The sequence below is a fragment of the Brevibacterium sp. BRM-1 genome (assembly GCF_026802075.1).
GTDB lineage: Bacteria > Actinomycetota > Actinomycetes > Actinomycetales > Brevibacteriaceae > Brevibacterium > Brevibacterium rongguiense.
This window is the reverse complement of record NZ_CP113788.1, coordinates 2,002,178-2,058,834: the sequence shown is the minus strand read 5'-3', so window position 1 is coordinate 2,058,834 and position 56,657 is coordinate 2,002,178. Positions and strand designations below refer to the sequence as shown.

Here is a 56,657-nt window from a genome sequence, read left to right as displayed (position 1 = left end):
TCGAGTTCCCCGGCTTCGTGCCCGCCTACATCCGGCCCCTGTTCTGCGACGGCATGGGCCCGTTCCGCTGGGTGGCGCTGTCCGGCGACCCGGAGGACATCCGCGTGACCGACGAGGCGCTCAAGGAGCTCTTCCCGGACAACGAGAAGCTCCACACGTGGCTCGACGCGGCCGCCGAGTACGTCGAGTTCGAGGGCCTGCCCGCGCGCATCTGCTGGCTGGGCTACCGCGAGCGCGCCAAGGCCGGCGTGCTGTTCAACCGGCTCGTCGCCGAGGGCAGGGTCTCCGCGCCCATCGTCATCGGCCGCGACCACCTGGACTCGGGCTCCGTGGCGAGCCCGTACCGCGAGACCGAGGCGATGGCCGACGGCTCCGACGCCGTGGCCGACTGGCCGCTGCTCAACGCGCTCGTCAACACGTCGTCGGGCGCCACGTGGGTCTCCATCCACCACGGCGGCGGCGTGGGCATGGGCCGCTCCATCCACGCTGGCCAGGTGTCCGTGGCCGATGGCAGCGAGCTGGCCGAGCGCAAGCTCGAGCGCCTGCTGACCAACGATCCCGGCATGGGCGTCATCCGCCACGTCGACGCCGGCTACGACCGCGCGGTCGAGGTCGCCCGCGAGCGCGGCATGCGCGTGCCGATGATCGCAGAGCTCGACGTCCGCGCGCAGGAGGACTGAGCGCTCCATGGCATCGCCCCAGCTCGACCGGCTGCCCGCGGAGGCCGCGGCGCTCCAGCCCGACCTCGTGGCGTTACGCCGCGCCCTCCACGCCGCCCCCGAGGTGGGCACGCACCTGCCCGGGACCCAGCGCCTCGTGCTCGCGGCGCTCGAGGGCCTGGGACTCGAGATCCGGTGCGGGGAGGCGCTGACCTCGGTGGTCGCCGTGCTGCGCGGCGCGCGGCCGGGCCCCGCCGTGCTGCTGCGCGGGGACATGGACGCCCTGCCGGTGCGGGAGGAGACCGGCCTGCCGTTCGCCTCGGACAACGGCAGCATGCACGCGTGCGGGCACGACCTGCACACGGCCGGCCTCATCGGCGCGGCCCGCCTCCTCGCGGCGCACCGGGAGGAGATCGCGGGCTCCGTCGTCTTCATGTTCCAGCCGGACGAGGAGGGCGCCGGCGGTGCGGAGCCGATGCTCGCCGAGGGACTGCTCGACGCCGCGGGCGAGCCGCCCGTGGCGGCCTATGCGCTGCACGTGCAGCCGGGCCCGGCGGGGCTCTTCCTCACCCGTCCGCAGACGGCGATGGCGGGCTTCGTCGACCTGGAGATCGTCATGCACGGCAAGGGCGGCCACAGCTCGCAGCCGCAGCTGTGCATCGACCCGGTGCCGGCGATCGCGGAGCTGACCCTCGCGCTGAACACCATGACGACCCGGCAGTTCGACGTCTTCGACCCCGTCGTCGTGTCCGTCACGCAGCTGGCCGCCGCGCGGGCCAACAACATCATCCCCGACTCGGCCTCGCTGGGCGCCTGCCTGCGCTACCTCACCCCGGCCGTCGTCGAGGCGCTGGACGCGCGGATCTCGCGGCTGGCTCACGGGATCGCCGCCGCCCACGGGTGCACGGCCGAGGTCCGGTTCGCCCCGGGGTTCCCGCCCACCGTGAACGACGAGGCGGAGACGGAGTTCGCCCTCGACGGCCTGCGCGGGCTCTTCGGCGCGGACCGGGTGCGGCTCATGGCGGAGCCCGAGATGGGCTCGGAGGACTTCTCCTACGTCCTCGAGCGGGTGCCCGGCTGCTACTTCTACCTGGCGGCAACGCCGGCCGGCGTCGATCCCGACGCCGAGGACAACCACTCCCCGCGCGTGCAGTTCGACGACGCCGTCCTGGGCGACCAGGCGGCGGCGCTCGCCGGACTCGCCCTCGCCCGCCTGGCGCGGGACGAGGACAGCGCACCCAACCAGTGAGGGGCCCGTCATCGGACCTGTGAACACCGCGCCCGCGCGCCCGCGGAAGGGCCTGCGGGCCGACCGCGTGCCGCACACCTTCGTCATCCTCTTCGGCATCACCGTGCTGCTCGGCATCGCCACCTATCTCATCCCCGCCGGCGAATACGACAAGCGACCGGACTCCGCCGGCCGCGACCTGGTCATCAGCGGCACGTACCACGCGGTGGCCGCCGCCCCGGCCAGCCCGGCCGATCTCTTCATGTCCGTCCTCGCGGGCATGGAGAAGGGTGCGGAGATCATCTTCTTCCTCCTCATCATCGGGGGCTGTCTGGGCGTGCTGAACTCCACCGGCGCGGTCGACCGGATGCTGCGGCGGGTGCTCGCCCGGTTCGCGGGGCGCGAGCTGTTCATCATCCCCGTGGTGCTGGGCTTCTTCGCGCTTGCCGGGGCCACGTTCGGCATGAGCGAGGAGGCGATCCCCTACCTCATCATCATCCTGCCGATCCTCCAGCGGATCGGCTTCGACCGAATCCTCATCGCGGCGCTGCCGCTGGTGGGCACCGCGGTGGGCTGGGCCGGGTCCATCACGAACCCGTTCAACATCGGCATCGCTCAGCAGATCGCCGGGGTGCCGCTGTTCTCCGGCATGGCGGTGCGCGCGGGGCTCCTCGTCATCCTCTACGTCGTCGCGGCGGCCTACTTCATGCGCTACGGGGCGAAGATCCTCAAGGACCCGAACAAGAGCCTCGTGGGCATGGGCGCCGCCGCTCCGGATGGCTCGCCGCAGCCCGCGGGCGGCCCGGACGGCGGCGCCGGCGATCCGCAGGACGGCCCGTTCACCGCGCGCGATATCGCGATCGTGTGCGTCTTCGTCGCGGCGATCGTCACGGTGCCGGTGGGGATCATCGCGTTCGGGTGGTTCATCGCGGAGATGTCCGCGGTGTTCATCGTCATGGCGCTCATCGTGGCCGTCATCGCGCGGATGGACTACAACGCGGTGGCGGAGACGTTCACCGCCGGCTGCAAGGACCTGCTCGTGGCCGCGCTGTCCGTGGGCCTCGCCTACAGCGGCATCGTGCTGCTGACCGACGCGCACGTGCTGGACACGATCGTCTACGGGATGGCCAGCGCGGTGGGCAGCCTGTCGAGCACGTTCGCCGCCGGCGGCATGGTGGTGGCGCAGAGCGCCATCAACTACCTCGTGTCCTCCGGCAGCGGCCAGGCCGCGCTGACGATGCCGATCATGGCCCCGCTGTCCGACCTCGTGGGCGTCAGCCGCCAGACCGCGGTCCTCGCCTTCCAATTCGGCGACGGCATCTCGAACTGCCTCACCCCCACGAGCGGATCGATGATGGCGGGCCTCGCCATCGCGGGGGTCTCGTGGTTCACCTGGGCGCGCTTCCTGCTGCCGCTCATGGGAGTCTTCTACGCGATCGGCTGCGCCTACGTCATCGTCGTGCACATGTTCATCTGGACCGTCTGAGCCGCAGGCCGGCCTCCGGGCCGGCGGCACGGGGGTCGTAGTCCACGAGCCCCGCCGCGGCGAAGGCCTCGAGCCACCCGCGCATCGGCCAGTGGCCCCAGCGCCGGAAGAACAGGCGGGCGTTGGCCACGATGTCCTCGAGATGCTCCACCGGCGGCCGGCTGACCGGGTGGTACAGGTGCACGGCGGCCGCACCGCCCGCCCACACGAGGTCCGCGCCGGCCCGCCGGGCGCACAGCGCGAAGTCCGTGTCCTCCCCGCCGTAGCCGCAGTAGTCCTCGCAGAAGCCCCCGATGCGGGCGAAGGTGCGCGGGCGCAGCGCGAAGGCCAGGGACCAGAACAGGGCGTAGTCGGCCTCCGCGGCCTCCGCTGCCCGCACGGCCTGCAGCGTGCCCGCCGGCGGGTCGGGGCGCGCGGGATGGGGCCGGCGGATCGCGGTCATCGCGGCGATCGGGTCCGGCCCCGGGGTGCTTGCGGCCCGCTGCCCCAGCGCGAGGCGCGGATCCGTCTGCGCCTGGGTCAGGTAGGTGACGGGGCCGGTGAGCAGCGCATCGGGCTCGCGCACCGCGGCCGCCTCGAGGGCGGGCAGGAAGCCCGGTGCCGGCAGGCAGTCCGCGTCGAGGAAGACGAGGAGGTCGGCACCCTCCCGGCTGCCGGCCTCGGCCAGGGCGTTGCGCGCCCGGGCCAGGGGCAGGCGGCCCCGCGCCGGCACGTGCAGGGGGGTCATGGAGGACGGCAGGCGCTGCGCGGCGAGGTCCGAGGGGGAGGGGCTCAGGACGGCCACGCGATGGCGGGCCGGCGGCGCGGCGGCAAGGGCCGCATGCTGGGCGAGCACGCGGTGGAGGCGGTCCGGCGTCGCGAGCGTGAGGACCTCGACCCTCATGGGCGCCCACCGCAGGCGGCGGTGATCGCGGCCGCCGCGGCGGCGGCCCCGTCCGGGCGGTGCCAGCCGCGCAGCGGCCCGGCGGCGCGGGCCCGATCGAGCAGGCCGTCCCACGCGGCGGGCGGGGGCGGGCTGTCCACGACGACCGCGCCCAGCTCGGCGAGCATGCGCGCCGTCGCCGCCTGCTCGCCGAACGGGCGGGGCGCCGGCAGGATCGCCCCGGGCCGGCCGGAGCGGGCGAGCTGGGCGACGCTGCCCAGCCCCGCACCCACGATCGCGACGTCGCAGGCGGCCAGCTCCGCCGCCACGGCGGGGCTGAACGGATGGCCGGGCACGCCGATCAGCCGCCACGCATGGCGGGAGGCCGCGGCGGCGGCCTCGAGGTCCCGGGCGGTGAGCAGCGAGCCGCCGGCGCCGCCCACGGCGAGCACCCGCAGCCGTCCCCCGGCCGGCGCCTCAGACCGCGTGCCGGCCGGTGCGGCGGCGTTCCGGCCGGTGTCCTCGGGATCGTCGTCCGGCGCGAGGCCGCCCACGCACACGGCCCGCGCCCGGCCCACGAGGTGCGGGGCCGCAGCGGCGAACGCGGACGCGCCCAGCGCCTCGGCGGAGGGGAAGGGCGCGATGATGACGCTGGCCAGGTCGAGCGCCAGCCGATGCGGGGCGTCCGTGCGGTCACCCGGCTGGGTGAACAGCGCCACCGGGAGGCCCAGCAGCCGCCCCAGGAGCGCGGCCTCCGCGGAGACGTCCACGACGAGTCCGGAGAGCCCGAGCGCGGCCTGGGCGATGGCGGCGAGGCGGCGGGCGTGGCCCCGGTGCAGCAGCGGAGCCCAGTGGAGCCGCCCGCCGGCGGTGGGGTCGGCGCGCGCGGGGTCCGGGCACGCCTCCTCCGGCCCGGCATCGGCGTCCAGTCCCACCCAGCGGACCGGGCCCGCCGCGGACGCGGGCGGGCGCGCGGGCGCGGGCAGGGAGGAGAAGACGGTGATGGGCTGACCGATCAGGGGCGCCACCGCGCGCAGGCGGTCCAGGTGTCCGCGCCCGTGGTGGTGGAGGTACCAGCCGATCATGCCCCCGCCGCCAAGTCGGAGCGTGCCCCGCCCCGGCGCGGAGCGCGGGCGGCGAGGCGGCGGTAGCGCCGCTCGAGCGCGTCGACGGTGCGGTCGAAGGAGAACCGCTCGAGCGCCTGGGCGCGCGCGATGGAGCGCGCCTGCTCGGCGGCGGCGGGATCGGAGCGCAGCGCGAGGAGCGGGCGCAGCGCGGCCGCGAGGTCCGCGACCTGGGCGCGCGGGTTCGCTCGCGGCGCCACGAGGTGGACGCCCTCCACCCCGGAGAACGTCTGGCCCAGGCCGCCGCGGGCGATCGCGACGACGGGCGTGCCGCAGGCGAGCGCCTCGGCCACCACCTGGCCGAACGGCTCGTCCCACACGGGGGTCACGAGCGCGGCCGCGGAGTCCGCGACGACGCCGGCGAGCTCGCGGACGGGCAGCGGTCCGCGCACGTCCACCAGGCTGCCCGCGGCCGCCGCCGCGGGCCCGAAGACCTCCTGCGCGTAGGCCTCATCGCCCACCGGGCCGACGACGGTGAGCCGGGCCCCGGCCCGCACGGCCGCCGCAACGGCGAGGTGCGGTGCCTTCTCCGGCACGATGCGCCCGAACCAGCAGATGCCCTCGCCCCCCGGGCCCAGCGTCCACTCGCCGGTGGCGACCCCGTTGCGCACGACGTCCGCGCTCACCCCGCGCGCGGCCCAGGCGGCGGCCGTATGGCGCGAGACGGTGATGAGCTCGGAGGGGGCGGACTCACCGGAGGCGGAGGCCCGCCCCCGCCCGCCCGCGCACAGGGCCGCGATCATCTCCGGCTGGGGCGGCGTGTGGAGGGTCGTGAGGAGCGGCACGGGGCCCGGGGTGCGCAGCGGCAGGGGGTGCGCGCTGTGGTCGTGGATGACGTCGAACGCCTCCGGGTGGGCATGCGCGTAGCCGAGCGCCCGCGCGAGCGCCGCCGCCTCCACGGGCAGGAGCGCGGGCGGCAGGCGCGCATCCGTGCGCTGCGCATCGGCGGGCCACTCGGCACGCGGATAGGCGAACGCGGGCACCCCGGAGTCCAGCAGGTCGGAGCCCTCGGGGGCTGCCAGGGAGACACGGTGGCCGCGCCGGCGCAGCTCGCGCGCCAGCGACCACACGTGGGACTCGAGGCCCCCGCGGTGCGGCTGGCCGATCGGGTGGGTGAACGCGGACAGCAGCAGGATCGACAGGCCCTCCGGCGCGCCCACCACGGCTCGGCCGGCCCCGCTCGCGCGGGCCCGCCGGTAGACGGCGGTGTGCTCGGAGCGGAACGTGCGCAGCCGGCGCCGGCGCTCGGCCGGCTCCAGGCGGGGCAGCGGCGCGAGGCGCTCCGCCGCGGCCAGCGCGGCCACGATGTCCGCTGCGCCGTCGGAGGCGAGCGTGAGGTTCGCCTGCCGGTGCTGCTCGCCCAGGTAGCCCACCCGGGGCATGAGCGTGCGGGTGCCCAGGTCGTTGGCGAGCTCGAGCAGGCCGGAGTGCGTCCCGTGCGCATAGGGCAGTGCGAGCAGGTCGAGGCCGGTGATCCAGGCCTCGAGCTGGGCGTCGCTGAGCCGGGGGGTGCGCACGGTTCGGACCCGCTCCAGCGGCGCGAGCTCGCGCAGCAGGGCACGGGCGGCGGCCTCGCGGCCTGCGCGGAAGGTCCCGTGGTGGAGGACCTCGAGGCTCCAGCCGGGGCAGTGCGCCGCGAGCGCGGCGGCCAGCGAGCCGATGAGCCCCACGTCCACGGACGGGCGGGCGTCCTTGAGCAGGACGCCCACCGTGCGGCCGGTCCGGCGCCCGGCGCCCCAGGGCTCCTCGGGCTGAGCCGGCTCCCCGGGGCCCGCGGGGGCGCCGAGCGGCGGGTGCTCGACGACGATGGCCCGTCGGCCGTAGCGCGCCTCGATCTCGGCGGCCGCGCCGGGGGTGAGCGTGAGGACCTCGGCGGCTGCGACGACGAGCAGGCCCAGGCGCTCGCGGAACGCCTCCTGCTCCGCGGCGGCGAGCTGGGGGTTGTCCAGGTCGTGCACGGTGAGCACGAGGGGCTTGCGGTGCGCGCGCAGCGCGGCGCAGAACGCGCTCAGCTGCTCGCGGGTGAAGCCCTCGAAGCCGAAGTGCACGTGGCAGACATCGAAGCGGTGGGCGTTCGCCGCGACCCAGCTGGGGTCGAACGCGGGGGAGGCGCGCCAGGCGGACTCCGGGGCGTCCTGGACACCCGGTGCGAGCGGCACGCGCTCCACGTGGGCCGCCTCGATCGCGGCATCGACGTAGGGGTGGGTCGATGGCACCGAGAGGACCCGAATCCGCACCGTTGACCTGCCCATCTCCGGGAATCGCCCCGACTAGCCGATGTGGGCCGGCCCTCCGTGTGCCGCAGCGGCGGCGCGGCCGTCCCTTGCCATCGTAAGGCACCTTGTTCCTCTGCGGGCGCGGGTCCTCTGCGGGCGCGGGCGGGGGCACCGCCGCCGGGCGGGCCGGCCGGGCCGCTAGGCTGGGCGGGTGACGACCTCGCGCGCCTCCGGGGCGCACCGCACCGCGGCATGGCGCCGCCATTACGGTCGCTTCTTCGGGCTGGCCGATCCGGCGCCCGGCGACCGCCCCCTCGTCGTGGTGCACGGGAACTGCCAGGCGGGGTCCGTGCGGCGCCTGCTCGAGACCGCGGGGGCCGATGCGCCGCTCATCCCGCCCGTCCACGAGCTCGAGGCCGAGGACCTGCCCCACCTGCGCCGCCTGCTCGCGGCCGCGGACTTCCTCGTGGCCCAGCCCGTCCGCCGCGGCTACCGCGGGCTGCCCATCGGCACGGAGGACATCGCCGAGGAGCTGGGGCCCGGCGCGGGCACGGTCCTGATCCCTTCGCTGCGCTTCTCCGGCTACTTCCCCGCGCAGGCGACGCTGCGCCCCGCCTGGGCGGGGGCGGTCGATCCACCGCTCGTCGCCTACCACGATCTGCGCACCCTCCTCATCGCCCACCGCGCCCCGCACCTCGCCGCCGATCCGGAGGCGCCCGGGGCGCCCGCCCGCATCGCCGCCGCGGCCGGGGAGCTCGAGGTCTCCGCCGCGGCCGTAGCGCGGCTCGGCGCGGACTCCGTGGCCGAGCTGGCCCGGCGGGAGGCGGCGGCCGGTGCGGTGCCGGCGTCGGACCTGCTGGCGGCGGACATCCGCGCCTACCGCACCCACCACACGCTCAACCACCCCGCGAACGCGTTCTTCGCACGGGTGGTCGAGCGCGTGGTCCGGCGCCTGCGCGACCTGGGCGCCGCGCTGCCGGGCGCCGTGCGACCGCCGGACTTCGAGATGCTCGGAGCGGTCAGGGCCGCGCTCGAGCCCGCCGCCGCGCAGCACTTCGGACTGCCGGCGCGGCCGTGGAGCGTGGACGGCCGCGAGCTGCCGGCCGCTCGCCTGCGCGCGGCCCAGCTTGCCTGGTACGCGCAGCATCCCGACTTCGTGTCCTACGGCCTTGAGCACTGCCGCGCCCGGCTGCGGCTGCTGGGCTGGGTGGACTGATGGCCGGGGGCCGCTGATGGCGCAGCTGCCGGTGCACGTGCTGGTGGGCGGGCTCGACCACGGGGTCACGGCGCTGGCGCACCGGCTGGCGCTGGACCTGGGCGCCCCGCTCCTGCGCGCCGCGGGCCCCGCCGAGCTCGCCGCTGCGCCCGTACCGGCGGCGGTCCACCTGCACTTCACCGACCGCCTCTTCGGCGCGGACCCCGCCGCCGCGGCCGCGTGCGCCGAGCGGTTCGGCGCGAGCGGCCGCATGAGCGTGACGCTCCACGACCTGCCGCAGCCAAGCGACGGCCGCGGGTACGCCGCCCGCGCCCGCGCCTACCGGCGGGTGGCCGCCGCCGCCCGGCTCGTCGTGCTCAGCTCCGACCATGAGCTCCAGCTGGCCTTCGAAGCGGGGGTGCTGCGCCGCGCTCCGCGCGCGGGCGATCCCGCGGCCGCGGTGATCCCGCTCCCGCTCCAGACGGCCGCCGCGCCCGCCGCGGCGCCGGATGCGCCGGATGCGCCCGGCCCTGAGGGCGGGCCGCCCACGATCGGCCTCTTCGGATTCGCCTACCCGGGCAAGGGATACGAGGAGGTCATCGACGCCGCGGGCGCGGTCGATGCCGCGCTCGCCGTGCGGGTCCTCGGGCGCGCCGCCCACGGCCACGAGGACGCCATCGCGGCGCTGCGGCAGCGGGCGGCCGCCGCGGGCGTCGGTTTCGAGCAGCGCGGTTACATCCCCGCCGAACGCGTCGTCGCGGAGCTGCGCCAGGTCCACGTGCCGGTGGTCTTCCACCAGCACTTCTCCGCCTCCGGGTCGCTCAACAGCTGGATTGCGGCCGGCCGCCGCCCGCTTGTCATCGACACCCGCTACACGCGCGAGATGGCCCGGCTGCGGCCGGGCACGGTCACCCTCGTCGCCCCCGACGCCCTGCCGGACGCGCTCGCGGCCGCGCTGCGCGAGCCCGCCTCCACGTGGCTTGCCCCGGAGGGCCGCGCCGATCCCGTCGATGCGGTGGGCGCCTACGCCCGGGCCTTGGCCGGGCTGCCCGAGCCGGCGGTGCCCACGAGCGTCGTCATCCCCTTCTACGACCCCCAGCCGGCGGAGGACACGCCGCATCGGCGACGGCTGCAGGACGTCCTCGCCGCGCTGCGCGCCGACGATCCGAGCGCGGAGGTCATCGTCGTCGACGACGGCTCGCCCCGCCCGCTCGCGTGCGAGGGCGTGCGCGTGCTGCACCAGGAGGACCGGGGCTTCCGCGCGGGAGCCGCCCGCAACCTGGGCGCCGGGGCCGCCCGCGGCGATGTCATCGTCTTCCTCGACGCGGACACCGTGCCCCAGCCGGGGTTCATCGCGGCGCTGACCGCCCCGGTGCGGGCGGGGGTGGCCGAGGTGGCGGTCGGCTCGCGCCTCCACCCGCACGGTCGCGCGTGGGCGCCGGTCGGGTGGCTGGCGGACGGCTACACCGCGACGGAGGACCTGCGGGCCGCCGATGAGGCGTCGTATCGCTTCGTCATCTCCGCCCTGGTCGCCCTGCCGCGCTCGCTGGCCCTCCTGGCCCCGTTCGATGAGACCCTCGTGGGCTACGGGGGCGAGGACTGGGAGGCTGCCCACCGCTGGTGGCAGGCTGGGGCCCGGCTGCTGCACGTGCCCGGCGCCGTCGCCCATCACGCCGAGCCGGACTGGGCGGGGCGGGGCGGCCGCGGCGATGCGGCCGCGCTGGCGCAGAAGAACCGCGAGACCCGCGCGCTGGCGGCGCGCATCCCCGCGCGGTGGGCGCGCCCGCGCGGCGTGGGCTTCGCGGTGCCCGAACTCGCGGTGGTCGTGCGCGCCGACGCGCCAGCGGATGCGCTCATCGACTGGACCGCCCGCCTGCTTGCCGTGCTGCCGGATGCGCAGGTCCGGCTGCCGGCCGGGTGCGCGGCCGCGTTCTTCGCGGCGGATCCGCGCGTGAGCACGGCCGCCGGTGCCGCGGGCTGGCGCTACCGCCTCGAGGTCGAGCGGCTGTTCGGCGAGCCGGAGGCCGTTGCGGATGTGATGCGCACGCTGGACACCGCGGCCGAGGCCGGCGAGTGCGGCGGGCGGTGGCGCCGCGCCGGCTTCACCGTGCACGGCCGACCCGCGGCGGTGCTGGTGAGCGCTCGCGCGCGGGCACTGGAGGAGGCCGCGGGGATCGGCGGACCGCTCGGCGCCGAGGGCGCTCGCGGGCTTGCCGTCGCCGTGGCCCCGGCGGAGGAGCGGATGGACCTGGAGCGCGCGTGGGCCGGTTGGTAGCGCCGACCGCGGCGGCACCGGGTGAGGAGCTGCCCTCGTGCTCGGTGGTCGTTCCCGTGCGCGACGACGCGATGCAGCTCCGAGGGCTGCTGGCCTGTCTGGCAGCCCAATCGCAGCGCCCACTGGAAGTCATAGTCGTGGACAACGCGTCCGACGACGCCACGGCGGCGGTCGCGCGGGCGGCGGGATGCACAGTGCTCTTCGAACCGCGGCAGGGGATCGCGCCGGCCGCGCACCGGGGGTACGATGCGGCGCGCGGTGAGCTCATTCTGCGCTGCGATGCGGATTCCCGCCCGCCGCCCGGATGGGTGAGAGCGCATGCGCGGGCCCACGCGCATGCGAAACCCGGCACGGCGGCGGTGACCGGTCCCGGGTGGTTCCAGGGCCTCCCGATCGTGGGTGCGCTCCTCACCATCGCCTACGTGGGCGCCTATGTTGTGAGCGCCGGGGCCGCGCTCGGTCACCCGCCGCTGTTCGGCACGACCATGTCGTTGCGCAGGGAATGGTGGCACCGGGTGCGCTCGGACGCCTCGCGCAGCCCCCGCGTGCACGACGATATGGACCTCTCGTTCCTCATCGGCTCGGACGAACGGGTCGTGTTCAGCGCCTCGGTGGGAGTGCGCATGTCGCTGCGCTCGCTGCGCTCGCTGCGCTGGGGCCGCTTGGGCTTCGACCGCTGGCGGCGCGCGGGATCAACCCTTGCGCGGGCCTGGCGCAGGGAGTTCCCGTGGGACCGCTGGCGGCTGCGACTGGGGCAGCTGAAGCGCGCCGTCGGTGCGGGGCGAGAAGGCGCCGTGCGGGAGGGCCTCGGTGAGTGAGCAGCACCCACCGCGGGGCCGGAGTGCCCTCGCCGCGCTGCGCGCCGTGGGTCTGCTGGCGGCCCGCTGGTCGGGCCTGGTCTTAGCGGTGGGCCTGTTCACCAGCGGCTGGCGTCGGCCCGGTGGGTGCTCGCTGTGGGTGGAGGGGCTCGTTGCGCTCCTCGTGGGCCTCGAGCAGGTGGTCGCCTGGCGCACCCGTCTGCCCGTGCGCTGGGAGATTGCCGGGTCGACGGCGACCATGGCCGCGGCCATCAGCTCCTACCTGGATCTCTACGCGCGCATCTGGTGGTGGGATCTCGCCGCCCATGCCCTGGTGACGGGAGTGCTCGCGGTCCTCGCAGCGTGGCTCATCCGGCGGCCGAGGCCGGGTGCCATCGTGGCAGCGGGCCTCGTCCTGGCTCTCAGCTGGGAGGCCATGGAGCTCTGGGGGCACGCCTATGTGGACAGCACCGTGAACGTCGCACCCTGGGACACCGTCGGAGACCTTGCCGCCGGCCTGATGGGGTCGGTGGGCGCCGCGGCGCTGTGGCGCGCCAGGGGCACCTCGGAGCCCGAGGGCACGGGCGAATGGCGGGCCGCCCCCGGCCTGCGCCGGCCGGGGGCGGCGGGTCAGACCGCCGGGGTGGCGGTGCGGACCGCGGGCTTCGCGCTGCCGGGGTTTTCGGTGTAGGCGATGATCTCGTCGACAATCCGCTCGAATTCGGCGTCGTCGACGCTGACCTGCGCCTCGTCAAGCCCTTCGCGCAGCTTCGCGGCGAGCTTGCTGCGATCGGCGCTGTAGTCCCAGGACGTGGCGGTGTCCACGGCGTGCTGGGCGGCTTCGCGAGCGGCGTCCAGCTGCTCGGCGGTGGGTTCGGTCATGTCGATTCCTCACTCGGGTGCGTCGGGTTCGCCGGGGCGGATGCCCCGATGCGTGTGGGCGAGCCTACCCGCGATCACCACCGCCGAACACCCGCCCGGCGGCCGCCTCATCCCCCTCGAGGGCGGCAAGCGCGTCCGCGGCCCGGGCGTGCCTGTCCTGTTCGGACAGCTCCCACCAGGGGGCTCCGCGCTCGCCCAGGCCGTGCTTGGCAAGGCCCACCGTGCGCCGGGCGGCGGCAACGGCCTCGGTGTCCTGCGCCTTCGTCCCGGCCCGCACACCGGATCTGCCCCGCCCGAGGTGCGACTTCAGCTGCTCGACCACCTCGGCGGCGAGGGCGGGGTCGGTCCGCCGCCAGCGGCGGCCGCGCACGGTGAAGAACTTCTCGTCGTCCGTGGGGGAGTCGCCGCTCGGGTCGGCGTGGCGCGACGTGCTATCCGGCATGGCGCTCACACCGCCTGGAGGAGGGCGGGCAGCGCCATGAGCATGGCCAGCGACCACACGAGGTGCATGACGATCGGCGAGGTGAGCGACCCGGTCCGGCGCGCCTCGGCGGTGGCGGCGGCACCCAGCGCGGCTGCCGCGAACACGAGCAGCGGGACTCCCATGGTGGCGGAGACCGCCATGTAGAGCCCCAGGGAGACGAGCGCGCGGGTGCGGAAGCGGCCCGGCAGGAGGAGGAGGGCCGTGCGGCGGTAGAACAGCTCCTCGGCGATCCCGCTGAGGGCGGTGATGATGGCGACGGGCAGGAGGTGCCCGGCCGTGGCGTGCTCGAGCAGGTGGGCCACGGGGCCGGCGAGCAGCGGGATGCCCCGCACGGCCAGCGCGCCTGCGGCGAAGACGGCGGCGAGGCCCGCGCCCCAGGCCAGGCCCCGCAGCGCGTCGCGGCCGAGGCGATGCGCGCGAAGCGTCCTGCGCGGGCAGCCCCAGAGCCACCAGGCAATGGTGTAGACCACCGCGACCGCGCAGCTGGCGGCCATGAAGACACCGCCCCCGCTGGGGGCGCGGCCGGCGGCGAACAGCCCCGCGGCGGCCAGCGCCACGGGGACGAGCCAGCGCCACGCGGGCGCGCGCGAGGCGGGCGGCGCGTGCTCACCCGACGCCGCCGCACCGGCCGCGCCGCCGGTCTCCGCGCGGCGCCGGCCGGTGGGCGGCTGCCTCACAGCTCGGTGGTGGCGCTCCCACCGCCGGGGCGGTCGCCGGTGACCTTGGCCTTGACCATCTGGGCCACGGCGGAGAGCTTGCCCCCGGTCATGCCCCAGTGCTGGGCGGAGTCGGTGATGACCTTCATGAGGCCCAGGTTCGGATCCTGGCGGCCGCCCTCGAAGTAGGCGCCCGCCTCGTCGTTCCACAGCTCGTCGATCTTCGCCTGGTCGTCGACGAACTGCACCTGGCCGGAGACGGAGAGCCAGTTGCCCGCCTCGGAGATGGCGAGATTGACGTGCGGGTCCTTGCGCAGGGCGACGGCCTGGTCGCCCTGCAGGCCCACGAAGAACCAGACATCGGCGTCATCGGTGACCTGCTGGGGGGACATCGGGTGCGAGAGGAGCTTGCCGCCCTCGCCGGCCGTCGTGAGCATGAGGTAGCCCGCGCGCTTGAGGATGTCGACGACGTCTGCCTGATCGAGCGTGTTCGTGTCAGCCACGGTGTTCTCCGTTCATCGAGTCGCGCCGGAGCGGGGCGGGCCGGTCGACTCGCCCGCGGTGATGCGGCAGCGGCGCACCGCCAGCATACAAGGCGCGCGGGCGGCGGCGCAGCCCGCTCGGGTGCGGGATCGCCTGCGATGGCGGCAAGGAGGCTGGCCGGAATTCCGGTGTGGGCGGTGGCCCGCGACCCTAGACTGGGGTCGGCGGCGTGCGGTCGGGCGGCGCCTCGACGACCGAGTGGAGGAGACATGGTGGGACCGGAACAGGGGCGCAGTGAAGCCCGCGCCCGGGCGGGCGCCGCACGAAGCCAGGAGCGCGCAACAGCCGGGAGCGCCGAGCAGGCCGGTGACCAGCCGCGCCGTGCGCTCGTCACCGGAGCCACGGGCTACGTGGGCGGTACGCTGGTGGGAGAGCTGCTGCGGCGCGGCTGGGCCGTGCGGACGCTCTCGCGCAGTCGGGGGAAGGCCGAGTCCATGCCGTGGGCGGAGGCGATCGTCGCCCAGGGCCAGCGGGCCGGCGCCGGGGAGGTCGAGGTCTGCGAGGGCGACGCCTCCGAGTTCGACGATGTCGCCGCGGCCATGGAGGGCACGAGCGCTGCGTGGTATCTGCTGCACTCCATGGGATCCGCCGCCGACCTCATGGCCGAGGAAACGGCCATGGCGCGGACGTTCGCGCGGGCGGCGGAGACCGCCGGCATCGACCGGATCGTCTACCTGGCCGGCCTGCATCCGGATGACGAGGAGCTCTCCGAGCACCTCGCGTCGCGCACCGCGGTGGGGCGGATCCTGCTCGACTGCGCCGTTCCCACCGCCGTGCTGCAGGCCGGCGTGGTGCTGGGCGACGGCTCGGCGTCCTTCACGATGCTGCGCAGTCTCTCCGAGCGCCTGCCGGGTGCGATCGGACCGCGGTGGATCCGCAACCGCATCACCCCCATCGCCGTGCGCGATGCGATGTTCTACCTGGCCTCCGCGGCGGAGCTGCCGGCAGAGGTCAACCGCGCATTCGACATCGGGGGACCGGACACGCTCGAGTACGCCCAGATGATGCAGGAGTACGCGAAGGCCGTGGGACTGCTGCCGCGCCTGGTGCTCACCGCGCCGGTCACCACTCCGGGCCTTGCCGCGCACTGGATCGGGCTTATCACGCCCGTGCGCAGCGGCATGGCGCGCCACCTCATCGGGAGCCTGCTCAACACCACGGTGGTCAAGGAGCGCGACCTCGAGGGCCTCGTCGGCACGCCGCCCGGGGGAAACCTCACGTTCCGCGAGGCCGTGCGCGCCGCGGTCGAAGACCTGGACACGCGGCGCTGGAGCCGAGTGCTGGGAGTCTCCGCCGCCGCTGCGGGCACGACGGCGGGTCTCAGTGGGCTCCTCGCCGCGGCGGTGCGCCGCAGCGCGGGGATTCGCACCCCGATCGCGGGAACCGGTCGCCTGGGCGGCGGCGCGGTGCGCGCGGTGGCCGATGCGGGTTCGGCCGGGGTTGCGGCGCTCGTCGTCGCGGACAGCCTCGAGGAGGGCGACTCGCGCGGGGCGCGGGGCGCTGCTGCGGCGTTTGCGGCCGCCGGGCTGGGCCGCATCATCGGCCGCGCGGCCGCGGCCGCGGGCTCGCCGGCGGTGCGCACCGCGGGAATCGGCCTCAGCGCGGTGTGCGATGCGGTACTGGGCAGGCGGGCGTACGCGTCCGCCCCGGAGCGCGCCGCGGTCGCGGCGGGCGCAACCGCGCTGAGCATCGCCGAGGAGGGGCGGGGCAGCACGGCACCGCGCTGAGCGGCGTGTGATGGGGGTCCTTCGCTGGCGGCAGACATCACTGAGGTCCATTGTTACGGTAGACGGACCGCGTTTTATCCGATTGTGTGGAGCCCCCGTGATACTGCAGCCCGTGACACTGCCACCCGTACCGCTGAAGACCGCGCGTCGGATTGCTGCGCTGCTTTCCGCCTTCCTGGTGGTGTGCGCACTCGCCCTTGCCCCGGGGGTCGCGCTGGCAGCGGTGGGCATCGCGAACTCGGAGGTGACGTACTTCGATGAGGACACTGGTGCGTATGGGGTGGTTGCGTTCGACGACGCTGTGCCGTGGTCGGTGAGCGGTGAGGACCTTTCTCCCGGCGGGAAGCCGTTGGTACTCGATCTGAAGATCAAGAACGAGACGAAGAACCCGCAGGAGTTCCGTGCCCTCATGAGTGCGAACCCCAAGGACCTGGGGGCGACGAGGGGAAATCCCAGCGATCTCCTCTTCCGGGTTTTCGTAGACGGTGAAGACCAGGGTGAAGTGCGTTTGGGCGATGCGTTCGCCTCACAGCAGCCATATGAAGGTGCTCCGAACGTGTGGCAGATCGGCCAGGGCGTGGATATCACTGGGAAACCGGGTGATATCCACACCGTGAGGGTGGAGGTTCGCCTGCCGCAGGAATCCGGCAACGAATCGCAGGTGGCCAGATTCGGTGCAAATGGAGCCGTCATACCCGGAGCCCCTCCGACGACCACAGCGCCGATCCCCTCGGAACCGGAGCCGAGTGGTCCCTCGTCAGCGAGCACGACGGTGACACCTTCGCAGCCTGAGCCCAGTGATTCCTCGTCGGCGAGCGCCTCGGTAACCCCATCCGAGCCCGAGCCCAGTGATTCCTCCTCGGCAAGCTCGTCCGCGACCCCCACGGACGGGCCCACGCCCACGGACGACCCGTCTGCGACGCAGACCTCGGACCCCGGTCCCATGGCACCGCCCACCTTCACGGTCCCGCCGACGTTCCCCAGCACCCCCGAGCCCTCGGGCTCCGCCACGACGACGAGCGCCACGACGTCGAGCGCCGCGCCGGCGCCCTCGTCCTCGCACGCCGCGCCGCCGCCCGGTCACGGTGATGACCCGTCGGACGATGGAGACGACGACGACAACGGCAACGGGCCCCGGGGCCCCGGCTCCCTGCCCCGGACCGGTGCGAGCGTGGCCAGCACCATGGGGCTGGCGCTCCTGCTCATCGGTGCGGGCACTGTCACGGTCCTCCTGGGCCGCCGCCGGAGCTGAGCGCGTGGCCCGGCCGGTCAGTACCAGGCCGGCTTGGGGCCGTCCGTTCCCGGCTTGTCGATGCCGACGCTCGCGCGCGAGTGAGCGCCGGGCTCCGCCAGCACCTCGGTGATGAACGCCGCGACCGAGGCGCGCGAGACCTCGGTGCCGGCAAACTGCTCGCCGCGCTGGGTGAGCTCGTAGTCGATCTCGTCGGCGTCGGTCAGCCACGCCGGGCGCACCAGTGTGTAGTCGAGGTCGGAGGCCTCGATGGTGTCGGCGGCCCGCCGGTAGGCCGGCAGTGCGCTCCCGATCATCTGCTCGTTCCACGCCTCGAACGGCTGGGGCAGCTCGTGGTAGATGCCCAGCGACAGGACGAAGACGAGGCGCGAGACCCCGGCGGCGCCCATGGCCTCGACTAGGATCGCCGCCTGTTCGTCGACATTGCCGCCCAGGTTGGCGTAGACCGCGTCCTGGCCCTGGAGCGCCTGTGCGAGGACCGCGCGATCGAGCACATCGCCCTCGATGACCGTGGCGCCGACGGGCGCGCTCACGCGCGACGCGCTCCGGGCGAACAGGGTGAGCCGCTCGCCGCGCTCCGCGAGCATGGGGATGGCCAGGCGCGCGATCTGACCGCTTGCGCCGAGCACCAGGATGTTGGACATGGGGGCTCCTTCCACAGGGAAAGCGCTTCTGATGGCGACTACCCGTGGGCCTCGGACGACTCGGAAGGCGCCTTGGATGACTCGGAGGGTGCCTCGGTGCCCAGCCACTCGGCCAGCACCGCCACCCGGTCCGCGTCGGGGCGCGGGGGAGCGGGCGTGGGCCGCGGGCCCGGGTGGGCGGAGAAGCGCGGCGCCGGGGCACCCTGCTCCACGCCGTCTCGCACGACGATCGAGCCGCGATGGGCCATGTGCGGCTCGGCCCGCGCCTCGGCGAGGGTGAGGACGGGCGTGACGCACGCGTCCGTGCCCTCGAACACGCGGGCCCACTCGTCGCGGCTGCGCTGGGCGAACCGCGCGGCGAACACCTCGCGCAGCGCCGGCCACTGCTGCGGGTCCGCCCGGTCCGGGATCCGGTCCGCCTCGAGCCCGAGGCCCGCGAGCAGCTGGGCGTAGAACTGGGGCTCGAGCGCGCCCACCGCCACGTAGCCGCCGCCGGCGCACTCATAGGTGTCGTAGCTGGGGTTGGAGCCGTCGAGGAGGTTGCCGCCGCGGGCGTCCGACCAGCGCCCCTGCCCCCGCAGCGACCAGATCATCTGCATGGCCGCGGGCGTGCCGTCGACCATCGCGGCGTCCACCACCTGCCCCCTGCCCGTGGTGGCGCGCTCGACGAGGGCGGAGACCACGCCGAGCGCCAGCATCATGGACCCGCCGGCCACATCGGCGACCATGTTCAGCGGCGGCACGGGCCGCTCGCCCGCGCGGCCGGTCGTGAAGAGCCCGCCGGTGAGCGCGAGGTAGTTGATGTCGTGCCCGGCCTGCTGGGCGCGGGGACCCTCCTGGCCCCAGCCCGTCATGCGGCCGTAGACCAGCCGGGGGTTGCGCGCCAGGCATTCGTCGGGCCCGATTCCCAGCCGCTCGGCCACTCCGGGCCGGTAGCCCTCGATGAGGACATCGGCGCGGGCGGCGAGGTCCAGCGCCGTGGCGAGGTCGGCCGGCGCCTTGAGGTCGAGGGCGATCGAGCGGCGCCCGCGCAGCAGCCACTGCCCGGCAGAGGCGTCGTCTTCGAGACTGCTGCGGGCGCTGGCCGGTCGGTCGGCCCGCACGACGTCCGCCCCGAGGTCTGCCAGCAGCATCGCGGCGTGGGGCCCGGGCCCGATCGAGGCGAGCTCCAGCACGCGGATGCCGGCCAGTGGTCCCTGTGTGCGTGTCATCGTCGACTCCGAGGTGGAAGGGAGGGGAATGCGAACCAGTAGCCACACTATCCCGGGGGCCGCTGCGGTGACCGAGGCGTGTTCGGGGCGGGCCCGGGCCTCGGCGGCCCCTGAACCGGGTTGGGCAGGAAGGGGCCCAAAGCCCCGAGCCCGCGGTGTCCGATATTTCGGATGGATCGCCGAGGCGCCTCCACCGCCCCGCCCGTGTGCCGGGTGACACTGGGCCCAGTGGGATGGCCCGTGTCACCGGCCCCGCCCATACTGGAGGACAGCACGCGCCCCCGCCGCGCGGCGGCCCGCCAGGCCGCTTCCCGCGGGCCCCGGCTCCGTAGGACCGAGCCCCACCAGTCCGACCCTGCCCGCCCCTCGACCGCCGCCCAGGAGCCGCCACGTGAGAGTTCTCGTCACCGATATCTCCGAGCTCGTGACCAACGACCCGGAGGCCGACGATCTGCTGGGCGTCTGCCACGATGCCGCCTTCATCGCAGAGGACGGCATCGTCGCGTGGGTGGGCCCCGCCTCGGAGGCCGCCGCACAGCCGGTGGACCAGGTGGTCCGGGCCCGCGGCCGCGCAGTCATCCCGGGCTTCGTCGACAGCCACAGCCACCCGCTCTTCGCCGGCGACCGCTCGGAGGAGTTCGCCGCGCGCATGGCCGGCAGCGAGTACTCTGCCGGCGGCATCCGCTCGACCGTCGATGCCACCCGTAAGGCCTCCGACCAGGAGCTCGAAGACAACCTCACCCGGCTCATCGCCCAGGCGGAGCACTCGGGAACCACGACACTGGAGATCAAGTCCGGTTACGGCCTCACGGTGGACGACGAGCTGCGCCAGCTCGACATCGCCGTCCGCTACAGCCCGGAGACGACCCTCATGGCCGCCCACGTGGTGCCCCCGGAGTACGCGGAGGACCCGGACGGCTACGTGGACCTCATCATCGACCGGCTCATTCCCGCGGCCGCGGAGCGCGGAGTGCGCTGGATCGACGTGTTCTGCGAGCGGGGCGCCTTCACGGAGGAGCAGACGGACCGCCTGCTCACCGCGGGCGCGCAGGCGGGGCTGCTCCCGCGCCTGCACGCCAACCAGCTCACCGCCGGCGGAGCGCTCAAGCTCGCGGCCGCTCACGGAGCGGCGTCTGCGGACCACGCGACGTTCGCCTCCGATGAGGACCTCGCGGCGCTGGCCGCCGCCGGCACCGTCGCGACCCTGCTGCCCTCCATCGAGTTCTCCACCCGCCAGCCCTACCCGGACGCCCGCCGCTACTTCGCCGCCGGGGTCACCGTGGCCATCGCCAGCGACTGCAACCCGGGCTCCGGGTTCTCCAGCTCCCTGCCGTTCTGCATCGCGATCGCCGTGCGGGACATGCACTTCACCGTCGAGCAGGCGCTCTGGGCCGCCACCGCCGGCGGTGCGGCCGCCCTGCGCCGCACCGACATCGGCCGCCTCACGCCCGGAGCGCGGGCGGACTTCGCCGTCCTCGACGCCCCCGGCTACCGCTACCTCGCCTACCGTCCCGGCGTCCAGCAGATCGCGCAGGTCTACCGCGCCGGCTCCCTCATCGCCGCCAACCCCAGCCCGTACATGTCGCCCGCAGCCCCCGAGGAGAACGCATGACCGCCACCGTCGCACTCGACCCCGACGCCCTGACCTTCGCCGACGTCATCGCCGTCGCCCGCCACGGGGCGAAGGTGGAGATCCCCGACGTGGTGCGCGAGCAGGTCGCCGCCGCCCGCCGCGCCGTCGACGCCCTCGCCGAGGCGCCCAAGCCGGTCTACGGCGTCTCCACCGGCTTCGGCGCGCTGGCCCAGCGCCACATCCCGCACGACATGCGCGCCCAGCTCCAGAAGTCCCTCATCCGCTCGCACGCCGCCGGCGTGGGCGAACCCGTGGAGCCCGAGGTGGTGCGTGCCCTCATGCTCCTGCGCATCCGCACGCTGGCCACCGGCCGCACCGGCATCCGGCCGGAGACGCTGCAGACGTATGTGGACGTCCTCAATGCGGGGATCACGCCGTGGGTCCACGAGTTCGGCTCGCTGGGCTGCTCCGGCGACCTCGCGCCGCTCTCCGCGTGCGCCCTCGTCCTCATGGGCGAGGGGCTCGTGCACGGCCCGGACGGCACGGCCGTCGAGGCCGGCCCCGTGCTCGCACAGGCGGGCATCGAGCCGGTCGAGCTGCGGGAGAAGGAGGGCCTGGCGCTCGTCAACGGCACCGACGGCATGCTCGGCATGATCGTCATGGCGCTGTTCGACCTGGAGCTGCTCGTCTCCACCGCGGACCTCACCGCGGCCATGAGCGTCGAGGCGCAGCTGGGCACGGACCGCGTGTTCATGCCGGACCTCAACATGCCGCTGCGCCCGCACCCGGGGCAGGCCGCGAGCGCGGCCAACATGTTCGCCGCGCTCGCCGATTCGCCCATCGTGGACAGCCACAAGGACTCGACCCACCTGGTCCAGGACGCCTACTCGCTGCGCTGCTCGCCGCAGGTGGCGGGCTCGGCGCGCGATTCGCTGACGTTCGCGGCGCTCACCGCGGCCCGCGAGCTCCGCTCGGCCATCGACAACCCCGTTGTTCTGCCCGACGGCACGGTGTCCTCCAACGGCAACTTCCACGGCGCCCCGCTGGCCCACGCCGCGGACTTCCTCGCCATCGTCGCCGCGGACCTCGCCTCCATCGCCGAGCGCCGCACCGACCGCGCCATGGACCCGGCCCGCAACCAGGGCCTCAACGCGTTCCTCGCCGATGACCCCGGGGTGGACTCCGGCCTCATGATCGCCCACTACACCCAGGCCGGCCTCGTCTCGGAGATGAAGCGCATCGCGGCCCCGGCCAGCATCGACTCCATCCCCTCGTCGGCCATGCAGGAGGACCACGTGTCCATGGGCTGGGCCGCCGCGCGCAAGCTCCGCCGCGCCGTGGACAGCCTGGCCCGCGTGCTCGGCATCGAGCTCTACGCCGCGGCCCGGGCCGCCGACCTGCGCAGCGAGGAGCCCGGCCCCGTCACCGGCGCGGTCATCGGCGCCCTGCGCGAGCAGGTCCAAGGGCCGGGCCCGGACCGCTTCCTGTCCCCAGAGCTCGCCGATGCGGTCGAGTTCGTCGCCTCCGGCCGCGCGCTGGGCGCCGCCGAGGCGGTGCGGCCCTTCGCGCACACGCTCACGGACACCGACGGCACCGTCCGCCACGGCACGGAACTGCGCGCATGAGCGCCGACGTCGTCTCCCTGCTCGGCCAGATCCGCGAGGTGGGCCGCGACCCCCGCGGCCCCGGCTACCAGCGCCCCGGGTTCTCGCCCATCGAGCGCGAGCTGCGCGAGTGGTTCGAGGCCGAGGCCGCGGCGCGGGGGCTCGACGTCGAGGTCGATGCGAACGGGATCACGTGGGCGTGGGCGACTCAGCCCGGCCCCAACGCCGTCGTGACCGGCTCCCACCTGGACTCCGTGCCCGGCGGCGGCCAGTTCGACGGTCCGCTGGGCGTCGCCTCGGCTCTGGACGCCCTCGACCGGCTGCGCGCGGACGGCCGTCTCGAGCGGGCCGCGCGCCCGCTCGCGCTCGCCGTGTTCCCGGAGGAGGAGGGCTCGCGGTTCGGCGTCGCGTGCCTGGGCTCTCGCCTCATCGCCGGCGCCATCGCACCCGAGCGCGCGCTGGGCCTCGCGGACGCCGAAGGCGATACGTTCGCCGAGGTCGCCGCCGCCTACGGCCTCGACCCGCACCGCATGGGCCCCGATCCCGAGCGCCTGGCGGGCATCGGCTCGTTCATCGAGCTGCACGTGGAGCAGGGCGTGGGCCTCATCGAGACCGGGCAGCCGGTGGCCCTGGGCGCCTCGATCATCGGCCACGGCCGCTGGCGCCTGCGCTTCACCGGCCAGGGCAACCACGCGGGCACCACCCCCATGGCCCACCGCGCGGATCCGGTGGCCGCCGGCAGCGCGGTCATCGGGGAGATCCCGCGGCTGGCCGCCGGGTTCGACCGCGCCGTGGCGACCGTGGGCCGCACGAGCATCCACCCCGGCGGCACGAACGTCATCGCCTCCGCCATGGACTGCTGGCTCGACATCCGCCACGCCGACGACGCCGTCGTCGCCCAGGTCCTCCAGGCCATCGTCGACCGCGCCCGCGACATCGCGGGCGCCGCGGGGGTGGGCTTCGAGGCCTCCCGCGAGTCCTACTCGCCCACCACCGTCTTCGATGCCGAGCTCACGGACCGCATGGCCGCCCGGCTCCCGCAGGCCCCGCGCCTGCCCACGGGCGCCGGCCACGATGCGGGCATCCTCGCCGCCCACGTGCCCTCGGCCATGCTCTTCGTGCGCAATCCCACGGGCGTCTCCCACGCCCCGGAGGAGGCCTGCGAAGACGCAGACGCGCGCGCCGGGGCGGCCGCCCTGGCCGACGTGCTCGCCGCGGAGCTGGGCGCATGAGCGCGGCGCCCGGCGCCGGCTTCTGGCTCGAGCGTGCCTGGACGGGCGGCGAGGTCCGCGAGGGCCTGGCGCTCACGACGGCCGCGGACGGCACGATCGCCGCCCTCGATTCCGCCGCCGAGGCGCCCGTAGGCTTCCGCCGCGTGCCCGGCCTGAGCCTGCCCGGGGCTGTCAACGCCCACTCGCACGCGTTCCACCGGCTGCTGCGGGGCCGCACGCACTCAGGCGGCGGCACGTTCTGGACCTGGCGCCAGGTCATGTACCGCGCCGCCGCGCAGCTCACGCCGGACTCCTACGGCCTGCTGGCCCGCGCCGTCTTCGCGGAGATGGCCGCGGCCGGCTACACCGCGGTGGGCGAGTTCCACTACGTCCACCACGCCCGGGGCGGCGCCCCCTACCCGGATCACGACATGGAGCGCGCGCTCGCCTGGGCCGCGCAGCAGGCCGGGATCCGGCTCGTCCTCCTCGACACCTGCTATCTGACGGGCGGGATCGGCAAGCCGCTGAGCGCCGAGCAGGCCCGCTTCGGCGACGGCGACATCGACGGCTACCTCGCCCGGCACGCGGCCCTGGGCGCGGCGCTGCAGGACTGCGAGCACGTGACGCTGGGCGCCGCGATCCATTCGGTGCGCGCCGTGCCCGCCGCGGACCTGCCCGCGTTCTCCCAGCTCACAGGCCCCCTGCACGTCCACCTGTCGGAGCAGCCCGCGGAGAACGAGGCGTGCCTGGAGGCCTACGGCACGACGCCCACGGGCCTCCTCGAGCGCGCCGGCGTGCTGGACGCGCGCCTCTCCGCCGTCCACGCGACCCACCTGCGCGAGGCGGACATCGCGGCGCTGGGCGCCGCGGTGGCCTCGATCGTCATGTGCCCCACGACGGAGGCGGACCTGGCCGACGGGATCGGGCCCGCCCGCGCGCTCGCGGACGCCGGGGCGGTCCTCGCCCTGGGATCGGACCAGCACGTGGTCCTCGATCCGCTCCTGGAGCTGCGCGGCCTGGAGGCCGGCGAGCGCCTGGGCAGCGGCGAGCGCGGCCGCTTCGGCCCCGCTGAGCTCATCGCCGCCCTCACCTCGGGCGGTGCCCGCTCCTTGGGACTCGATCAGGGCGGCCTGCAGACGGGCGATCATGACGGGGGCGGCCTGCGCGTGGGCGCCCCTGCGGACTTCTTCGCGCTGAGCCAGGACAGTGCCCGCACGATCGGCAGCCGCGGCGAGCAGGCGGTGCTGGCCGGCACCTCGGCGGACGTGGCCGAGGTGGTCGTGGCCGGCCGCACCGTCGCGGCCCACGGCGAGCACGCCGCGCTGGGCCCCGTCGCCGAGCTCTACCGGGAGGCGATGGCGGCCTTCGACCTGGCGGACTGAGCATGGGCGACGTACCCGCGCTGCGCCGGGCGATCGCGCTGCTGCGCCAGCTGGCCGGTTCGAACCGCCCCATCAGCGCCGGCGCGCTGGCCCGCGGCCTCGACATCCCGCGCTCGAGCATCTACGAGCTGCTCGCCGTCTTGGACGAGCTGGGCTTCGTGGCGAAGGCCCCCGGCGGCTACATGCTGGGCGCCGGCGTGTCCGAGCTGGGCAGCGCGTTCGGGCGCACGAATCCGCTCCAGCGCCTGGCCCAGCCCATCGTCCGACGGCTGGCCGAGGACACCGACGGCACGGCCCAGCTGTCCGTGCTGCGCGGCTGGGAGACCGTCTACATCCTCAAGGAGCAGGCCGTGCGCTCCGTGGCCGTCATCACCGCCGCTGGGGTGCGCATGCCCGCCTACCTCACCGCCACCGGCCGGGCGATGCTCGCCCAGCTGTCCAAGCGCGAGGTGCTCGCCCTGTTCACCGGCGAGGGCGCCTTCGTCAGCCGCACGGGCAGCGGCCCGCAGACGGTGCGCGAGCTCAACGGCGAGCTCGGCCACGAGCGCCGCCGCGGCTATTCGCTGGAGCGCGGCGAGGTCACCCCCGGCATCTGGACCGTGGGCGCCCCCGTCCTCGATGCGCTCGACCGGCCGGTGGCGGGGATGGGGCTGTGCCTGCCGGACTCCGCGTATTCCGCCGAGGCGGTCGAGGCCAGCGCCGAGCGCGTGCGCGCGGCCGCCGCCGAACTCACCGCACGGCTGCGCTGACATGCCCGCCGAAGGCTGGGACGAGCCGTTCTTCCGCGAGTGGAAGGCCGCCCGGGCGCTCGAATCCAACAGCGCACTCGAATCCAGCAGAGCGCCCGGCGCACTGACCCCCCGGACCATCGGGCGCAGCCGCGCCCGCTCCCGCCTCGCGGCGGCCCGCCTGGGCCTGGGCTCCGGGCCCGCGGGGCGGGGGCTGCCGGTGCCCGCGCTGCTGGTGGTCGGCAGCAAGGGCAAGGGCACCGCGGTGGCCGCGGCGAGCTGGGCGCTGAGCAGCAGGGCGGGCCTGCGGGTGGGCACGATCACGAGCCCGCCGCTGCGCTCGAACCGCGAGCGCATCCGCCTCGACGGGCGGCCGCTGACGCCCGCGCAGGCGGGGGCGCTGGCGGACCGGACGGCCGCGCTGCTCGCCGCTCTGGGCCCGTTCGATCCGGCCGAGGGCTACCTGCCGCCCTCGGGCCTGTTCACCCTCGTGGGACTCGCGCACCTGCTCGAGGCGGGGGTCCAGGCGCTCGTCGTCGAGGAGGGGCTGGGCGGCCTGTCCGACGACGTCTCGCTCTTCGACTACGACGTCGTGGCGGCCACCCAGATCTTTCCCGAACACACCGACGTCCTGGGCGGCAGCCTCGCCGCGGTTGCCGCGGACCTGCTGGGCACCATCACCCCGGCCACCCGCGCGGTCATCGCCCATCCCGCCCAGCCCGCCGAGGCGCGGGAGCGGCTGGCAGCCCAGCCCGCCCCCGTCACCGAGGTCCAGGAGGAGGCGACCATCGCGCGCACGAACCTCGCGGTGGGCCTCGCGGCCGCGCGGGCGCTGTGCGAGGTGCGCGCGCTGACCGCGCCTCGGCCCCCGCAGGCACACGCACCCGCGCAGGCGCAAGCACCGACGCCCGCGCAGGCGCGGGCGGCGCTGAGCCTGCCCGGCCGGCTGTCGCACCACGCGCACGCCGGCGCCGAATGGATCGTCGATGCCGCGATCAGCCCCCCGGGCGTGCGCGCGGCCCTGGCGCACGCGCGGGCGCACCTGCGGCCGGACTTCCTCGTGCTCGCGGGCTTCCCGGACACGAAGGACGTCGACGCGTGCGTCGATGCGCTCGGCGGCCGCGAGGCGCTGTTCGTGGGCGCCGGCAGCGACTACCTCCGCTATGACCGGCTGGCCGGCCGGGGGGCGGTGCTGGACACGGCCCAGGCCGTCGCCCGCGCGGAACGCACCGGCCGCGACGTGCTCACGGTGGGAACCATGAGCTTCGCCGGCGCGGTGCTCACCGCCCTCGACGCGCCCGTGGGCGCGTGGTGGTGAGTGGGGCCTGGTGGTGAGTGGACCGCTGGCAGTGAGCGGCGCTCCGGCTCAGGCGAGCTCGCCGGGGATCTCCCGCTCGTCCTGAGCGCGCACCGCCCGGTTGAGCTGGGAGCCGATGAGGAAGGCGGCGATGCCCTCGACGATCATCGCGACGCCCACGATCCAGGCGAACACGGCGGCTCCGGTGACGGGGAAGAGCAGGATGCCCACGGCGGCGAGGACGGAGAGGATGCCGGTGATCAGCATCATCCACCAGTAGCGCACCCCGGCCGCGCGCAGCGTGCCGCAGCCGGCGAGTTGGAAGGCACCCAGCAGCAGCATGACGAAGGCGACGATCCACACGACGACGAGCATGCCGGCCGCGGGCACTGCCACGATGACGAGGCCCGCGACGATCCCGAAGATCGCGCGCGCCAGGGCGACCCCCGAGCGTGCACCGCGCGGACGCGCCGCCCAGGTGAGCGCGGAGACGACGCCGTCGACGAGCAGCCACGCGCCCATGAGGATCGCGAAGATCAGCGTGGCGTTGACCGGCCAGATGATGACGAGCACGCCCAGCACCAGGGCCGCCGCGCCCTGGACGAAGAGGAGGGTGCGCATCTTGCGCAGCACGGTGCCGGCGGTGGGCATGAGCGGGCTCGTCATGGCTCGGATCTCCTTCGTTGGGCCGCCGCGCCGGGGGACACCGGTGGGGCTGCCGGGTGCGCGGGGGCTGGTCTGCTCCGCTCCCATTGTCGCAGGCCGGATCGCACCCGGCCGCGGCCGTGCCCGCTAGGTGCGCCGTGCCCGCTAGGTGTGCTGCTCGGGGGCGATGCGCAGCAGCTCCCGCCCGGCCGGGTACGCCTCGAGGGCCCGCGGCAGCCCGGCCGGCCGGCCCGAGGCGAGCACCGCGAGGATCCGGCCCCCCGGACCCCCCGCTGCGCCCGGGGCGCCCCGGCCCAGCCGAGCGAGCGTCTGGGCGGCGACGGCGGCGGGGGAGTCGTAGAGGTGGGCGGTCTGCGGGCGGCGCGCGCGGATGCGCTCGGCGACGAGGCCGTAGTGGGTGCAGCCCAGCACGATCGAGTCGATGTGCGCGGGCGTCGCCGCGGCGGCCGCATCGATGGCGGTGTCGATGGCGGCGTCGTCCGCGCGCTCGATCGCCTGGGCCAGGCCCGCGCAGGCCACGGAGGCCACCGGAGTGCTGCCGGCGAACGCGCTGATGAGCTCGCGCTGATAGGCGCTCGCGGTCGTGGCGCTCGTGGCCCACACGGCGAACGGCGCCCCGCCGCGGGCCTCCGAGGCCCGGGCCGCGGACTTGATGGCGGGCACGGTGCCGATGACGGGCACCTCGGGCTCGGCATGTGCGCGCAGCGCCGCGAGGGCGTGGACGGAGGCGGTGTTGCACGCGAGGACGAGCGCGTCCGGGGCCCACGGTTCGAGGGCGCGCGCCGAGGCGAGCACGCGCTCCTGCACCTGCGCCGGCTCGAGGGCGCCGTAGGGCATGTGCTCGGGATCCGTGGCCAGGAGCAGGTCGAGGCCGGGGGCGGCCCGGTGCAGGGCCGCGGCGAAGGACACGAGGCCCAGTCCGGAGTCGATGAGGCCCACGCGGGTGCGCCTCACGCGCCCTCCCGCTTCTGCTCCTCGTGTGCGCCGTGCTCCGGGCGCGGGTAGGTGAAGGTCCGGATGAGCGCGAAGTGCTCCTCGCCAAGGCCCCGGGAGAACTGCGGGGCGATCATGAGCAGGCGGCCGCGGTACTTCTTCCTGAAGTACTCGTAGGTGGCGGGGGCGGCGAGATCGTCGTCGATCCACAGCGCGCGCTGGCCCGGGTGCGCGGCCAGCCAGTCCTCGACCGCCCGGGCCTTCCACCAGGCGGAGGGGTCGCCGGCGAACCGGTTGTACGAGTCGTCCGGCATGTCGATGATCGGGTAGGTGCCGTGGAAGCCCAGCTTGGGCTCGATCTCCGTGCGGCAGCGCTGGGACCAGGTGGAGAGCCAGACGATGTCGACGAGCCGCTTCTGGACGAGCGAGTCGAGGAACTTCACGATCTTGGGCCGGTAGTGCAGCTCGTAGTTCCAGGCGCGGACCCTGCGCCGGCGCTCGCGCACGGAGCGCGTGCCCTGCACGGGGTAGGAGTTGAGCACTCCGTCCACGTCGAGGAAGACGGTGACATGGCGCGCGGTGCGGCGCGCGGACACCTCGTTGCTCATGCTGCGTTCCGGCCCGGGATCTGAGGGCCGCCTCCCGCACGCATTCTAGCGCTGCGTGGCAGACTGAGCCCATGAGTGATGCGCCCCACAGCCTGCCCGCGCCCATCCACCAGCTCGGCGTCCTCGACATGCTCGCCGCCTTCCGCTCCGGGGCGCTGACGCCCAGCCGCGCGCTCACCGCGCTGGCCGAGCGGATCCGCCGCCTGGACGGGGGAGCGGCCGGCCCCGCGGACAGCGCCGCGGCGGGCCAGGGGAGCGCGGACCCCATCAACGCGATCGTGGAGTTCATGGCCGACGACCCGGAGGTCCGCGCGCAGTTCCGCGCCGCCGACGAGCGCTACGCCGCCGAGGACGCAGCGGACCTGCCCCCGCTGCTCGGGATCCCGCTGCTGGTCAAGGAGCAGCACGACCTGGCCGGGCACAGCGCCACCCGCGGCTCGCAGGCCCGCGCGGGGATCGTGGCCGAGGCGGACAATCCGATCGTGGCGCGGCTGCGGGCCGCCGGCGCGATCCCGTTCGCCCGCACCGCCAACCCGGAGATGTCGTGCGCGACGTTCACCTCGACGCGCGCGTGGGGCGTCACCCGCAACCCGTTCAACCGGGACAAGACGCCCGGCGGCTCGTCGGGCGGTTCGGGGGCGGCCGTCGCGGCGGGGTTCGCCCCGCTGGCCACCGCCTCGGACATCGCGGGCTCCACCCGCATCCCGGCGGCCTTCTGCGGCCTGCCGGGGCTCAAGACCCCGTTCGGCCGCACGCCCGGCGCCCACCCCTCCAACGCGGACTGGTACCGCGGCGACCACATCCTCGCCCGGTCCGTCGCGGACACCGCGTACGCGATGAACACCATCATGGGCCTCGACCCCGCGGACCACGCCACCGTCGACCCCACCCCGGTGCTGCCCTGGGACCGGGGGGCCGGTGAGAGCGCGTACGACGACGTGGAGGGCCTGCGCGTGGCCGTCAGCGCGGACCTGGGCTGCTACGACGTGGACCCCAGCGTCGCCAGCGGCCTCGCCCGGGCCGCCGAGGCGCTGGCCCGGCGGGGCGCCCAGGTCGAGTGGATCGACGTCGGGCTGTCGCTCGACGAGGTCTCGCGGGCCTCGGCGGCCCACTACGGCCACCTCATCGCCGCCAACATGGAGCGCATGGCCGGCGGCGACCTCGACGCGCTCGAGGACTACTCGCGCCGCTTCATCGAGGTCACCCGGGCCGAGGCGCAGCGCACCTCCCTGCTCGAGTCCACGGTTCTCGAGGCGCGGGTCCAGGATCGCCTGGCGCAGGCCATGGCCGGCTTCGACGTGCTGTTGACCCCCACCTCGGCGGTGGAGTCCCTGCCGGCCGATGACCACCAGCTGGGGCCCCTGGACCGCCCCGGCGGCGCCGTGGAGTTCTACTGGCAGGCGCACATGACGATCCCGTTCAACATCGCCAACCGGTGCCCGGTCATGGCCATGCCCGCAGGGATCGGCTCGGAGGGCGTGCCCGTGAGCGTGCAGGTCGTGGGCCACCCCTATCAGGACGCCTCGGTGCTCCCGGTGGCCGCGGCGCTCGAATCCGAGCTGGGGATTCCCCGCTCTCCGGTGTTCGACGGCTGACCTCGGGGGCAGTGACCGGCCCGCGAGGGCGGAGGCTGAGCGCGGGGGCGCTGGGCGACCGCGGGGGCGCTGGGGGGCCTAGCGCCCGTCAGCGGCCGTGCCGTCGTCCAGGTAGCGCTCCAGGTAGGCGCGCCCGGCGGCGCTGAGCGGGGTGGGGCGCCCCGTCGCCTTGTCCAGCACGACGAGCACGTTGACCGCCTCGAAGCAGACCTCGCCCTCCTGCAGGCCCACCCCGCGCACGGAGAACGAGGTGGTGCCGATGTGGGAGATCGTCAGCTCGATCGTGAGCTCCGAGCCGTACTGGACGGGGCGGCGGTAGTCGAGTTCCAGTCGCGCGACGAGCTTGGGCTGGGCCAGCGCCCCGGAGGCCTTGCCGCCGATCAGCCAGCCGATGCGCGCCTCCTCCAGCAGCGTGACGATCTTCGCGTTGTTCACGTGGTGGTTGAGGTCCTGATCGGACCAGCGCAGCTGCGGGGTGGTGCGGTAGACCTCGCCCATGGGCGTCCTTTCAACGGGGCGGCGCGCGGCAGGGGCGCCGCGGCACGCGCAATGGCAGCGGGCGCTGGGGGCGGGCGCTGGCAGCGCAGCCGAAGCGGCGCGCCGGATCAGTGTAGCGGCGGGGACTGCGCCGGCGGCTCCGGCAGCCGCACATCGCGGAACCGCGCCCCGGCCCGGCGCACCCGCTCGCGCATGAGGCCGCTGATCGTGGTGATGGGCTCGCCGTGCGCCGCGCGGTCGGAGCGGGCGCCGTCGACGCGCCGCAGCTCCTCGGCGCGCTGAACGAGGATGAAGCGCCGGCGCCCGCCGTCTGCTGCGTTGAGCTGCGCGACGGCCTGGGCCGTGGTGCCGGAGCCGGCGAAGAAGTCGAGGACCAGCGCCTCGGGGTCGAAGAAGGTCTGCGAGCGCACGAGCTCGCGGAGGAGCGAGACGGGCTTGGGATAGCCGAACAGGCCGCCCAGCCCCAGGTCCTCGAGGTCCCGGCGACCCTCATCGCCCAGCGCCCGGATGATCGAGTACATCTTCGAGTGGGCGCGGTCCGCCGGCGTCACCTTCGCCACCGCGTGCTTGCCCCCGGCCCAGGGCCGCAGCACGTGCGTGCCCGCGGCCAGCCACGCATCCACCTGCGCCTTCTTCGCGGGGCCGCGCACCGCTTCGACGTCTTCGTACATGAGGCGGCGCTCGCTGCCTGCGGCGTACTTGCCGAACGTCACCCGCAGCACGTCGTCGTCCACGAGGCAGCGCACGCCGTCGATGACCTCGTACCTGGTGGGCTTGCGCTTCTCCGTGACGAACGGCGCCACGCGGGCCGCGTCCTTGGCCCACACGAGGATGTAGTCGTGGCCGCGCACGAACGTGCGGGCGCTGCCGCCGCCCTTCGCCCGCTGGTGGACGAAGGAGCCCAGGAAGTTCTCCTCGCCGAAGACCTCCTGGCCCAGGAGGGCGAGGTGGGCGTGCTCGCGATCGTCGATCGAGGCGAAGAGCACGCCGTCGCCGCGCATGAGCCGGCGGGCCAGGACGAGGCGCGGGAGCATCATCGACAGCCACCCCGCGTGGCCGGCGGCGCCGAACGTGTCCCGGTAGGGCAGCGCGCTGCCCGTGTTGTAGGGCGGATCGATGTAGACGACCTTGACCCGGTCCGCGTGGGTGGGCTCCAGGAGCGCGAGCGCGTCGAGGTTGTCGCCCTCGATGAGGAGGTTCTCCTCCGTCGCGATGTCCGTGGGCCAGGCCGCGCGCGCCGCCGAATGCGGGGCGGCATCGAGGTGGTCCTCCGCAGCGCCGCGCCCGGGCCATGTGAACGTGATGCCGCCGCGCTCACCCGCCATGCGCCCCCCGCCGCCTCTCCGTCTGACCCCGCCTGCACCCGTGTGTCAGGTTCGGTAAGGCAAGGGTAATACGAGAGGCGAACGGGGGCGGGGCGACGGGTGCCGAATGGGGCACAGGGTGAGAAGCTGGGGCGCGAGGCGGGGCGCCGTGCGCAGCGGGAGGACGCCCGCAGCGGGACGACGTGCGGGGGAGGCCGGTCAGAAGTCGACGCCGGGGAATTCGAGGCGGTAGCGGACCTGGTCGTTCGCGACGATCGTGCCCTTGGCGACGGGGTAGTACTTCTTGCCGTCCACGGTCATCCGGCACGTGGTGGTGCCGCCGCCCGCCTTGGACACGTGCAGGTCGCTGCACGTCACGATCGCCGACTTCCCGCGCTTGGCGATCTCCTTCCTGATGGAGGCCGCGAGCACGGAACCGCGGACCGTTGTGCGCGTACCGCTGGCGCCGCTGCCCGTGCCTGAACCCGTGTCCGAACCCGTGCCTGAACCCGTGTCCGAGCCACTGCCGCTGCTTGAGCCGCCGGAACTGCCGCTGCCGGTGTCACCGCTATTGGGACCGCCTGTGCTGTTGGAACCGCCCGAGTCGTTCGAACCGCCTGCGCCACTCGAATCGTCTGCCCCGCTCGAACCGCCGCTGTCGCCTGCGCCATCGTTGCCCGCACTGTCACTGCCGGCCTCCTGTGTCTGCGCACCGGCCTCCTGTGTCTGCTGGCCGGTGTCACCGCGCGCGGAGTCATCCGAGCCGGTGGCCCCCGGGATGAGCCCGCAGCCCGTCATGGACAGCCCCGCCGCCAGGGCGATGGCGGCCAGGGAGAGCCGACGGGCGGAGCGGGCGGGGAGCTTATGGATCGTGTGCATCGTGGTCTCCTCTGCTGGGGGCGGGCGCTGGTGCCGCCACGGTCAGAACGAGCCTCACATCCTCACACCACGGCGTCTCCTGCAGCGAGGTCGCAGGTGGGCAACCCCTGTTGCCGATCCGCCATACCTGCGTGCCGGGGATGGCCCCGGGCTCAGCTCTCCTGGTACCCCGGCCGCCAGTAGCCCATGAACGAGGTGCCCGAGCGCGGCAGCCCGCGCTCCCGGCGCAGGGCGCGCCGCAGCCGCGCCACCGTCGCCGCATCCGCCGCGACCCACGTGAACAGCCCCGCGCCCGGATCGTCCCCCACGACGCCCTGTACCCCCACGTCGCCCTGTTCCCCCAGGTCGCTCTGGTCCCACAGGAGTGCTGACCCGTCGGCGCTGATCTCGTCCAGTTCCTCGTACGCGCCCGCACCCGCGGCCGCGCCCGCGGCACCGGCCCGGGCGGCGGCCCGGCCGGCGGCGAAGTCGTCGTACCACCGCAGCGCGGCGTCGGTGAGCCCAGTGCCGCGCGCGGCGGCGCCGCCGCGCGCGGCACCGCGCGGCAGCCAGGCGACCTCCACCCCGTCCGGGTGGGGAAAGTCCAGGGCATCGGCGGCCTCGGCGACCTCGATGAGGGCTGCACCGCGAGCGGTCGCCGGAAGGGCGGCCAGGATGTTGCCGATGGCGGGGGCCGCCGTCTCATCGCCGGCGAGGAGCACCGTGTGCGCCGCACCCGGGTGCCACGCGATGCCGTCGCGGTCCGCTCCCGCGGCGCCCTGCACCGGGCCCACGAGCACCAGCTCGGAGCCCAGCGGCGCCTCGAGGGCGAACGAGGAGGCCGGTCCCAGCGCGCCGTGCACCGCGAAGTCGATGTCCACCTCGGCGGCGTGGGGGCGCACCGCGCGTACGGTGTACGTGCGCATGGGCGGGCGCTGCGCCTCGGCCAGCCCGCGCCACCACGCGAACCAGTCGGGGGCGCCCAGCAGCGCCGCGCGCGCCTCGGCGGCGGCGAAGACGAGCTTGACCCGCTGGTCGAGGCACGCGGTGCCGAACCGCGCCAGGGCGGGGTCGGCGAAGGTCAGCCGGAGGAAACCGGGGCTGAGCCGCTCGCGGCGCACGAGTGCGGCGGGGAACGGGGCATACGAACCGGGCATCAGGCGTCCTTTCTCATCCGCCACAGGAGCCACAGGAAGTACGGGCAGCCGAGGACGGCGGTGACGAGCCCCGCGGGGATCTGGCCGGGGGCGATGATCGTGCGGCCGAACCCATCGGCCACCGTGACGAGGAGCGCGCCCAGCAGGGCCGCCAGCGGCAGGAGGGCGCCGTTGCGCCGGCCGATGAGCAGGCGCGCCGCGTGGGGGGCGACGAGGCCGACGAACGAGATGACGCCGATCGTCACCGTCGTCGCCGCGGTGAGCAGGAGCGCGGTGCACAGCAGCACGGCGCGGGCGGCGGTGACGCGCACGCCCAGGATGCGCGGGGTGAACTCGTCCATCTGCAGCAGGTCCAGGTCGCGGTGGGCGCTGGCCAGGACGACGGCGCCCAGCACCAGGCTTGCGAGCATGGGGAGGCACTGGCCGACCGTGGCGACGTACGTCGAGCCGGCGAGCCACGTCTGCGCCATGACCTGGTTCCACGGATCGGCGGCCACGATGAGCGCGGTGGTGAGCGCCTGGGCGGCCGCCGCGATGCCCACGCCCACGAGCACCATGCGCGCCTGGTCGAGGCCGCGGCGCGCGGAGAGCCCGAAGAGCAGGAGGCCCACCGCGGCGGCGGCGCCCGAGGCGCCCAGGAAGACCGGCCAGAAGGTCGAGTCGCCCACGGTGACCAGCACGAACACCGCACCCAGGCCGGCCCCGCCGGAGATGCCGAGCACGCCCGGGTCCGCGAGCGGGTTGCGGGTGACGGCCTGGAGCGCGGCGCCGGCCAGCGCCAGGCAGGCGCCGCCCAGCAGCGCCGCGAGCACGCGCGGGAGGCGCGCATCCAGGATGATCTCGATGCGCACGGAGGCGGCGTGGTGCGCGTAGTTGACGACGTCCCCGCCTAGCAGCAGCGTGTCGCCCGCGAGCACCGAGGCGAACACCGCGGCCGCGAGCAGGGCCGCCGTCGCGGCGATGAGCAGGAGCGGATGGCGCAGCCCCAGGCGGGTGCCTGCGCGCATGGTGACGAGCGAGTCCGCGTCGAAGCCCGTGCGCACGCGCTGGGCGAGGACGATGATCGCGACGGCGCCGAGGACCGAGGTGACGACGCCGGTGGGGATGCCCACGGAGTCGAGCCCGCGGAAGGCGGCCCGCAGCCCCACGTCCGCCCCGACCACGAGGAGTGCGCCGAAGAGCGCGGCGGCCCCGATCATCGTGCGCTGGCGGCTGAGCGCCGGTACGGGACGGCCCAGCATGCGGGCAAGCGCCGGGGCGCACAGGCCCACGAAGCCGATCGGCCCCGTGGCGGTGACGGCCACGGCGGCCAGCACCACTGCGATGACGATGAAGGCCGCCTGCCAGGGGCGCACGCGCACCCCCAGGCTGGCGGCCGCATCGGGCCCCAGCTGCAGGACGTCCAGGCGCGAGCCGCACGCGAAGACGACGGCGATGGCGAGGGCGCACACCGGCAGCAGGCGGACGACCCCGCCCAGCCCAGCCTGGGACAGGGAGCCGGCGCCCCACGCGAAGAGGCTCTGGGTCTGGAAGGGGAAGAAGAGCAGCAGCATGGAGGTGAGCGCGGAGAAGCCCAGCGTGATGACGCTGCCGGAGAGCACGAGCTGGATGGGGGAGGAGCGCGGGCCGGACGACAGCGCCAGGACGAGCGCGGCCGTGGCCAGTCCGCCGGCGAACGCCACGGCCGCGCTGGAGAAGAACGGCAGCGCGATGCCGAAGGCCGCACAGGCGGTCAGCGCCAGGAACGCGCCCGCGTTGACCGCCAGTGTGTCCGGTGAGGCCAGCGAGTTGCGCGTCACCGACTGCAGGATCGCCCCGGACACGCCCAGCGCGCACCCCACGAGCAGCCCCGCCAGCAGGCGCGGCAGCCGCGAGTCGATGAGGATGCCCGCCTCGTCCCCGCGCCCGGCGCCCAGTGCCCAGCGGGCCAGGTCCGCGGGGGAAACCGCCGAGGTGCCCTGCAGCAGGTGCGCGACGCTGAGCGCGGCGAGGGCCAGCGCCAGGGCGGCGAAGAGCGCGCCGGTGCGCGCGGGCGCCTCAGCCCGCGATGGCATCGGCGAGGTCGGAGCCGTACTTCGCCATGGACTTCGTGCCACCGTAGAGCCAGACCCCGGCGTCCATGCGGTGGACGTTGCCGGCCTTGACGAAGCCCAGGTTCTTCCACACCCGGTTGGACGACAGGCCCTCGATGGGGTCCTTCGCCTCCGGGTCCTTCCAATAGAAGAACCGGGCGTCCGCGGGGAGGGCGGTGAGGCCCTCGACATCGGACTGGCCGACCCCGTATTCGGCGTCGCCCTTCTTCGTCCACGCGTCCTTGAGGCCCAGGCCCTTGCCGATCGCGCTGGGGGCCGAGCCCGGGCCGTGCATCCGGATGCTCAGGGCGTTCGCATCCTCATAGGGATAGGCGAAGACGAACGGCGTGCCCTCCTTGCCGGCGTCGGCGACCTTCTTCTTGGCCTCGGCGATCTGCTGGTCGTACTCCTCGCCCAGCCGCTTCGCCTCGTCCTCCTTGCCGAGCAGCGTGCCCACCTTGTCCTGGTTGTCCTTGACGAGCCTCACGAGGTCCGAGGTGTTCGCGCTCGTGAAGACGGCGACGGGGGCGATCTTCTCCATCTGGGCCATCTGCTTGGCGGGGATGGAGGCGGTGTCGGCGAGGATGACGTCCGGCTCCAGCCCGGCGATCGAGTCGACGCTGGGCTCGTTGCGCACGCCCACGTCCTTCGGGTCGCCCTGCAGCGGGACCGTCTTGTCCCACATGGCGTAGCCCTTGGGGTCCGCGACGCCGGCGGGGTTCACGCCCAGCGACTGCGCGTATTCCGCGACGGACCACTCGAGCGCCACGACCTTCTGCGCCGGGTGGTCCAGCTTGACCTCCTTGCCGCGGCTGTCCGTGATGCTCACCGGGCCGCCGGCGGCCGCGCCCGTGGTCGAGTCGCCGGCGGACTTCGCGTCGTCGGTGGTGCCGCAGCCGCTGAGGGCGAGGAGCCCGATGGCGGCGGCGGCGATGGCGGTGCGGATCTTCATGCGTGTCCTCTGGTGGGTGGGGCAGTGGGCCGTGGGCTGTGGGCGGGGTGTCACAGGCGGGGTGTCACGGGCGGGGTGTCACGGGCGGGCCTCGGCGGGCGCGCGCTCACCGGGGGGCGCCTCGGGGGCGGCCGCGCCGGGCCTGCGCACCCGAGGCGGCCGGGCGCGCACGATCACGAGGTCGTGGTCCTCGTCGTAGCCGGTGGTGACGTCGATGTCGTAGACCTGGGAGAGGAGGTCGGGGCGCAGCACCTCGCGCGCGGTGCCCGCGGCGGCGATGCTGCCGGCGGACAGGAGGGCCACGCGGTCGGCGATCGCAGCGGCATGGTTGAGGTCGTGGAGGACCACGCCCACGCACACACCGTGGTCATGGGCCAGGGCGGAGAGCAGCTCGAGGAGCTCGACCTGGTACTTCATGTCCAGGTGGTTGGTGGGCTCGTCGAGCAGCAGCACCTCGGTGTCCTGGGCCAAGCAGGAGGCGAGCCACACGCGCTGGAGCTGGCCGCCGGAGAGCTCGTCGACCGCGGCCCCGGCGATCGCGTCGACGCCGGTCAGGCGCATGGCGCGCGCGATGACCTCGGCGCCGCCGGGATCGCCGGCGCGGAATCGGCCGCGATGCGGGTGGCGGCCCAGGGCCACGGCGTCGCGCACGCGCACGCCCTGCGGGGTGGGCCGCATCTGCGTGAGCATCGTCAGCCGTGTGGCGAGGGCGCGGGAGGGCAGGTCGGTGAGGTCCGTGCCGTCGCCGAACGCCACGCTGCCGGCCGTGAGCGGGTGGAGCCGTGCAAGGGCGCGCAGGAGGGTGGACTTGCCGCTGCCATTGGGGCCGACGAGGGCGGTGACCTCACTGGGCCGCATGGCCAGGTCGACGCCCTCGACTGCGGGGACGCCGTCGTATCCGATGCGCAGATCGGCGGCGGTGAGGCCGCTGCCGCGGGTGGGGCGCGGGCAGTCGGATACGGGGGTGGTCACCGATCCAAGGTAAGGCGCACCTCTGCCGATTTGCAACACGAAAATGTTTCGATAATCGCTCGTGTGGTGGGGAGCCGGTGCTGCGGTGGAGGTTCGGTGCCGCGGGGAGGCGGCAAGGGGTGTTGCCGGGGTGGAGCGCTCGTCTGCCGGGGCGGGGAGCCTGGTGGTGAGCGGGCCGCGTGCCATGGGGCGGGGAGCCTGTGCGGCGGGGGCGAGGGCGGGCCCCCTGCCTATACTCGGGGCATGACCGTCCTCATCGTGTACCTGCCCACCGACGAGGGTGCCGCCGCGCTGCGCGTCGGGCTCGCCGAGGCGGCCCTGCGGGCGCAGTCCGTCGTCGTCCTCAACTCGCCCAAGCGGGGATCCGCCGAGGCGGTCGACCGTATCCCCGGCGGCGCGGTCGAGGACATCGAGGGCGCCGCGCGCAGCCATGGCGTCGAGGTGACCATCGTCCACCCGGACCCCGAGGCGGATATCGTCGAGACGCTCAATGCGCTTGTCGCCGAGCACTCCGCGAGCCTCATCGTCATCGGCCTGCGCAAGCGCAGCGCGATCGGCAAGTTCATCCTGGGCTCACAGGCTCAGCGCATCCTCCTGGAGGCGGAGGTGCCGGTCCTCACCGCAAAAGTGTGAGGGTGCGGCCCGGGGCGCGGCGCGCCGGTGGGCGTGGGGCGCCTGTCGGGGTGTGAGGCCGTCGCCCAGCTTGACGGGCTGTGGATTGCGCACAGCGCGTTGAGTCGGGCGTTGCGCTCAATGCCCAGGCATGGGGTGCGAAGGCCCGTCTTTTCACGGAGGTGTGGCGGCGGGATCACGTCGGGAAATAGGTGTGTGAAACCCGTGCGGATGGCGCTCATGCGCATTGCTCTGCCCTCTGTTCGCGGGCGCCCGGTCTGGTGCTCAGGGGTGCTGGGCAGCCTGGTTGCCAGGGGTGATGGGCAATCCTGTCAGTGCTGTGCAGTCCTCGCCGCGCTGATCGGGCACGTCGATCGAGCTTTCGGCGGCAGGCGGAGCCGCCTGGACCAGCAGGCAGAATGGATGGCCAGCTGGGTCGGCAAGGACGAGGAGGGGCTCCTCGCGGTCGTGTGACTGATCGCTCAGCAGGCGCGCGCCGAGCTCTTCGGCACGATGGCCCTGCCGTTGCAGGGCCTCGACGTTCGGCACTGCGAAGTCGAGGTGCATCTGCATGGGCACGTCTTCCGATGGCCACGTCGGCGCTGCGGTGTCCTTCTTCTGCTGGAATGCGAGAACGCGACGCCCGCCGTCCTCGATCAGCACCAGCCAATCGGCGTCGTCTTCTGCGCTGCCGGCCGGCGGTTCGTCTCCCGGTCGATACCGGAGACCCAGAAGGGCCCGGTAGAACTCGGCCAGCGCCCGGCAGTCGGGAGCGTCGATTGCTGTGTGCAGCACACGCGGCATCTCCGTCATGCGGCAACTCTCGCACAGGCCCCCGGGGCCGAAGTCGGCCCGACGCCGCAGGTGCCCTCCACCGCGCGGCTCTCGACATGACGGCGCCGCCGCGACCGGATCGATTCACGGCCCCGGGGAGTATGCCGAGCGGTGTGCGCGTGCCGAAGGGCGTCCGTGGCGCGGTCGTCGGGGGGGGGGTACGTCTGTGTGCCTCGGTACCCGCGTGCTCGCGTCTCGCTGTGGTGCCGTTTCGCTGGGGTGTCGCTGCGCAACTGTCCGTGGCGCGGCGAGGTGCGGTGGGCAGCGGCTCGGCCGACTGTGGAGTGGAACGGCGCGTACCCTGCCTTCGCACCTGATCCGATGATCCGCACCTCACCTGACCCAGAGTTCGCAGTACCGCCTGCCCCAACGTTCGCGGCAACGCTTGCCTACCGGTTCATGACCGCACCTGACCCAAGGCTCTTGGCCTCACCTGACCCGGCGTGCTCGGCCGTGTCTGCCCCAAGGCTCATGGTCACGCCCAACTTGGCGCCCACGGTCACACCTCACTCACTATTCATGACCGCGGTTTCAGGCTCCCGCCGCTGATCTCTCGCCGCAGTGGAGTGAGTCGGCTTCCGGGGAGCCTGTGCGACGTATCGCTGTGCGCGGTTTTTCGATTCGCCGGCAGGGTGCCGTGGGTGGGCGGTGCGCCGAGCTGGGCCGATGCCGGAAGGTCACAGCAGAAGAAAGTGCTTGTCCGGCACGCGATGATCTAATACTATTAGTACAGAAGAGCGAATCGACGAATGAGGATCCCCTACCAGTGGCATTCTCGCTTCGCACCGCCACTGCAACGAGGCAGAAGGGAGGGCACTACCGTGACAACCGCCGCGCCGCCAGCTCCGCCGCCACCGGATCCGCATGAGCCCCCACGGTCTCGCAAGGGTTCCGACGGTGAGGGAATTCCTGCTTCGGCCTCATGCGGTGGGGAGTGGGCTACGACCGGAGATGCGCATCGCCCCCGTGGGCCGCGACTCAGTGCCGCGGCCGCCTCCCTCGATGCCGCCCAGCTCGCTCGTGCCTTCGCCCTGTGCGACGAGCTCATCGCCGCCTATCGCCGGCACTGCGGTCGGGGCGGGTCTCAGGGCCCGAACGGCGGTGCGGAGGATGAGCTGCCGACCGCCTACGCGGATCTGCTCGAGGCGCTTCCGGAGGTCGTGTGGATCACGCTCGCGGCGGGTCTGGACGTGACGATTCCTCGCGCGCACGCGTTGGCGGCCTCCGCGTTCGCCGCGACCGTGACGATGCCAGCGCTGCTGGCCCAGGCGCAACGGGGCCGGATCGGCTTCGCGCGGCTCGACTACGCGGCCGGCAGGGCCGCACAGCTTGCCGACACGCTCCGCCCGGAATTCGATGAGCGCGTCACCGCGCTCGATGTGGAACTGGAGTGGAAGCAGTGGAAGCGGGCGGTCGACGAGATCTTCGCCCTTCTGCAGCCGCCCGCCGATGCTCGCGATGAGGCGGTGAAGAACCGCAGAGTCCGCCGATGGAGCAACGGCGACGGGACCGCGTGTCTCCTCTACACCGGCCCCACTGCAGAGATCGCAGCCGCGTACCAGCGGCTCACGGCATGGGCTCGGGCGATCGCACTGTCCCACGCGGGCCTCTTCGTCGATCCGCAGACCGGCCGGCGGCTGTCCTCTGCCGCGCTCTTCCTCGATGAGCGCACCATCGACCAGACCCGCTTCGACCTCGGGCTGAATGGAATCCCGCAGCTGCCGCTGACCGTGCTCGATCCTTCGGGAGCCCAACGGGACATGGTGGTGCGCATGCCGACCTCGGCGGACTGGCTGCGCAAGCAGGCGAGCGTCTGCGTGACGGTGCCGTTCCTCAGCCTGCTGGGCGACTCCTCACTGCCCGGCCGTCTCGACGACTGCTCGCCGGTCTCCGCCGAGGACGCGCGGCTCATCGCCGCGCACGCGCCGTCCCTCCGCCGCCTGCTCACCGATCCGGCGACCGGCACCGTGCTCGAAGCCGTTGCCAGAACCTATGCGTTCCCGCAGGCGCTGAAGACGGCGGTCATGGCGAAATGGGCGTGGTGCACGGTGCCGGGCTGCCCTCGCCGCGCTTCGACCGCAGACATCGACCACATCGTTCCCTTCAACCGCGACGACCCTGCCCGCGGTGGACCCACGGCTCTCCACAATCTCCATCCCCTGTGCCGCAGACACCACCTCCTCAAGACGAATCGGCAATTCGCCGTCGAACGCGACGATGCGATGCGCGGCGGCGGCGTGCGGTGGACGTTCCCATCGCCCCTGGTGGGGCCGGTCGCAGCCCCCGGCTCACCCATCGACACCGAACACGCGCGGCAGGTGGCCGCGCTGCGCGCCTACGCGTCCGAGTCACCGGAGGACACCGAGGACTGCAGCGGCGGCGCAGGTCCTGCCGCCGCAGGGTCCATTGCCGAATGGCACCGGGTCGACATGGTCAGCGGCGCCCGGCTTGCCTCCGATGGCTCCCCGGCGCGGCCCGAGGGAGAGCCGCCGGTGTGCACCGGACCCCACCCGGACTTTCCGCTGAGCGCGGAGCCGGCCGCGTACGCGCGGGTGCTCCGTGCGCGGCCACCGGTGCGCCCGGGCGGCCCCGTCTCAGGGGAGGAGAGGTGGGCTGGCGCAGAAGACCGGGCCACAGGCTCCCGTCCCGCATCTCGATGGGCAAGCGATGATCCGCCGCCGTTCTAGCTGTATGAGGCCATGACGTTGTTGACGCGTGCCGGTGTTGCAGAGGCAGGCGGTTGCCCGTCGTGAGCGCCGTGGGGACGGTGATAGTTGTAGTGCCGGTTCCACGTTTCCAGCGCGGCAGCGCGTTCTACTTCCGAGCGCCAGATGCGGGCGTAGAGGAACTCTTCAGCGAGGATCCGGTTGTAGCGCTCGACTTTGCCGTTGTGTCGAGGCGTGTATGGCGTGATGCGCTGGTGTCGGCTGGTCCCGACCGCTTCGCGGAAGACTGCAGATCGGTAGCAGGAACCGTTGTCAGTCACGACGCGCTCGATCCGGGTGATGCCGTGCTTAGCGAACCAGGCTCTGGCCCGCCCGAAGAACGCGACAGCCGTGACAGCTCTCTCGTCTGGCAGCGCTTCTGTGTAAGCGAGTCGGGTGTGTCCGTCGATGGCGGAATGCAGGTAGATGTACCCGGTCCTGGCACCGCGGGTCTTCGTGCGGGCGACAGCTTTGGCTTTCTCGCTGCCTTTGCCGTGTACACGCCACCCGCCGCCGTCGGGGATGCGCCCGACCTTCTTCACGTCCAGATGCACCATGTGGCCGGGACGTTTGGCGTTGATCCTTCGCGGCTCCCGGTTCGTCTCGCCGTTCGGGTCGATAAACTTCCGTCGATTCAGGCCCAGCTGTGCGAGGTGCCGGGTGACGGTGCGACGGCTCACCGGCGTTCCTACCTGCTCGAGCTCGAACGCAATACGGGACGCCGACCATTTGTGTTCCCGCCGCATCGACTCGATCTGCTGCACGAGGCAGCCAGGCGCTGCAGATGGCTGTCGGGCCGGAGAAGATGAGCGGTCCAGTAGGCCGGTCTTCCCGAATCGCTTGTATCTGTTGACCCATTTCGAGGCGGTCGCGCGGGAGATCCCCATCTCGGCGGCCACGTGGGAGATGGGGCGGGTGCGGCAGCGTTCGATCAGGCGGCGGCGGCCTTCGGGTGAGAGGGGAGCGTTGGCATGCGTAGGCGAGGTCATGGCTACTCTCAGCGATCTCAGATCAGCTCCATCACCGGGCCTTCATGCACGGCCTCGTAGATCACGTTGCGGATCACGTTGGCCTCTTCCGAGGTCAGGGTGCGGTCGATGGGGCGCAGCATGATCCGGATCAGGAGATTGGCTTGTCTTTCCAGAGTGCCGAGCCTTGAGCGCGCGGCCTCGGGTAGTCCCTCGTGGGGTGTGCGGCTGAGAATCTCGAGAGACTCGATGACGTCGGCGTTGTCTCCGAGGGCGACGCGGATGCGGTCACCAAGCGTCTCCTCGTCCTCTTGTGCATCCACGACGACTGAGATGTCGCGCCGGGCCGCAGGCAGAAGTGAAACGTGCTGCCATGGATCCAGGGTGAGCATCTGGGTTGCTATGCGAGGGTCTTCTGCCCGGAGATAGCGGATGTCAGGGATGCCCTTGCGCAGCATGAGTGCACGTTCAAGGCCCATACCGAGAGCCAGGCCTGACCATCGCTCGGGGTCGAGGCCCGATCCGCGCAGCACCTCGGGATGGATGCGGCCGCACTCGGCGAGTTCAAGCCATTCGTCGTCGTGGAGCACGTCGATCTGCCTACCACCGACGGTGTACGGGTGCGCCACGTCTGTTGTTCTCCACTGCGCATCCGGAAGGACTGCCTCGACCAAGTGGCCGATCATCGTGAGCATGTCCTCGTCATCGGTATCCGGAGTACTACGGATGCGCCACAGGTCCACCTGGTGGGGTTCCCCCACGTGGGTGCGATCGACGGCGTCGCGACGGTAGACGAGGCCGGGTACCACGAGTAGCTCATCCACCTCGGACATCCCCGCATAGTCCTCAAGGGCGCGCGGGAGTTCTGCGCTCATGTGACTGCGGAGCATCACGGCGGGGCTGATGTACCGGGTGTACCGGCGAGCCCTAGTCACATCACCTGGGTCGTAACCGAGGCGGTCGTAGTTGTCCCGAACAGGAACGACCGGCGAACTGCGCACATACCGGAGGGAGCTGTCCCACTCGGGCTGCAAACGGTCGATGACCGCTTGCAGGAGAGACTGGATGGCGTGACGTCCCTGGTCGGGATCGGTAAGGTCGCGCGTATTGAGAGCACGATAGAGCTGGTCGGAAGTCAGATAGTCGGCGTGCGACATGAGAAGGTCTCCAAGAGGCAGGTAGGTGAAGGACGAGAAACTTCCCCCGGCCGTACCTGCGGAGACCTACTGCGCTACGACTGCGCGTCGAAGACCCCGCGGCCATATCCCGGCCGGGGGTCTTGAAATCGCTGCTGCATCGGCATGGAACCATTGTAGCTGCGCGACCAGCCACCCGCGAGAAACGTCAACAACCTCCTGGCCAGCAACATCTAGCGCACCCGGTTCCCGCCCATCCCGCTCACGGGGCCTCGAGGCCCCAGGCGAGCAGCTCGGCGAGGTGGACGCCTCGACGGTCGCTGAGGTCGTGGAGCTGCGTGCGGCAGGAGTACCCGTCGGCAAGGACCACGGTATCCGGGGCGGCCGCGCGCACAGCGGGCAGGAGGGCCAGCTCGCCCACGGCCTCGGAGACCTCGTAATGGCCCTCCACGACGCCGAAGTTGCCCGCCAGCCCGCAGCAGCCGCCCAACACGGTCCGCTCGACGCCCGCGCGATCGAGGAGTTCCTCGTCCGCGGCGAAGCCCATGACCGCGCTCTGGTGGCAGTGCGGCTGCACCACGGCGCGCACCCCGGTCAGATCCTGCGGGCGGTAGCCGATCTCCAGGAGGTATTCGGCGAGGGTCTTCGTCCGCTCCGCGACCCGGCGCGCCGCATCTGTGCCCAGGAGCGCCACCGCATCCTCGCGCAGCACCGCGGTGCAGGAGGGCTCCACGCCGATGATCGGAACGGCCTCACCCGCGGCATCCGTCGCGTCGAGCGCCTCGACCGCCGAGCCCAGCAGCCGCTTCGCCCCATCCAGCTGCCCCGTGGAGATGAGGCTGAGGCCGCAGCACTCGGTGCTCGGCAGCACCCGCACATCCACGCCCGCATCGCGCAGCACGGCCACCGCGGCGGCCAGCACCCGCGGCGCGAAGAAGTTCGACCACGAATCGGCGAACAGCACCACCTCGCGCTGACGCCGCCGCTCGCGGCCCGCGGGGGCCGCACCCGCGTGCCGGAACCATCGGGTGAACGTGCGGCGGGTGAACGCCGGGATCGCGCGGCGGCCGTCGATGCGGCCCGCGCGCTTTGCGACCGCGGCCAGCGCGGGCACGCGGCCCACGAGGTTCACCAGGGGCGCCAGCGGAGCGGCCGCGCGGCTGAGCACGGGCAGCCAGCCCAGCAGGTAGTGGTCGGCGGGCCGAAGCCGGCCGCGGTAGGCCTGGTAGAGCACCTCGGCCTTGTAGGTGGCCATGTCCGTGCCGGTGGGGCACTCGGAACCGCAGGCCTTGCAGCTGAGACAGAGGTCGAGCGCCTCGTGCACCTCGGGGGCCCGCCAGTCGCGCTGGACGTCCTCGCCGCGCACCATCTCCTGGAGGACCCGCGCGCGGCCGCGCGTCGAATCCACCTCGTTGCGCGTGGCCTGGTAGGACGGGCACATGACCCCGCCGCCGGCCGCGGAATCGGCGCGGCACTTGCCCACGCCGGTGCAGCGGTGCACCGCGGTGGCGAAATCACCGCCATCGCCGGCGAGGGCGAACGCGAGCCCCGTCTTCCCCGCGGGCATGTCCCCCGGCCTCACCTGGGCGGTCCGGATGTCCTCGTCCAGCGCGTCGGGCGCCACGATGATGCCGGGATTGAGGGTGTCGCGGGGGTCGAACAGCGCCTTGACCTGGGCGAAGAGCTCGATCACCGCGGGGGAGAACATGCGCGGCAGGAGTTCGCCGCGCGCCCTCCCATCGCCGTGCTCGCCGGAGACGGAGCCGCCGAATCGGGCCACGAGCCGCGCGGCATCGAACATGAAGTCGCGCATCGCCTGCCGGCCGCCGTCCTCATCCAGCGGGAAGTCCACGCGCATGTGCAGGCACCCGTCGCCGAAGTGCCCGTAGGGCAGCGCCCAGAGCCCGTGCCGGTCCAGCAGCTCCATGAGTGCGCGGATGTAGTCGCCCAGGTGCTCGGGCGGCACCGCGGAGTCCTCCCACCCGGCGTGGGCGTCCCTGCCGTCGGGCGTGCGGGAGACGAGGCCCGCCCCGTCCGCGCGGATCTTCCAGATCGCCGCGGCCGTGGGATCGCCGCCGCCGAACACCATGGAGTCCTGGGCGTGGGAGGCCGCCACGAGATCCCGGGCGCTGGCCTGCAGCTCCTCCGCGGAATCCCCGGCCAGCTCGATGACCATCCAACCGCCACCCTCGGGCATGTCGGGCACCGCCGCGCGGCCCTTCGCCTCGATGAGGCGGTCGAGCATGCGCCGCTCCAGGCCCTCGCAAGCGGTGACGGGGAACGCTCGCAGGGCGGGCACATCGTCGGCGGCCGCGGCCATGTCCGGGTAGCCCAGTACGGCCGTTGCCAGGTGAGCGGGCTCGGCGACGAGGCGCATCCGGGCGCGCAGGACGATGCCCCACGTCCCCTCGGAGCCCGCGAATGCCCGGCGCAGGTCGAAGCCGTGCTCGGGCAGCAGCCAGTCGAGGCCGTAGCCGGACACCTGCCGGCTGAACGTCCCGACCTCGGTGCGAATGGGCTCGAGGCTGCGGGCGACGAGCGCGTGCAGCCGAGGGAAGTGGCGCGCGTCGTCCTGCCCGTCCAACCGGACCACGGTGCCGTCGGCGAGCATGACGTCGAGGGCCTCGATGTTGTCCACCGTGCGCCCGTAGCCCATGGCGCGCGGCCCGCACGCGTTGTTGCCGATCATCCCGCCGATCGTGCAGCGCGAGTTCGTCGACGGGTCGGGCCCGAAGCGCAGACCGTGGGGCTTGGCCGCCGCCTGGAGCTGCGCGTGGACGACCCCGGGCTCCACCCACACCGCGCGCTCGGCGGGGAGGAGCTCGAGGATCCGGTTGAGGTGGCGGGAGAAGTCGAGGATGATGCCCGTGCCCACGGCGTTGCCGGCCAACGACGTGCCGGCCCCGCGGCACACGAGGCCCACGCCCAGCCGGCGCGCGGTCTGGAGGGCGGCGGCCACCTCGGCGTCGGAGCGGGGGAAGGCGACGGCCTGCGGGCGGAGGCGAAACAGCGAGCCGTCGGAGGAATAGGCGGCGAGCACGGTGGGGTCGGCGGTCGCCTCGGCGCAGCCGGCGGCCCGCAGCTCCGCGGCGACGCTCCCGGTTGCCGGGCCCACCGCCTCCCGGGCCGGGGAGTCTGCGTGGGCATCGGCGACCGTCGTCATAGTGCCATTCTCGCGCACTGCGCAGGATCCGTAAAAGAGGGGCGAGGGGCCGACGTTATCGCAGGTCATGTTGTCAATTCAGGTTGCGGAATGCCTGGTGGAGGCCCGTCCCCCGGGGGGTTGAGCTGAGCGAGGTGTGCGCTACGATCGGTACCGAGGACTCTAAGCAGACCAAGGGATATTCACAATGTCACGTCGCGCGAAAGAGCTTTCAACTGAACAGCGTGCAGTGGTCGGCACTGTCCGGCGCATTGCCCGGCAGCGGTTGAACGTCAACAGCAACTACATCTCGGCGATTCTCAAGGCCCGCGACAGCGGAATCACCTACGCCGCCATCGCCGATGCCGCCGGCACCTCCTCACAGGCGGTCCAGGAGATCGCCCGCCGCCACCGGAAGGACGTGGAGCCGGTCCCCGCCCAGGGCGCGGGCATCGCCGCCATCGCCGCACCGCAGCAGCGCGGCAGGATCGGCTCCTGAGCCACGCTCCCCGGTGCGGCGGTCCCGCCGCGATCGGCGCGGATTCGCTGCTGGCCCTGTGCGCCGATGCCGCCGCCATCGCCTGCCAGCGCATGGCCCACTGGCGCCCGCTGCTGGGGTCGGCGATCGTCGATTCAAAGGGCGAGCGCAACGACCTCGTGACCCGCGCCGATGGGGAGATCGAGGGCCTGGTGCGCGGATTCCTGCTGCGCCTGCGCCCCGGTGACCGGATCGTGGGCGAGGAGGGCGCCGCGGCGCTCGAGGTGTCCGACCACCCCGCCGCCGAGGCGCTGGCCAGCTCGCTCTCCCCGCTCACTCGGGCGCGGCTCGCCGCGGCGGCCCCGGGCCCGCTCGAGTGGCACGTCGACCCGATCGACGGCACCGCGAACTTCGTGCGCGGCATCGAGCACCACTGCTTCTCGATCGGTGCGGCGCGGGCGGGCGGCGGTGGCGGCAGCGGGAGCGGCGGCAATCCCGCGGATGCCCATTGGGAGGCGGGCCTCGTGGCGGCCCCGGAGCTGGGCAGCGTCTGGTTCGCGCGTGCCGGCGCCGGCGCGTGGAAGGCCCGCGGACCGCGTGGCCTGCCCGGCGGCTGGGTCCGCTGGGACCCTGCGGCGTCGCGCCTGCGCGCCCGCGACCGCGGGCAGGGCGGTCGGATCGTCGCCACCGGCTTCGGCTACGCCCCGGAGCGCCGGGAGCTGCAGCTGCGCGAGTTCGCGGCGATCATGGCCGGCTACGACGACGCGCGGCGCATGGGCTCGGCGGCGCTCGACCTGTGCCAGGTCGCCGAGGGGCGCGTGAGCGCCTACTACGAGCGCGGGCTGGGCGTCTACGACTGGGCGGCGGGTGCCCTCATCGCGCAGGAGGCGGGGGCGGCCGTGCGCCGGCCGCGCTCCCGCTCGGACATGCTCATTGCGGCGGGTGCGCGCGAGGATGTGGGCGCCGCCGCCCAGCTCGCGGCGATCGCCGGGGCCGCGGAGTCTCTGCAGTAAACCGGCGCCTCTGCGGTGACGCGGGAGCACCCTCAGAACCCGGAGCCGCCCCACATAGACTGCGGCCATGCGCCTGTTCACCAACGCCGTCGTGCACACCCTCGACCCCGCGCGGCCCCGCGCGGAGGCGATCCTCACCGACGGCGAGGCGATCGCCGCGGTGGGCGGCGCCGAAGAGCTCGCGGCCCACGCGGCCGGGCGCCTGGAGGAGACGGTCGACCTGCGCGGTGCGCCCGTCATCCCGGGCCTCGTCGATGCGCACCTGCACGCCATGAGCTACGCGGAATCGCTGGCACAGGTGGACCTGCGCCAGGCGCGCAGCGAGGCCCAGGCGGTCGAGGCGATCGCCGCCTATGCCCGCACCCTGCCGGACGGCGTGTGGGTGGGCGGCGGCCGCTGGGACTGCAATCGCTGGAAGGGCGGCGTCGGCCAGCCCGGCCGCGCCCTCCTCGACGCCGCCGTGCCGGATCGCCCGGTGGCCGTGTGGTCGATCGACTACCACACGCTGTGGTGCAATGGCGCCGCGCTGCGCGCCGCCGGCATCGACGCCTCCACCCCCAGCCCCCGGGGCGGCGAGATCGTCCGCGACGCGGAGGGCCACGCCACCGGCATCCTGCGCGAGGACGCCGCCACCCTCGTCGAGCGCCAGGTCCCGCACGCCCCCCGCGAACTCGGAGCCGACCGCATGGCCGCCGCCCAGCGCGCCTGGCTGGCCGAGGGGCTCACCGGCGTCCACGACATCGACGGCGAGCTCTCCCGCGAGGCATGGCTCGCCCTACGCGAGCGCGGCGGCCTGGACATGCGGGTCGTGAAGTACCTGCGGCTCGAGGAGTTCGACTGGGCGGTGAAGACCGGCTGGCGCACCGGCGGCGGCGACGCCTGGTTCCACCACGGCGGCCTCAAGCTCTTCTCCGACGGCGCGCTGGGCTCGCAGTCGGCCTTCATGTCGAGCGCCTACCCGCACGCCGCGGGCGCCCCCGCCGCGTACGGCATGCAGATCGCCACGGAGGACGTCCTCGTCTCGCAGATCGAGACCGCGCTCTCCCACGGCATCGGGACGGCCATCCACGCGATCGGGGACCAGGCCAACCACCACGTGCTGAGCGCCTACGCCCGCACGCAGGAGGCCAACAGGGCCGCCGAGGCGCGGTTCGGGTCCGTGCTGCGCCGCCGGATCGAGCACGCCCAGTTCGTCCAGCCCGCCGATGTGGCCCGCTTCGGCCAGCTGGGCATCGTCGCCTCGATGCAGCCGCGCCACTGCATCTCCGACCTCCACCTGCTGGCCGCCCTGCGCCCGGACGAGCGGCTGGCCGCCTACGCCTGGGGGGAGCTCGCCGCGGCCGGGGCGCCGCTGGCCTTCGGCTCCGACGGCCCGGTGGAGCCGTCGAATCCGTTCGCCGCGATCTACGCGGCGATGACGCGCGCGGACATCGAGGGAGATCCGGCCACGTCCTTCCAGCCCGAGCGCAGGATCAGCGCGCGGGCCGCCCTCGAGGCCCACACCTCGGGCGCGGCCTACGCGGCCGGCCGCGAGGCGTGCACGGGCCGGCTGGCGCCCGGCATGGAGGCGGACTTCATCGCCCTCGACGTCGACCCGCTCGTCCACCCCGGCCTCGATCCGGAGACCGGGGCGTACGGCAGCGAGGACGCGCTGTTCGACCACGCATGCGCCATTCGGGATGCCCGCGTGCTCGTCGCCGCGGTGGGCGGGACGGTGCGCCACGCGCTCTGAGGGGGGGCACGCCCTGCGCCCCCGAGGCGCCTGCGAATGTGATCTTGCACGCTATACTGACGTCGCTGTCCAGCGCCCGCGCAGGCCGCAGCGCAGGACCCCCACAATCGCATATGCCGCAATGACACGTTCTGGGAGAGCCCGGACGGCCGCGCCCCTCGCTGCCGCCGGACGCCGTAGGTGCAATTCCCTCCCCGGGAAACTCTCAGGCCCAGTACCAGGACGCGCAGGCACCTCTGGAGCACGCCCGCCGCACCTGCGCGGGCTGTGACAGAGCGGGGAGGATCGCTCACGTACGGCCGGTGCGCGCACCGGAGACGACAGGAGGACCTCCATGACCGCCGATTCGCACGAAGCCCGCTCGCACAGCACCCCCGATCCGCACAGCACCGCCGCGCCGGCCGGCTCGGACCGCGACCCGCGCTCCGGCGATGCCCCGCGGCCGTTCGCCGACCGCCACATCGGGCCCCGCCCGGACCAGACCGCGGCGATGCTCGACACCCTCGGCTACGACTCCCTCGAGGCGCTGTCCGCGGCCGCCGTGCCCTCCTCCATCGCCCTCGAGGGCGAGCTCACCCTGCCGCGGGCCGTCTCCGAGGCGCAGGTGCTCGACGAGCTGCGCGCCCTTGCCGCAGACAACGTCCAGCGCACCCAGCTCATCGGCCAGGGCTTCTCCGACACGATCACCCCGCCGGTCATCCGGCGCAACGTCGTGGAGAACCCCGCCTGGTACACCGCCTACACCCCGTACCAGCCGGAGATCAGCCAGGGCCGGCTCGAGGCGCTGCTGAACTTCCAGCAGGCCGTCCAGGATCTCACCGGCCTCGACATCGCCAATGCGTCCCTCCTCGACGAGGCCTCCGCGGTCTTCGAGGCGATCCTGCTCATGCACCGCGCGAACAGGAAGGGCTCGACGGTCGTCCTCGACACCGAACTCCACCCACAGGTGATCGCCGTGGTCCGCGCCCGGGCCAGGGCCATGGACATCCACGTGCAGGTCGCGGACCTCGCGCAGGGCCTCGTGGGCGAGGACGTCTTCGGCATCGTCTGCGCCCAGCCCGGCACCACCGGCGCCATCCGCGCCTTCGACGACGCGATCGCCGGCGCCCACGAGCGCGGCGCGCTCGTCGCCTTCGACACGGACCTGCTGGCCCTGACCCTCCTGGCCTCGCCCGGCGAGCAGGGCGCGGACATCGCGGTGGGCTCGGCCCAGCGCTTCGGTGTCCCGCTGTTCTTCGGCGGCCCCCACGCCGCATTCCTGGCGGTGGCGGACAAGCTTAAGCGCCAGCTGCCCGGCCGCCTCGTGGGCGTGTCCAAGGACGCGGACGGCAAGCCCGCCTACCGCCTGTCGCTCCAGACCCGCGAGCAGCACATCCGCCGCGAGAAGGCCACGAGCAACATCTGCACCGCGCAGGCGCTCCTGGCCAACGTCGCCTCGTTCTACGCCTGCTACCACGGCCCCGCGGGCCTCCAGCGGATCGCCTCGCGCATCCACCGCCTCGCCCACGCGTTCGCGGCCGCCGCGGGCTCCATCGAGGGCGCCGAGGCGGCCGCCGGCGACTTCTTCGACACGGTCGCGCTCACTGTGCCCGACGCGCAGGCCGCCGTCGCGGCCGCCGATGCCGCGGGCATCAACATCCGGCTCATCGACGAGACGACCGTGGGGGTGTCGTTCGGCGAGCCGCACACCGTGGCCGATGCCAACGCGCTGCTGAGCGCGCTCGGCGCCGCGCGCACCATCGACGAGGCGACGTTCGAGGCCGGGGCGGCCGGCGACTTCGGGCCCGGGCAGACGCCCGCCCCGCGCCTGCCCGGGGCCCTGACCCGCGCCTCGGCGTACCTCACGCACCCCGTCTTCCACGAGCACACCTCGGAGACGCGGATGATGCGCTACATGCGCACGCTGGCCGATCGCGACCTCGCCCTCGACCGCACGATGATCCCCCTGGGCTCGTGCACGATGAAGCTCAACGCGGTCGCGGAGATGGAGGCCATCACGTGGCCGGGCTTCGCGGGCATCCACCCGTTCGCGCCGGGGGAGCAGACCGCCGGCTGGCGCGCGCTCATCGCGAGCCTCGAGGCCATGCTCGCCGAGGTGACCGGCTACGACCGCGTCTCCCTCCAGCCCAATGCCGGCTCCCAGGGCGAGCTGGCCGGCCTGCTGGCGATCCGCGGCTACCACGTCAGCCGCGGCGACCACGGGCGCCGCGTCGTCCTCATCCCGCAGTCCGCCCACGGCACGAACGCGGCCTCCGCGGTGCTCGCCGGGCTGCGCGTCGTCGTCGTCAAGACCGCGGAAGACGGCTCGATCGACCTCGACGACCTGGACGCGAAGATCGCCAAGCACGCCGATGAGCTCGCCGGCATCATGATCACGTACCCATCGACGCACGGCGTCTACGAGTCCGATGTGCGCCTCGTGTGCTCGAAGGTCCACGCGGCCGGCGGTCAGGTCTACGTCGACGGCGCGAACCTCAACGCGCTGCTTGGGCTCGCCCAGCCGGGCCGGTTCGGCGGGGACGTCTCCCACCTCAACCTCCACAAGACGTTCTGCATCCCCCACGGCGGCGGCGGGCCGGGCGTGGGCCCGGTGGCCGTGCGCGAGCACCTCGAGGCGTTCCTGCCCGGCGATCCGCGCCAGGCCGCGCTCGTGGCCGGCGACGAGGCGGCCACGGCGCTGCCGGTCACCTCGACGCTGTTCGGCTCCGCGGGTGTCCTGCCCATCAGCTGGGCCTACCTGCGGCTCATGGGCCCCGGCGGGCTCACCGAGGCCACGCGCACCGCGCTGCTGAATGCCAACTACATCGCCCACGAGCTGGGGGATGCGTTCCCCGTGCTCTACACGGGCGAGTCCGGGCTCGTCGCCCACGAGTGCATCCTCGACCTGCGCGAGCTCACCGCCGCCACCGGGGTGACCGCCGAGGACGTGGCCAAGCGCCTCATCGACTACGGCTTCCACGCCCCCACGCTGGCCTTCCCCGTGCCGGGCACGCTCATGGTGGAGCCCACGGAGAGCGAGGACAAGGACGAGCTCGACCGCTTCATCGCGGCGATGCGCGCCATCCGGGCGGAGATCGACCGCATCGGCGCGGACTACGCCTACGAGGAGTCCCCGCTGCACGCGGCGCCGCACACCGCGACGTCCGTGATGGACGACTGGGATGCGAAGTACTCGCGGCGCACCGCGGTCTTCCCCGTCGAGAGCCTCGAGCTGACGAAGTACTTCCCGCCGGTGCGCCGGATCGACGGCGCCTGGGGCGACCGGAACTTCGTGTGCTCGTGCCCGCCGCCGGAATCGTTCGAATCGGATCACTACGAGGAGTTCCTCGCCTTCGCCGGCGCGCAGCCGGCCGGCGGCCACGGGGCCCAGCAGAAGGAGAGCCAGCGATGACGCAGACGACACCGCTCCACACCATCCACCGCCAGCTGGGCGCGAGCTTCACGGACTTCGGCGGCTGGGACATGCCGCTCAAGTACGGCTCCGAGCTCGCCGAGCACCGCGCCGTGCGCGAGGCCGCGGGCATCTTCGACCTCTCACACATGGGCGAGGTGCAGGTCGTCGGCCCACAGGCGGGTGCCTTCCTCGATGCGGCGATGCTCGCGACGTACTCGACGATGACGGTGGGCCGGGCGAAGTACGGCGTCATCGTCGACGACGACGCCCACATCGTCGACGACCTCATCACGTACCGCCTCGACGAGGACGACTACCTCGTCGTGCCCAACGCCTCGAACGCCCCGGCCGTGGCCGCGGTGCTCACGGAGCGGGCGCGCGCATTCGGCGCGGGCGTGGAGGTCATCGACAAGTCCGCGGACATCGCGCTCATCGCCGTCCAGGGCCCCGCCGCGGAGGCCATCCTGCTCGCCACCCAGGACGACGGCGCCGCCGGCGGTGAGACCGCCGCCCAGCAGGGGCTGCGCGAGCTCACGTACTACGCGTGGATGACGCTGACCATTGCGGGCCTCGACGTGCTCGTGGCGCGCACCGGCTACACGGGCGAGGACGGGTTCGAGCTCTACGTGCCCGCCGAGCACGCCGTGCTGCTGTGGAACGCGCTGAGCAACGAGGGCGAGGCGCTGGGCCTGCAGCCCTGCGGGCTGGCCGCGCGCGACTCCCTGCGCCTCGAGGCCGGGATGCCGCTCTACGGCCACGAGCTCACGCTCGAGACGACGCCCTACGATGCCGGGCTGGGCCGGATGGCCGATGCCGCGCTGAAGAACAAGGGCGACTTCGCCGCCCGCGCCGCGCTCGAGGCGCTGGCCGGTGCGCAGCCGGCCCGCGTGCTCGTGGGGCTGAGCTCGGACCAGCGCCGCGCCGCCCGCGAGGGCTCGACCGTGCTGGCCGGCGGGCAGGAGGTCGGCACGATCACCTCGGGCCAGCCCTCGCCCACACTGGGCCGCCCGGTGGCGCTGGCCTACGTCGACCGCGCGCAGGCCGAGCCGGGCACCGCGCTCGACGTCGACGTGCGCGGCAAGGGGCTGCCGTTCACCGTCGTCGAGCTGCCCTTCTACCGCCGCGAGCGCTGAGGCTCCGCACCCCCCACGTCTTCGAAAGGACCCCATCATGGCCGAACTGCCCGCCCTCCCGCAGGACTTCTCCTACTCCGCCGAGCACGAGTGGGTGAGCGCCGAGGCCCAGGCCGTGGCCGGCGCGACCGTGCGCGTGGGCATCACCGCCGTCGCCGCCGATGCGCTGGGCGAGGTCGTCTACGTCGACGCGCCCGCCGTGGGCACCCACATCATCGCGGGGGAGACCTGCGGCGAGGTGGAGTCGACGAAGTCCGTCTCGGACATCTACTCCCCGGTCACGGGCGAGGTCACCGCCGTCAACGAGCTCGCCTCCGCCACGCCCGGCATCCTCAACACGGACCCCTACGGCGACGGCTGGCTCTTCGAGGTCGCGGTCTCCGAGGCTGGTCCGCTCATGGACGCCGCGGCCTACGCGCAGGCCAACCACCTCTGAGGCACCGGGCCCATGCCCGTCAGCGCGTTCGACCTGTTCACGGTGGGCATCGGCCCATCGTCCTCGCACACCGTGGGGCCCATGCGGGCCGCCGCGAGCTTCGTCGACCTCGTGGGCCCCGCGCTGGACGAGGTCGCCCGCCTGCGGGTGGACGTCTACGGCTCGCTCGCCGCCACGGGGGCCGGCCACGGCACGTTCGACGCGATCATGCTGGGCCTCGAGGGATGCCGCCCGGAGGACGTGAGCCCCAACGAGGTCGAGGAGCGCAACGCCCGCATGCGCGCCACCGGGCAGGTGCGCCTGGGCGATGTGCGCGTCATCGACTTCGCGGTGGCCGACATGGTCCAGCGCCCGCTCACGGTGCTCCAGCGCCACACGAACGCCCTCGAGCTCACCGCCTTCGACGCCGCCGGGGCCCAGCTG

48 protein-coding genes and 1 riboswitch (2 of these 49 running past the window's edge) are annotated in these 56,657 nt (G+C 73.8%); of the genes, 25 read left to right on the top strand and 23 right to left on the bottom strand.

Features of this window, described 5'->3' with window-relative positions; translation table 11 throughout:
• The 3 genes in view from hutU to BRM1_RS08980 are tightly spaced (at most 19 nt apart) and all read left to right on the top strand, a layout consistent with a single transcriptional unit that may run on beyond the window.
• Positions 1 to 680: the 3' portion of a urocanate hydratase gene (hutU, locus tag BRM1_RS08990; RefSeq protein WP_268525318.1), read on the top strand. 1,033 nt of this gene lie to the left of the window's left edge; only the last 680 of its 1,713 coding nucleotides appear in the window; its start codon lies off the left edge, out of view; it ends in the stop codon at positions 678 to 680.
• A gap of 7 nt (positions 681 to 687) precedes the next feature.
• On the top strand, positions 688 to 1,908 hold the full coding sequence (locus tag BRM1_RS08985; protein ID WP_160952336.1) for a M20 metallopeptidase family protein: 1,221 nt from the start codon (positions 688 to 690) through the stop codon (positions 1,906 to 1,908).
• A gap of 19 nt (positions 1,909 to 1,927) precedes the next feature.
• Positions 1,928 to 3,373 carry a YfcC family protein gene (locus BRM1_RS08980; RefSeq protein WP_268525316.1) on the top strand — a complete coding sequence of 482 codons (1,446 nt, stop codon included), beginning with the start codon at positions 1,928 to 1,930 and terminating at the stop codon, positions 3,371 to 3,373.
• On the opposite strand, the gene BRM1_RS08975 is transcribed toward BRM1_RS08980, so the two are convergent.
• From BRM1_RS08975 to BRM1_RS08965, 3 genes are read right to left on the bottom strand one after another with little or no spacing between them, the layout of a single operon-like run.
• The gene (locus BRM1_RS08975) at positions 3,357 to 4,256 is read right to left on the bottom strand and encodes a galactosyltransferase-related protein (protein ID WP_160952334.1); all 900 of its coding nucleotides are present in this window, start codon (positions 4,254 to 4,256) and stop codon (positions 3,357 to 3,359) included. The genes BRM1_RS08980 and BRM1_RS08975 overlap by 17 nt on opposite strands.
• Positions 4,253 to 5,320: a hypothetical protein gene (locus tag BRM1_RS08970; RefSeq protein ID WP_268525313.1), complete on the bottom strand. Its 1,068-nt coding sequence runs from the start codon at positions 5,318 to 5,320 to the stop codon at positions 4,253 to 4,255. Before BRM1_RS08970 ends, BRM1_RS08975 begins: the two co-directional genes overlap by 4 nt.
• A complete protein-coding gene (locus BRM1_RS08965) occupies positions 5,317 to 7,575 on the bottom strand; it encodes a glycosyltransferase (protein ID WP_268525312.1) in 2,259 nt (752 codons plus the stop codon). Before BRM1_RS08965 ends, BRM1_RS08970 begins: the two co-directional genes overlap by 4 nt.
• Positions 7,576 to 7,786: 211 nt before the next feature.
• Between BRM1_RS08965 and BRM1_RS08960 the strand changes: the two genes are divergently transcribed.
• Genes BRM1_RS08960 through BRM1_RS08945 form a run of 4 tightly spaced genes read left to right on the top strand, consistent with a single transcriptional unit; the run spans position 7,787 to position 12,533 of the window.
• Complete coding sequence (locus BRM1_RS08960; RefSeq protein WP_268525311.1) at positions 7,787 to 8,791, top strand: WcbI family polysaccharide biosynthesis putative acetyltransferase; 1,005 nt, start codon at positions 7,787 to 7,789, stop codon at positions 8,789 to 8,791.
• 16 nt (positions 8,792 to 8,807) lie between these two features.
• Complete coding sequence (locus BRM1_RS08955) at positions 8,808 to 11,045, top strand: glycosyltransferase family 2 protein (RefSeq protein WP_268525309.1); 2,238 nt, start codon at positions 8,808 to 8,810, stop codon at positions 11,043 to 11,045.
• A 56-nt stretch (positions 11,046 to 11,101) separates the two neighbouring features.
• Positions 11,102 to 11,863 carry a glycosyltransferase family 2 protein gene (locus BRM1_RS08950; protein ID WP_268525307.1) on the top strand — a complete coding sequence of 254 codons (762 nt, stop codon included), beginning with the start codon at positions 11,102 to 11,104 and terminating at the stop codon, positions 11,861 to 11,863.
• Positions 11,856 to 12,533, top strand: coding sequence for a hypothetical protein (locus BRM1_RS08945; protein ID WP_268525305.1), 678 nt, complete (start codon positions 11,856 to 11,858; stop codon positions 12,531 to 12,533). Before BRM1_RS08950 ends, BRM1_RS08945 begins: the two co-directional genes overlap by 8 nt.
• Here the strand turns inward: BRM1_RS08945 and BRM1_RS08940 are convergent.
• The 4 genes from BRM1_RS08940 to BRM1_RS08925 all read right to left on the bottom strand — a co-directional run bounded on the left by BRM1_RS08940 (position 12,473) and on the right by BRM1_RS08925 (position 14,367).
• Positions 12,473 to 12,724 carry a hypothetical protein gene (locus BRM1_RS08940; protein WP_160952329.1) on the bottom strand — a complete coding sequence of 84 codons (252 nt, stop codon included), beginning with the start codon at positions 12,722 to 12,724 and terminating at the stop codon, positions 12,473 to 12,475. The genes BRM1_RS08945 and BRM1_RS08940 overlap by 61 nt on opposite strands.
• Before the next feature lie 64 nt (positions 12,725 to 12,788).
• Positions 12,789 to 13,166, bottom strand: a complete 378-nt coding sequence (locus BRM1_RS08935; protein ID WP_268525304.1) for a biopolymer transporter Tol — start codon at positions 13,164 to 13,166, stop codon at positions 12,789 to 12,791.
• 5 nt (positions 13,167 to 13,171) lie between these two features.
• On the bottom strand, positions 13,172 to 13,885 hold the full coding sequence (locus BRM1_RS08930; protein ID WP_160952327.1) for a CPBP family glutamic-type intramembrane protease: 714 nt from the start codon (positions 13,883 to 13,885) through the stop codon (positions 13,172 to 13,174).
• A complete protein-coding gene (locus tag BRM1_RS08925; RefSeq protein WP_268525302.1) occupies positions 13,882 to 14,367 on the bottom strand; it encodes a pyridoxamine 5'-phosphate oxidase family protein in 486 nt (161 codons plus the stop codon). Before BRM1_RS08925 ends, BRM1_RS08930 begins: the two co-directional genes overlap by 4 nt.
• A 252-nt stretch (positions 14,368 to 14,619) precedes the next feature.
• Between BRM1_RS08925 and BRM1_RS08920 the strand changes: the two genes are divergently transcribed.
• Together BRM1_RS08920 and BRM1_RS08915 are read left to right on the top strand one after the other, a co-directional pair.
• Positions 14,620 to 16,134: an NAD(P)H-binding protein gene (locus tag BRM1_RS08920; RefSeq protein WP_268525301.1), complete on the top strand. Its 1,515-nt coding sequence runs from the start codon at positions 14,620 to 14,622 to the stop codon at positions 16,132 to 16,134.
• A gap of 112 nt (positions 16,135 to 16,246) precedes the next feature.
• Positions 16,247 to 17,386: a hypothetical protein gene (locus tag BRM1_RS08915; protein ID WP_268525299.1), complete on the top strand. Its 1,140-nt coding sequence runs from the start codon at positions 16,247 to 16,249 to the stop codon at positions 17,384 to 17,386.
• 17 nt (positions 17,387 to 17,403) lie between these two features.
• Here the strand turns inward: BRM1_RS08915 and BRM1_RS08910 are convergent, their stop codons facing one another.
• Together BRM1_RS08910 and BRM1_RS08905 are read right to left on the bottom strand one after the other, a co-directional pair.
• The gene (locus tag BRM1_RS08910; RefSeq protein ID WP_268525297.1) at positions 17,404 to 18,030 is read right to left on the bottom strand and encodes an SDR family oxidoreductase; all 627 of its coding nucleotides are present in this window, start codon (positions 18,028 to 18,030) and stop codon (positions 17,404 to 17,406) included.
• Positions 18,031 to 18,068: 38 nt separating this feature from the next.
• Complete coding sequence (locus BRM1_RS08905) at positions 18,069 to 19,241, bottom strand: CaiB/BaiF CoA transferase family protein (protein WP_326956727.1); 1,173 nt, start codon at positions 19,239 to 19,241, stop codon at positions 18,069 to 18,071.
• A 391-nt stretch (positions 19,242 to 19,632) separates the two neighbouring features.
• Between BRM1_RS08905 and hutI the strand changes: the two genes are divergently transcribed.
• From hutI to BRM1_RS08875, 6 genes are read left to right on the top strand one after another with little or no spacing between them, the layout of a single operon-like run.
• Entirely contained in the window at positions 19,633 to 20,853 is a 1,221-nt protein-coding gene (gene hutI / locus BRM1_RS08900) for an imidazolonepropionase (protein WP_268525295.1), read from the top strand.
• Positions 20,850 to 22,439 (top strand): histidine ammonia-lyase, encoded by a 1,590-nt coding sequence (gene hutH / locus BRM1_RS08895; RefSeq protein ID WP_268525293.1) that lies wholly within the window; start codon positions 20,850 to 20,852, stop codon positions 22,437 to 22,439. The genes hutI and hutH overlap by 4 nt, the downstream gene beginning before the upstream one ends.
• The gene (locus BRM1_RS08890; protein WP_268525291.1) at positions 22,436 to 23,650 is read left to right on the top strand and encodes an allantoate amidohydrolase; all 1,215 of its coding nucleotides are present in this window, start codon (positions 22,436 to 22,438) and stop codon (positions 23,648 to 23,650) included. Before hutH ends, BRM1_RS08890 begins: the two co-directional genes overlap by 4 nt.
• Positions 23,647 to 25,011 (top strand): formimidoylglutamate deiminase, encoded by a 1,365-nt coding sequence (locus BRM1_RS08885; protein WP_160952320.1) that lies wholly within the window; start codon positions 23,647 to 23,649, stop codon positions 25,009 to 25,011. Before BRM1_RS08890 ends, BRM1_RS08885 begins: the two co-directional genes overlap by 4 nt.
• 2 nt (positions 25,012 to 25,013) lie before the next feature.
• Complete coding sequence (locus tag BRM1_RS08880; RefSeq protein ID WP_268525288.1) at positions 25,014 to 25,760, top strand: IclR family transcriptional regulator; 747 nt, start codon at positions 25,014 to 25,016, stop codon at positions 25,758 to 25,760.
• Between the two features lies 1 nt (position 25,761).
• Entirely contained in the window at positions 25,762 to 27,057 is a 1,296-nt protein-coding gene (locus BRM1_RS08875; protein WP_268525285.1) for a hypothetical protein, read from the top strand.
• Between the two features lie 48 nt (positions 27,058 to 27,105).
• Here BRM1_RS08875 and BRM1_RS08870 read toward each other — a convergent pair whose 3' ends face one another.
• The 3 genes from BRM1_RS08870 to BRM1_RS08860 form a co-directional block, all read right to left on the bottom strand.
• The gene (locus tag BRM1_RS08870; RefSeq protein ID WP_160952317.1) at positions 27,106 to 27,702 is read right to left on the bottom strand and encodes an HdeD family acid-resistance protein; all 597 of its coding nucleotides are present in this window, start codon (positions 27,700 to 27,702) and stop codon (positions 27,106 to 27,108) included.
• A 144-nt stretch (positions 27,703 to 27,846) separates the two neighbouring features.
• Positions 27,847 to 28,656, bottom strand: a complete 810-nt coding sequence (locus tag BRM1_RS08865) for a glutamate racemase (RefSeq protein ID WP_160952316.1) — start codon at positions 28,654 to 28,656, stop codon at positions 27,847 to 27,849.
• Positions 28,653 to 29,243: an HAD domain-containing protein gene (locus BRM1_RS08860; RefSeq protein ID WP_268525282.1), complete on the bottom strand. Its 591-nt coding sequence runs from the start codon at positions 29,241 to 29,243 to the stop codon at positions 28,653 to 28,655. Before BRM1_RS08860 ends, BRM1_RS08865 begins: the two co-directional genes overlap by 4 nt.
• Positions 29,244 to 29,314: 71 nt before the next feature.
• On the opposite strand from BRM1_RS08860, the gene BRM1_RS08855 reads away from it, so the two are divergent.
• Positions 29,315 to 30,838 carry an amidase gene (locus BRM1_RS08855; protein ID WP_160952314.1) on the top strand — a complete coding sequence of 508 codons (1,524 nt, stop codon included), beginning with the start codon at positions 29,315 to 29,317 and terminating at the stop codon, positions 30,836 to 30,838.
• Positions 30,839 to 30,916: 78 nt separating this feature from the next.
• Here BRM1_RS08855 and BRM1_RS08850 read toward each other — a convergent pair whose 3' ends face one another.
• The 7 genes from BRM1_RS08850 to BRM1_RS08820 form a co-directional block, all read right to left on the bottom strand.
• A complete protein-coding gene (locus BRM1_RS08850) occupies positions 30,917 to 31,336 on the bottom strand; it encodes an acyl-CoA thioesterase (RefSeq protein WP_268525280.1) in 420 nt (139 codons plus the stop codon).
• A gap of 107 nt (positions 31,337 to 31,443) precedes the next feature.
• Positions 31,444 to 32,661, bottom strand: coding sequence for a site-specific DNA-methyltransferase (locus BRM1_RS08845; protein WP_160952312.1), 1,218 nt, complete (start codon positions 32,659 to 32,661; stop codon positions 31,444 to 31,446).
• Between the two features lie 198 nt (positions 32,662 to 32,859).
• Entirely contained in the window at positions 32,860 to 33,519 is a 660-nt protein-coding gene (locus tag BRM1_RS08840; protein WP_268525277.1) for a hypothetical protein, read from the bottom strand.
• Between the two features lie 152 nt (positions 33,520 to 33,671).
• Positions 33,672 to 34,655, bottom strand: coding sequence for a siderophore-interacting protein (locus tag BRM1_RS08835; RefSeq protein WP_268525275.1), 984 nt, complete (start codon positions 34,653 to 34,655; stop codon positions 33,672 to 33,674).
• Positions 34,655 to 36,709: an iron ABC transporter permease gene (locus tag BRM1_RS08830; protein ID WP_268525272.1), complete on the bottom strand. Its 2,055-nt coding sequence runs from the start codon at positions 36,707 to 36,709 to the stop codon at positions 34,655 to 34,657. Before BRM1_RS08830 ends, BRM1_RS08835 begins: the two co-directional genes overlap by 1 nt.
• Positions 36,693 to 37,679 (bottom strand): ABC transporter substrate-binding protein, encoded by a 987-nt coding sequence (locus BRM1_RS08825; RefSeq protein ID WP_268525270.1) that lies wholly within the window; start codon positions 37,677 to 37,679, stop codon positions 36,693 to 36,695. Before BRM1_RS08825 ends, BRM1_RS08830 begins: the two co-directional genes overlap by 17 nt.
• A gap of 78 nt (positions 37,680 to 37,757) precedes the next feature.
• On the bottom strand, positions 37,758 to 38,651 hold the full coding sequence (locus tag BRM1_RS08820) for an ABC transporter ATP-binding protein (RefSeq protein ID WP_326956719.1): 894 nt from the start codon (positions 38,649 to 38,651) through the stop codon (positions 37,758 to 37,760).
• A 243-nt stretch (positions 38,652 to 38,894) separates the two neighbouring features.
• Between BRM1_RS08820 and BRM1_RS08815 the strand changes: the two genes are divergently transcribed.
• A complete protein-coding gene (locus BRM1_RS08815; protein WP_268525268.1) occupies positions 38,895 to 39,284 on the top strand; it encodes a universal stress protein in 390 nt (129 codons plus the stop codon).
• Positions 39,285 to 39,548: 264 nt separating this feature from the next.
• On the opposite strand, the gene BRM1_RS08810 is transcribed toward BRM1_RS08815, so the two are convergent.
• Positions 39,549 to 40,076, bottom strand: a complete 528-nt coding sequence (locus BRM1_RS08810) for a VOC family protein (RefSeq protein WP_326956717.1) — start codon at positions 40,074 to 40,076, stop codon at positions 39,549 to 39,551.
• Positions 40,077 to 40,918: 842 nt separating this feature from the next.
• Here BRM1_RS08810 and BRM1_RS08805 point away from each other — a divergent pair.
• On the top strand, positions 40,919 to 42,784 hold the full coding sequence (locus BRM1_RS08805) for an HNH endonuclease signature motif containing protein (RefSeq protein ID WP_268525267.1): 1,866 nt from the start codon (positions 40,919 to 40,921) through the stop codon (positions 42,782 to 42,784).
• Here the strand turns inward: BRM1_RS08805 and BRM1_RS08800 are convergent.
• The 3 genes from BRM1_RS08800 to BRM1_RS08790 form a co-directional block, all read right to left on the bottom strand.
• Entirely contained in the window at positions 42,781 to 43,791 is a 1,011-nt protein-coding gene (locus BRM1_RS08800) for an IS481 family transposase (protein ID WP_268525265.1), read from the bottom strand. The two genes, BRM1_RS08805 and BRM1_RS08800, sit on opposite strands and share 4 nt — an antisense overlap.
• Positions 43,792 to 43,808: 17 nt before the next feature.
• A complete protein-coding gene (gene srmL / locus BRM1_RS08795) occupies positions 43,809 to 44,927 on the bottom strand; it encodes a PheS-related mystery ligase SrmL (RefSeq protein ID WP_268525263.1) in 1,119 nt (372 codons plus the stop codon).
• A gap of 241 nt (positions 44,928 to 45,168) precedes the next feature.
• Positions 45,169 to 48,069: an FAD-binding and (Fe-S)-binding domain-containing protein gene (locus tag BRM1_RS08790; protein ID WP_268525261.1), complete on the bottom strand. Its 2,901-nt coding sequence runs from the start codon at positions 48,067 to 48,069 to the stop codon at positions 45,169 to 45,171.
• 187 nt (positions 48,070 to 48,256) lie between these two features.
• Here BRM1_RS08790 and BRM1_RS08785 point away from each other — a divergent pair, with 187 nt between their 5' ends.
• From BRM1_RS08785 to BRM1_RS08755, 7 genes are all read left to right on the top strand, one after another.
• Positions 48,257 to 48,547, top strand: coding sequence for a hypothetical protein (locus BRM1_RS08785; protein ID WP_235936219.1), 291 nt, complete (start codon positions 48,257 to 48,259; stop codon positions 48,545 to 48,547).
• Between the two features lie 92 nt (positions 48,548 to 48,639).
• A complete protein-coding gene (locus BRM1_RS08780; protein ID WP_160952302.1) occupies positions 48,640 to 49,539 on the top strand; it encodes an inositol monophosphatase family protein in 900 nt (299 codons plus the stop codon).
• 67 nt (positions 49,540 to 49,606) lie between these two features.
• Positions 49,607 to 51,271 (top strand): amidohydrolase, encoded by a 1,665-nt coding sequence (locus BRM1_RS08775; RefSeq protein ID WP_268525259.1) that lies wholly within the window; start codon positions 49,607 to 49,609, stop codon positions 51,269 to 51,271.
• Between the two features lie 122 nt (positions 51,272 to 51,393).
• Positions 51,394 to 51,501: riboswitch (glycine riboswitch) on the top strand.
• Between the two features lie 104 nt (positions 51,502 to 51,605).
• Positions 51,606 to 54,662, top strand: a complete 3,057-nt coding sequence (gene gcvP, locus BRM1_RS08770) for an aminomethyl-transferring glycine dehydrogenase (RefSeq protein ID WP_268525257.1) — start codon at positions 51,606 to 51,608, stop codon at positions 54,660 to 54,662.
• Positions 54,659 to 55,798, top strand: a complete 1,140-nt coding sequence (gene gcvT, locus BRM1_RS08765) for a glycine cleavage system aminomethyltransferase GcvT (RefSeq protein WP_268525256.1) — start codon at positions 54,659 to 54,661, stop codon at positions 55,796 to 55,798. Before gcvP ends, gcvT begins: the two co-directional genes overlap by 4 nt.
• Positions 55,799 to 55,835: 37 nt before the next feature.
• On the top strand, positions 55,836 to 56,234 hold the full coding sequence (gene gcvH / locus BRM1_RS08760; RefSeq protein ID WP_160952298.1) for a glycine cleavage system protein GcvH: 399 nt from the start codon (positions 55,836 to 55,838) through the stop codon (positions 56,232 to 56,234).
• Positions 56,235 to 56,246: 12 nt separating this feature from the next.
• Positions 56,247 to 56,657, top strand: partial view of an L-serine ammonia-lyase gene (locus BRM1_RS08755; RefSeq protein WP_268525254.1) — the start only. 1,077 nt of this gene lie beyond the right edge of the window; the window shows 411 of its 1,488 coding nt (coding positions 1-411); its start codon is at positions 56,247 to 56,249; its stop codon lies beyond the right edge, outside the window.

What these genes read in the sequence shown, in the direction of transcription:
- BRM1_RS08985 (WP_160952336.1), top strand. Translation starts at nt 688, where the DNA reads ATGGCATCGCCCCAGCTCGACCGGCTGCCCGCGGAGGCCGCGGCGCTC.
- BRM1_RS08975 (WP_160952334.1), bottom strand. Translation starts at nt 4,256, where the DNA reads ATGAGGGTCGAGGTCCTCACGCTCGCGACGCCGGACCGCCTCCACCGC.
- BRM1_RS08970 (WP_268525313.1), bottom strand. Translation starts at nt 5,320, where the DNA reads ATGATCGGCTGGTACCTCCACCACCACGGGCGCGGACACCTGGACCGC.
- BRM1_RS08955 (WP_268525309.1), top strand. Translation starts at nt 8,808, where the DNA reads ATGGCGCAGCTGCCGGTGCACGTGCTGGTGGGCGGGCTCGACCACGGG.
- BRM1_RS08940 (WP_160952329.1), bottom strand. Translation starts at nt 12,724, where the DNA reads ATGACCGAACCCACCGCCGAGCAGCTGGACGCCGCTCGCGAAGCCGCC.
- BRM1_RS08935 (WP_268525304.1), bottom strand. Translation starts at nt 13,166, where the DNA reads ATGCCGGATAGCACGTCGCGCCACGCCGACCCGAGCGGCGACTCCCCC.
- BRM1_RS08910 (WP_268525297.1), bottom strand. Translation starts at nt 18,030, where the DNA reads ATGTCCAACATCCTGGTGCTCGGCGCAAGCGGTCAGATCGCGCGCCTG.
- BRM1_RS08905 (WP_326956727.1), bottom strand. Translation starts at nt 19,241, where the DNA reads ATGACACGCACACAGGGACCACTGGCCGGCATCCGCGTGCTGGAGCTC.
- hutH (WP_268525293.1), top strand. Translation starts at nt 20,850, where the DNA reads ATGACCGCCACCGTCGCACTCGACCCCGACGCCCTGACCTTCGCCGAC.
- BRM1_RS08890 (WP_268525291.1), top strand. Translation starts at nt 22,436, where the DNA reads ATGAGCGCCGACGTCGTCTCCCTGCTCGGCCAGATCCGCGAGGTGGGC.
- BRM1_RS08885 (WP_160952320.1), top strand. Translation starts at nt 23,647, where the DNA reads ATGAGCGCGGCGCCCGGCGCCGGCTTCTGGCTCGAGCGTGCCTGGACG.
- BRM1_RS08880 (WP_268525288.1), top strand. Translation starts at nt 25,014, where the DNA reads ATGGGCGACGTACCCGCGCTGCGCCGGGCGATCGCGCTGCTGCGCCAG.
- BRM1_RS08875 (WP_268525285.1), top strand. Translation starts at nt 25,762, where the DNA reads ATGCCCGCCGAAGGCTGGGACGAGCCGTTCTTCCGCGAGTGGAAGGCC.
- BRM1_RS08870 (WP_160952317.1), bottom strand. Translation starts at nt 27,702, where the DNA reads ATGACGAGCCCGCTCATGCCCACCGCCGGCACCGTGCTGCGCAAGATG.
- BRM1_RS08860 (WP_268525282.1), bottom strand. Translation starts at nt 29,243, where the DNA reads ATGAGCAACGAGGTGTCCGCGCGCCGCACCGCGCGCCATGTCACCGTC.
- BRM1_RS08855 (WP_160952314.1), top strand. Translation starts at nt 29,315, where the DNA reads ATGAGTGATGCGCCCCACAGCCTGCCCGCGCCCATCCACCAGCTCGGC.
- BRM1_RS08850 (WP_268525280.1), bottom strand. Translation starts at nt 31,336, where the DNA reads ATGGGCGAGGTCTACCGCACCACCCCGCAGCTGCGCTGGTCCGATCAG.
- BRM1_RS08845 (WP_160952312.1), bottom strand. Translation starts at nt 32,661, where the DNA reads ATGGCGGGTGAGCGCGGCGGCATCACGTTCACATGGCCCGGGCGCGGC.
- BRM1_RS08840 (WP_268525277.1), bottom strand. Translation starts at nt 33,519, where the DNA reads ATGCACACGATCCATAAGCTCCCCGCCCGCTCCGCCCGTCGGCTCTCC.
- BRM1_RS08835 (WP_268525275.1), bottom strand. Translation starts at nt 34,655, where the DNA reads ATGCCCGGTTCGTATGCCCCGTTCCCCGCCGCACTCGTGCGCCGCGAG.
- BRM1_RS08830 (WP_268525272.1), bottom strand. Translation starts at nt 36,709, where the DNA reads ATGCCATCGCGGGCTGAGGCGCCCGCGCGCACCGGCGCGCTCTTCGCC.
- BRM1_RS08825 (WP_268525270.1), bottom strand. Translation starts at nt 37,679, where the DNA reads ATGAAGATCCGCACCGCCATCGCCGCCGCCGCCATCGGGCTCCTCGCC.
- BRM1_RS08815 (WP_268525268.1), top strand. Translation starts at nt 38,895, where the DNA reads ATGACCGTCCTCATCGTGTACCTGCCCACCGACGAGGGTGCCGCCGCG.
- BRM1_RS08810 (WP_326956717.1), bottom strand. Translation starts at nt 40,076, where the DNA reads ATGACGGAGATGCCGCGTGTGCTGCACACAGCAATCGACGCTCCCGAC.
- BRM1_RS08800 (WP_268525265.1), bottom strand. Translation starts at nt 43,791, where the DNA reads ATGACCTCGCCTACGCATGCCAACGCTCCCCTCTCACCCGAAGGCCGC.
- srmL (WP_268525263.1), bottom strand. Translation starts at nt 44,927, where the DNA reads ATGTCGCACGCCGACTATCTGACTTCCGACCAGCTCTATCGTGCTCTC.
- BRM1_RS08790 (WP_268525261.1), bottom strand. Translation starts at nt 48,069, where the DNA reads ATGACGACGGTCGCCGATGCCCACGCAGACTCCCCGGCCCGGGAGGCG.
- BRM1_RS08785 (WP_235936219.1), top strand. Translation starts at nt 48,257, where the DNA reads ATGTCACGTCGCGCGAAAGAGCTTTCAACTGAACAGCGTGCAGTGGTC.
- BRM1_RS08780 (WP_160952302.1), top strand. Translation starts at nt 48,640, where the DNA reads ATGGCCCACTGGCGCCCGCTGCTGGGGTCGGCGATCGTCGATTCAAAG.
- BRM1_RS08775 (WP_268525259.1), top strand. Translation starts at nt 49,607, where the DNA reads ATGCGCCTGTTCACCAACGCCGTCGTGCACACCCTCGACCCCGCGCGG.
- gcvP (WP_268525257.1), top strand. Translation starts at nt 51,606, where the DNA reads ATGACCGCCGATTCGCACGAAGCCCGCTCGCACAGCACCCCCGATCCG.
- gcvT (WP_268525256.1), top strand. Translation starts at nt 54,659, where the DNA reads ATGACGCAGACGACACCGCTCCACACCATCCACCGCCAGCTGGGCGCG.
- gcvH (WP_160952298.1), top strand. Translation starts at nt 55,836, where the DNA reads ATGGCCGAACTGCCCGCCCTCCCGCAGGACTTCTCCTACTCCGCCGAG.